A 42,049-nucleotide genomic window follows, 5' to 3' on the forward strand; every position below is an offset into this window, starting at 1 on the left:
TGAACTAGGTGGTCGCGCGCGCCCCTAACAGGCGTTACTGGCCCGAAATAAACGTAGGAGCGAGCGCAGCTCGCGATGCGCCGCGCGGGCGGCGCTCGATCTCACAGGCGCTGAAACACCACCGGCGAGCACCAGGCCATTACTTCTCCGTCCACTCCTTCACACGCTCAGGGTGCTTGGCCACCCAATCCTTGGCGGCAGCATCAGGCTTGGCACCTTCCTGGATGGCCAGCATCACTTCGCCGATCTCATCCTTGGACTGCCAGCTGAATTTCTTCAGAAATTCTGCAACTTCCGGGGCCTTGGTCGCCAGTTCCTTGCTGCCGATGCTGTTGACCGTCTCAGACGCGCCATATACGCCCTTCGGGTCTTCGAGGAACTTCAGCTTCCACTTGGCGAACATCCAGTGCGGCACCCAACCGGTAACTGCAATCGGCTGCTGCTTGGCATAGGCGCGGCCCAGCTCGGCGGTCATCGCCGCACCAGAGCTGGCCTGCAGCTTGTAGCCAGTGAGGTCGTAATCCTTGATGGCCTGCTCGGTCTTGATCATCACCCCGGAGCCTGCATCGATACCGACGATCTTCTGCTTGAAGCCGCTGTCGTTCTTGAGGTCAGCAATGCTGACGTCCTTGACGTACTCAGGGACGATCAGGCCAATCTTGGCATCCTTGAAGTTCGGGCCGTAATCGACCACGTTGTCTTTGTTCTTGGCCCAGTATTCACCATGGGTGACCGGCAGCCAGGCCGAGAGCATGGCGTCGAGCTTGCCAGTGGCTACACCCTGCCACATGATGCCGGTGGCCACGGCCTGCAGCTTCACGTCATAGCCGAGTTTCTGCTTGATCACTTCTGCGGCCACGTTGGTAGTCGCCACACTGTCAGCCCAACCATCCACGTAACCAATGCTTACTTCTTTGGCCATGGCCTGTGCAGCGCTCATGGCCAATACCAGGGCGCTACCCACACCCAGGAAACGGCGCATTATTGTAAAAGTAGCCATCAAAGCATCCCCTCGTCAGGTCTTGGAGATTGCATCATCTTCCTGCAACAAAGCCGGACCTGCTCCCACTGCGACCTGTAACCGCCCCATATGCGACAGCACTGTGCCATTAGCGGCATAGACTGACACGGCCCTGCGCGATCCTTGCATGCCAAAGCTTTGGCGCCGGGCTATCATCCTACGTTTTGCGCCTGATGATGGACCGCCCAATGCCCGTTGCTTCCCGCCTGCTGTGGCCGCTCTACCTGCTCGCTTGCCTGCTCGCCCTGCTTGGCCTGGGAGGGCTCTGGTATGGGCTGGGCAAGCCTGTGCTGCTGCCTGATGCGGCAAGCCCTAGCCACAAACTGCAATGCGCGTCCTACACCCCGTTCGACAAGGACCAGTCGCCCTTCGACCAGCCTTTTCGCCTGCGCCCGGCGCGGATGGATGCCGACCTGGCGCTGCTGGCCGAGCGCTTTCGGTGCATCCGCACCTACTCGATGACCGGTCTTGAGGCAATTCCGGCGCTTGCTCGCAAGCATGGGCTGAAAGTGATGCTCGGGGCCTGGGTCAACGCCAACCCTGGCGACACCGACAAAGAGGTGAACGCGCTGATCAGCGCCGCCAATGCCAACCCGGATGTGGTCAGTGCAGTGATCGTGGGCAACGAGACGCTGCTACGCAAGGAAGTCACTGGCGAGCGTCTGGCCGCATTGATCGAGCGGGTGAAAAGCCAGGTCAAGGTACCGGTCACCTATGCCGATGTCTGGGAGTTCTGGCTGCAGCACCCGCAGGTAGCCCCGGCGGTAGACTTTTTGACCATTCACCTGTTGCCGTACTGGGAAGATGACCCCCGCGGTATCGACGATGCCCTTGCCCATGTCGCCGAGGTGCGGCGGGTATTCGGCCAGCGCTTTGCGCCTAAAGACATTTTCATCGGCGAAACCGGCTGGCCCAGCGAAGGCCGCCAGCGCGAGACTGCCGTGCCGAGCCGGGTCAACGAGGCGCGCTTCATCCGTGGCTTCGTGAACATGGCCGAGGCCAATGGCTGGCACTACAACCTGATCGAAGCATTCGACCAGCCGTGGAAGCGTGCCAGCGAGGGCGCGGTGGGCGGCTATTGGGGGCTGTTCGATGCCGACCGGCAGGACAAAGGCGTGCTCGAGGGGCCGGTCAGCAATCTGCCGAACTGGCCGCAGTGGCTGCTGGCGAGCGGGTTGCTGGCAGCGCTGGCGCTGCTGATCGCAGGGCGCCCCGCTACTGCGCAGGCCGCCTTGCTACTACCGCTGCTGGCAGGCATGGGCGCGGGCTGCCTGGGATTGTGGGGCGAGCTGATGCGCACCCATGCACGGTTCGCCGGGGAATGGCTGTGGGCAGCGCTGCTGGCTGCGTTGAACCTGGTGGTGCTGGCCCATGCAGTGCTGGCGCTGGCACGGCGCAGCGGATGGCGTGAACGGCTGTTCGCCTGGCTACAGGCACGGGCTGGCTGGCTGTTGCTGGCTGCCGGGTTCGCGGCGGCGGTGAGCATGCTGGCAATGGTGTTCGACCCGCGTTACCGCAGCTTCCCCACCGCAGCCTTGACGCTGCCGGCGCTGGTTTACCTATTCAGGCCGGTGCCTGTACGGCGAGCGGAAGTGGCGTTGCTGGCCTTCATCATTGGGGCTGGGGTGCTACCGCAATTGTATCGGGAAGGGCTGCAGAACCAGCAAGCCTGGGGTTGGGCGGTGGTCAGTGTATTGATGACAGCAGCCCTGTGGCGCTGCTTGCGTCTGCGCCAAGCTTGAGAAGGGGCTGGCGTCTTATGGCGGGGTAGCACCGGCAACATACAGGCGTTTACCTGACCAACCGCAACCCCGCCAGCACCACAGCGAACACTGCAATGCTGGCGGTGTACAGCACCAATGCCGGTATCGCGAACACCAATGCCAACACGGCCAGCCACCACCCGGCACGCCCGGCTGCGAACTGCGCCACCAACGCCAGCCCTATCCCGCTCCACGCCAGCACCTGAAAGTGAATGGTCAAGCCAAGCAAGGCGCGCACCTGGCACTGCCAGTGGTCGCCTGGCCCGGCGCATAGGCCTACCCACTGCCCCGCTTCCATCAACTGGTAGCGCACGCCATAACTGGCGCTGAGCCAAAGGGCCAGAAACATTAGCGTTAGAGCGGCCGGCAGCGCTCGAGGCATGCTGTTCTCCAATACCCGTAATCGAAACCGTGAATGATCGCTTAAGACCTGCCTTAAGGCAAAATCGGCGACGCACCACTACATTTGCAGATAACCAGGGCACCAAAGGCCACCGCACTTGGCAACTTTGCCGAGGCCAGTGTGGTCATAGCCTGCGTACTGCACGAGCTTGAATCTTCTGGGGGAATACATGCTTCGATCTTGGCGCCTTGCCGCCCTTCTGGGTGGCCTGTTAATGGCTGCTGCCGCTTCGGCGCGGGATATCGACGCCGCGAGCTACGGCTACCCCTTGACCAACCCATTCGAGGCGACCATCGCCACCACGCCGCCGGAGCAGCGCCCGACCCTGCCCAGCGACGATGACATCGACCAATCGGACTACAGCCTCACCCTGCGCCCAGAACGGGAGTTCACCCTGCCCGACAACTTCTGGGCGGTGAAGAAACTCAAGTATCGACTGGCGCGCCAGGACCACCAAGCGCCGCTGATATTCCTCATTGCCGGCACCGGTGCGCCGTACTCCAGCACCATCAACGAGTACCTCAAGAAGCTGTTCTACCAGGCCGGTTACCATGTGGTGCAACTGTCCTCGCCGACCAGCTACGACTTCATGAGCGCTGCATCGCGCTTTGCCACCCCCGGAATCAGCCAGGAAGATGCCGAGGACCTGTACCGAGTGATGCAGGCCGTGCGTGCCCAGCATCCGCGCCTGCCGGTCAGTGACTTTTACCTGACAGGCTACAGCCTGGGGGCGCTGGACGCGGCCTTCGTCAGCCGCCTCGACGAAACCCGCCGCAGTTTCAACTTCAAGCGCGTGCTGTTGTTGAACCCGCCCGTGAACCTGTACACCTCGATCAACAACCTCGACAAACTGGTGCAGACCCAAGTCAAGGGCATCAACCGCAGTACCACCTTCTATGAGCTGATGCTGACCAAGTTGACCCGCTACTTCCAGGACAAAGGTTACGTCGACCTCAACGATGCGCTGCTGTATGACTTCCAGCAATCCAAGCAGCATCTGTCCAACGAACAGATGGCCATGCTCATCGGCACCTCGTTCCGCTTCTCGGCAGCTGACATCGCCTTTACCTCCGACTTGATCAACCGCCGCGGTTTGATCACCCCACCCAAGTACCCGATCACCGAGGGCAGCAGCCTGACGCCCTTCTTCAAGCGGGCCTTGCAATGCGACTTCGATTGCTACATGACCGAACAAGTGATCCCGATGTGGCGCGCCCGCACCGATGGCAACAGCATCCTGCAGCTGGTCAACCAGGTCAGCCTGTACGCGCTCGAGGACTACCTGCACAAGAGCGACAAAATCGCTGTGATGCACAACGCCGACGACCTGATCCTCGGCCCTGGGGACATCGGCTTTTTGCGTAAGGTCTTCGGTGATCGCCTGACCCTATACCCTCATGGCGGCCATTGCGGCAACCTCAATTACCGCGTCAACAGCGACGCCATGCTGGAGTTCTTCCGTGGCTAACAAATTTCTCCTTGCCAGCGCTCTATTGGTAGTCGCGGGTAGTGCCATTGCCGCTGAAACCGCGCCTCGGGCCAGTGTCGTCGAAGCCGACCCGCAAATTGCCGGGCCTGCGCCCCTGGCACCGGAATCCGACGGCTTTCTGGACCCACTGCGCGAGCTGAAATTCAACCCCGGGCTCGACCAGCGCGAGTTCGAACGCTCGACCCTGGAAGCATTGAACGTGTACGACCCACTGGAGTCGGTGAACCGGCGGATCTACCACTTCAACTACCGGCTCGACCAATGGGTGCTGCTGCCGGTGGTCAACGGTTACCAGTACGTTACACCCAGCTTCGTGCGCACCGGGGTAAGCAACTTCTTCAATAATCTGGGCGACGTGCCGAACCTGTTCAACAGCATTTTGCAGCTCAAGGCCAAGCGCTCGGCAGAAATCACCGCGCGGCTGATGTTCAACACTATCATTGGCGTTGGGGGCCTGTGGGACCCGGCAACCAGCATGGGCCTGCCGCGCCAGAGCGAGGACTTTGGTCAGACCCTGGGCTTCTACGGCGTACCGGAAGGGCCCTACTTGATGCTGCCACTGTTCGGCCCATCGAACCTGCGCGACACCGCCGGGCTGGCGGTGGACTACACCGGCGAGCAGGCCATCAACTACTTGAACGTGGCCGATGCCAGCAAGCGCTACCCGGAAATATTCGCACTGCGCGTGGTGGACAAGCGCTACACCACCAAATTCCGCTACGGGCAGCTCAACTCGCCGTTCGAGTATGAAAAGGTACGCTATGTCTACACCCAGGCGCGCAAGCTGCAGATAGCCGAGTAGCCCACAGGCCGGGCAGGCATGGCGGCGCCAATACCGTCAAAGAGGTCGGCCGGCACAGGCGGCCTCAAATGCCCAGGAACTGGCGCAACTCACGCTGTTTGGCCAACGCATCGCGCCGCCCCAGTTCGATCAGCTCGCTGCAGTAGCTGGCCTCGAACAGCAAATAACTCAGCACCCCGGCGCCGCTGGTGCGGGTAGCCCCCGGCCCACGCAGAAACAGGCGCAGCGCTGCCGGCAACTCGCTTCGGTGCCGTGCGGCAATCTCATCCAGTGGCTGACTCGGCGCGACCACCAGCACTTCGATCGGTGCCAACCCAAGACGCCGCGCGTCCAGGTGCGCGGGTAAGAGCCGCCCCAGGTGGTTCAGCCGCTGGAGCAGTTCGATATCGTCCTCGAGGCTGTCGATGAAGGTGCTGTTGAGCATGTGCGCGCCGATTTGCGCCAAACTCGGCTGCCGGCCGCTGTACACGCGCGGGCTGGGTAGCGGCGCGGTCGGGCCCTGCGGGTTGCCACTCACGCCAACCACCAGTACCCGGCTGGCCCCTAAGTGCAGGGCTGGGCTGATAGGCGCCGATTGGCGCACTGCACCGTCGCCATAGAATTCCTCTCCTAGCCGCACCGGGGCGAACAGCAGCGGGATCGCAGCACTGGCTAGCAGGTGGTCGAGAGTCAGTGCCGTAGGCACCCCGATGCGGCGGTGTCGCAGCCAGGGCTCGATGGTGCCCCGGCCTTGATAGAACGTCACAGCCTGCCCACTTTCATAACCAAACGCCGTCACTGCCACAGCCCGCAGTTGCTCGGCAGCGATGGCGTGGCCAATGCCATCAAGGTCCAGGTGTTCAGCCAACAACCCCCGTAACGGGCTGCTGTCGAGCAAGGCCACCGGCACTTGGCTACCAATGCCCAGCAGGTTGTGGCTGACGAAGCGACTGGCCTGGCGTACTACGCCGGGCCAGTCGCTGCGGATCACCAGGTGGCTGCGAAAGTGCTGCCAGAAGCGGGTCAGGCGTTGGACCGCATCGCCAAAGTGAGTGGCGCCGCTGGCCAAGGTGACCGCGTTGATGGCACCGGCCGAGGTGCCCACGATGACCGGGAACGGGTTACGTGCGCCCGGCGGCAGCAGCTCGGCGATCCCTGCCAGCACACCGACCTGATACGCGGCACGGGCGCCGCCGCCAGAAAGAATCAGGCCAGTGGTTGAGGTCATCGATGCCTTCCTGGATAAGTGGGTTTCAGGCTCCGAACAGGCTCAGCGCTGTTTTCTGTCATACAGCCGCGGCTCACCCTCGGGCCGCGATTTGAAGCGCCGATGCGCCCACAGGTACTGCTCTGGGCACTCGCGCAGCACGCTTTCGACCCACTGGTTGATGCGCAGGCAATCGGCCTCTTCGCTTTCACCTGGGAACCCTTCGAGCGGTGGGTGGATAACCAGACGATAGCCGCTACCGTCTTCCAGCCGCCGCTGGGTGAACGGAATCACCTGTGCCTTGCCCAAGCGGGCGAACTTGCTGGTGGCGGTGACCGTGGCTGCTGGGATACCGAACAGCGGCACGAAGATACTTTGCTTGGTGCCGTAATCCTGGTCCGGCGCGTACCAGATCGCCCGGCCCGAGCGCAGCAACTTGAGCATGCCACGCACGTCATCACGTTCCACTGCCAGCGAATCCTGATTGTGTCGCTCCCGGCCATTGCGCTGGATGAAGTCGAACAGCGGGTTGCCGTGCTCGCGATACATGCCGTCGATGGTATGGGCCTGGCCAAGCAGCGCGGCGCCGATTTCCAGGGTGGTGAAATGCACCGCCATGAGGATGGCGCCCTGCCCGGCCTGCTGCGCAGCCTGCAGGTGCTCGAGCCCCTCGATGTGGGCAAGACGCGCCAGGCGGGCTTTGGGCCACCACCAGCTCATGGCCATTTCAAAGAAGGCGATACCGGTGGATGCGAAATTGGCCTTGAGCAAACGCCGCCGTTCGTCGTCGGACAACGCCGGGAAGCACAGCTCCAGGTTGCGCGCTGCGATACGCCGGCGCTCGCCAGCCACACGGTACATCAGCGCGCCCAAGGCGCTGCCCAGCCATAGCAGGGCACGATAAGGCAACTGCACCACCAGCCACAGCAGACCCAGGCCAAGCCACAGGCCCCAGAAACGCGGGTGCAGAAAATAGGGTCTAAAACGCGGGCGGTCCATTGAAGCTTCCGGTAAGACAAAGGCCGAGCATTCTACATCGGATCGGCTCCGGTTGCGGCCAACCGGTCTTATCGCTATAAGTCAGGGCACTTTTTTCGCAACAAGCCGTCTATGCAGACCATGAGCCCAAACCAAACACCCGACACCGCCTCCGTGTTCCAGCTCAAGGGCAGCATGCTCGCCATCACCGTGCTGGAACTGGGGCGCAACGACCTCGAAGCCCTCGACCGCCAGTTGGCGGCAAAGGTGGCACTGGCCCCCAATTTCTTCAGCAATACACCGCTGGTGCTGGCGCTGGACAAGTTGCCGGCCGACGAAGGGGCGATCGACTTGCCCGGGCTGATGCGCATCTGCCGCCACCATGGCCTGCGCACCCTGGCCATCCGCGCCAGCCGCATCGAGGACATCGCCGCAGCGATCGCCATCGACCTGCCGGTGCTGCCGCCGTCCGGCGCCCGTGAGCGGCCGCTGGAACCTGAGCCTGAGGTGAAGAAAGCCGAACCTGCCCCGGCGCCGGCACCCGAACCCGAGCCGCAGGTACGCCCGACCCGCATCATCACCTCGCCAGTAAGAGGTGGTCAGCAGATCTACGCCCAGGGTGGCGACTTGATCGTCACCGCCTCGGTCAGCCCAGGTGCGGAACTTCTTGCCGATGGCAACATCCATGTGTACGGCGCGATGCGTGGCCGGGCATTGGCTGGCATCAAAGGCAACACCAAGGCACGTATCTTCTGCCAGCAGATGACCGCTGAAATGGTTTCGATCGCCGGCCAGTACAAAGTGTGCGAAGACCTGCGCCGCGACCCGTTGTGGGGCGCTGGCGTGCAAGTCAGCCTGTCCGGTGACGTGTTGAACATCACCCGTCTTTAACGGATACTTGCCGTCATTTTTAGAGCAACTTTTTTAACGGTTGCCATTATTTGCATTTTGCATGGGACATGCGTCCCAACTTATTTAGGGGTGAAACACCTTGGCCAAGATTCTCGTCGTTACTTCCGGCAAAGGGGGTGTGGGCAAGACCACCACCAGCGCCGCCATCGGCACCGGCCTCGCACTGCGCGGCCACAAGACGGTCATCGTCGACTTCGACGTGGGCCTGCGTAACCTCGACCTGATCATGGGCTGCGAGCGCCGCGTAGTGTACGACTTTGTCAACGTGGTCAACGGCGAGGCCAACCTGCAGCAGGCCCTGATCAAGGACAAGCGCCTCGAGAACCTGTTCGTGCTGGCTGCCAGCCAGACCCGCGACAAAGACGCGCTGACCCAGGAAGGCGTGGAAAAAGTGTTGATGGAACTGAAAGAACAGTTCGATTACGTGATCTGCGACTCCCCCGCCGGTATCGAAAAAGGCGCCCACCTGGCGATGTATTTCGCCGACGAAGCCATCGTCGTGACCAACCCTGAAGTTTCTTCGGTACGTGACTCCGATCGCATGCTGGGTATCCTGTCGAGCAAGTCGCGACGCTCCGAGAACGGCGAAGAGCCGATCAAGGAACACTTGCTGATCACCCGCTACCACCCAGAGCGCGTCGAGAAAGGCGAAATGCTCAGCATCGCCGACGTCGAAGAAATCCTGGCGATCAAACTCAAGGGCGTGATCCCAGAGTCGCAAGCCGTTCTGAAGGCCTCCAACCAGGGTATCCCGGTAATCCTCGACGACCAGAGCGATGCCGGCCAGGCTTACAGCGACACGGTCGACCGCCTCCTGGGCAAAGAGAAACCCCTGCGTTTCATCGAAGTGCCGAAGCAAGGATTCTTCGCGCGCCTGTTTGGAGGCAAATAAACCATGAACCTTTTTGACTTCTTTCGTGGCAGACAGAAACAGTCCAGCGCGTCGGTAGCGAAAGAGCGTCTACAGATCATCGTGGCGCATGAGCGCGGCCAGCGCAGCGAGCCGGACTACCTGCCGGCGCTGCAGAAAGAACTGCTGGAAGTGATCCGCAAGTATGTGAACATCGGCAACGACGATGTGCATATCGAGCTGGAAAACCAAGGCAGCTGCTCGATTCTGGAGCTGAACATCACCTTGCCTGATCGCTGATTTGGCTTGAAGCTGGGGCCGCATTGCCGCCCTTTCGCGACCCAAGCCCGCTCCCACACAGGCTATGCAATGCCCTGTGGGAGCGGCCTTGTGTCGCCAAGGGCGGCAATGCGGCCCCGCTGTTTTTCCCTGATTTGACCGAGACCCTGCAATGCCGCTGTCGAACATCCAGATCCTCCATGAAGACGCCGCCATTCTGGTGATCAACAAGCCAACCCTGCTGTTGTCGGTGCCAGGCCGCGCCGAGGACAACAAGGACTGCCTGATCACTCGCCTGCAGCAAAACGGCTACCCGGACGCGCTGATCGTGCACCGCCTGGACTGGGAAACTTCCGGCATCATCCTGCTGGCGCGAGATGCCGACAGCCACCGCGAGCTGTCGCGACAGTTCCATGACCGCGAAACCGAAAAGGCCTATACCGCATTGTGCTGGGGCCAACCTGAGCTGGACAGCGGCAGCATCGACCTGCCGCTGCGCTACGACCCGCCTACCAAGCCGCGGCATGTCGTCGACCATGAGCAGGGCAAGCATGCGCTGACCTTCTGGCGTGTTGTGGAACGTTACCAGGATCACTGCCGGGTCGAGCTGACGCCGATCACTGGCCGCTCGCATCAGTTGCGCGTGCACATGCTTTCGATCGGCCACCCGCTGCTGGGCGACCGCCTCTACGCCAACCCGCAGGCGCTTGCAGCACATGTACGGCTGTGCCTGCATGCCTCGATGCTGAGCTTCACCCACCCAGTCAGCGGTGAGCGCTTGAAGTTCGAGTGCCCTGCCCCCTTCTGAAGTCATCTGCGTTAAACTCGCGCCACTGCTGTCTGGAGTGAGTTATGCGCGAAGCACTGAATACCGGCCTGATCGAATTCCTCAAGGCCTCCCCGACGCCTTTCCATGCCACCGCCAGCCTGGCCCAGCGCCTGGAGGCGGCCGGCTATCAGCGCCTGGACGAGCGTGACAGCTGGGCCACGGTGCCGGGCGGGCGCTATTACGTTACCCGCAACGACTCCTCGATCATCGCCATCAAGCTGGGCAAGCAGCCAGCGCTGCTCAATGGTATTCGCATGGTAGGCGCGCATACCGACAGCCCGTGCCTGCGGGTCAAGCCGCAGCCTGAGCTGCAACGCCAGGGCTTCCTGCAACTGGGCGTAGAGGTGTATGGCGGTGCGCTGCTGGCGCCGTGGTTCGACCGCGACCTGTCGCTGGCTGGGCGGGTCACCTTCCGCCGCGATGGCAAGGTCGAAAGCCAACTGATCGACTTCAAACTGCCGATAGCCGTCATCCCCAACCTGGCCATTCACCTGAACCGCACCGCCAACGAAGGCTGGCACATCAACCCACAGAACGAACTGCCGCCGATTCTGGCTCAGGTCGCCGGGGACGAACGCATCGACTTTCGCGCCGTGCTCACCGAACAGCTGGCTCGCGAGCACGAGCTCAATGCAGACGTGGTGCTCGATTACGAGCTGAGCTTCTACGACACCCAGGACGCTGCATTGATCGGCCTGCACGGCGACTTCATCGCCGGCGCTCGCCTGGACAACCTGCTGTCATGCTACGCCGGCCTACAGGCCCTGCTGGCGGCAGACAGCGATGAAACCTGTGTGCTGGTGTGCACCGACCATGAAGAAGTCGGCAGCTGCTCGGCCTGCGGCGCCGACGGCCCGATGCTCGAGCAGACCTTGCAGCGCTTGCTGCCGGACGGCGACGCCTATGTCCGTACGATTCAGCGCTCGTTGATGGTTTCGGCCGACAACGCCCACGGCGTGCACCCCAACTACGCCGACAAGCATGACGGCAACCACGGGCCCAAGCTCAATGCCGGCCCGGTGATCAAGGTCAACAACAACCAGCGCTACGCCACCAACAGCGAAACGGCCGGGTTCTTCCGTCACCTGTGCATGGCCGAGGAAGTGCCGGTGCAAAGCTTCGTGGTGCGCAGCGACATGGGCTGTGGTTCGACTATCGGGCCAATCGCAGCCAGCCACCTTGGCGTACGTACCGTGGATATCGGCTTGCCGACCTTCGCCATGCACTCGATCCGCGAACTGTGCGGTAGCCACGACCTGGCTCACTTGGTGAAGGTGTTGAGCGCGTTCTATCGTAGCCGCGAGCTGCCTTGACCCTGCGCAGGGCCCGCTGCAATAGCACCGGCGGGCCCTGTTGGCAGGGGTCAGGCAAGGCGTCCAGGTTCAGGCGAACTGTGGGAGCCTGCTTGCGTGCTCGAACAATATTCACCAGCCATTCAGGCCCTGCTGACACTCAGCCGGTAGGGCCATCTATCGCTCATGCGTCTGGACTATGCTCTAAGTACAGCCACGCGAACGCAGAAGGATTACTGCCATGTCCCCCTTCCTTTCACTATTCGTACCGGTATTTCTGTTTCTGATGCTGCTGACCATTGGCTTCAGCCTGCGCGAGCGCAATGCAGGGGTGGTGATGATGTGGATCGGCACCTTGGGCATCTTCGGCCTCACGTGTTGGACGATCCTGGAGAAACTGCCGGCATAAACCTCTACACTCGGGCAATCGTTTTACCTGAGGTAGATTTCCCGGTGCCAGCCTTCCTGCGTTGCCTAGCCCTGTTGCTATTCTTCTTCATTGCCCCGGCCCACGCCGCGGGCTTGCCCAGCCTGCTGGGTTCGAGCGCCCCCGCCCAGCCCGAAGCCACCGAGCCACTGGGCAAATCGTTGGACGAGGTGATCAAGAACCTTGAAAACGACCAACAACGCGCCAAGCTGCTGGCGGACCTGAAGAAACTGCGCGACGCCACCAAGCAGTCACAACCTAGCGTGGAACAGGGTGTTCTTGGCCTGATCGGCAGCGCCCTTGGCGACTTCGAAAAACAGTTCAGCGGCGACTCCAGCCCCTTCCATCGCTGGTCACAGGAAATCGAGCAAGCCCAGGCCGAGCTGGTCGAGCTGATCGTACCGGTGCATCAGTGGCCGGCCATTCTGTTCGGCTTTGCTGCCGTGATCGCGGTCTGGAGCCTGCTGGCCTATGCCTTCAACTGGGTTGGCCACCGTGTGCGGGTGCGGTTCGGCCTGACCGAAGAACTGCCGCAACACCCGCGTACCTGGGACCTGGTGCGCTTCGCTTTGCGCAAGCTGGGACCCTGGCTGGTAGCCCTTATCTTCACGGTATACCTAAGCTTCGCCCTGCCGCCGTCGCTGGGTAAATCGCTGGCCATGGTGCTGGCCTATGCCTTGGTCGTGGGCACCTGCTTCTCGGCCATCTGCGTGATCGCCTTCTCGCTGCTCGACGGGCCCCACCGGCACCGCGCACTGCACATCCTGCGCCACCAGGCGTTTCGCCCGCTGTGGCTGATCGGCAGTTTCGCCGCCTTTGGCGAAGCTATGAGCGACCCACGCATGCTGGTCGCCCTGGGTACCCACCTGGCCCACGCTTTGGCAACCTTGGCCAACGTGATCGCAGCGCTGTCCTCGGGCCTGTTCATCCTGCGCTTTCGCAGGCCGATCGCTCACCTGATCCGCAACCAGCCGCTGAACCGACGCCTGACCCGGCGTACCCTGAGCGACACCATCGAGATTCTCGGCAGCTTCTGGTTCGTGCCGGCTCTGATCCTGGTAGCCGTGTCGCTGTTCGCTACCTTCATCTCCGCAGGCGACACCAGCACGGCCTTGCGCCAGTCGCTGATGTGCACCGTACTGGTAGTGGTGTGCATGGTGCTCAACGGCCTGGTGCGTCGCCACGCGGCGAACCCCAAACGTGCCACCAAGCGCCAGGCGGTCTATGCCGAGCGCCTGCGCAATTTCGGCTACCTGCTGGTGCACTTGTTCATCTGGCTGATATTCATCGAGTTGGGGCTGCGCGTGTGGGGCCTGTCGATGATCGGTTTCGCCCAAGGTGACGGGCATGACGTAAGCGTGCGCCTGATGGGCCTGGCCGGCACGCTGATCGTCGCCTGGCTGGTGTGGATTCTCGCCGACACCGCCGTGCACCACGCCTTGGTGCGTTCGCGACGGGGCATGGCCAACGCCCGCGCGCAGACCATGATGCCGCTGATCCGCAACGTGATGTTCGTGGTGATCTTCATCATCGCGCTGATCGTCGCCCTGGCCAACATGGGCATGAACGTCACCCCGCTGCTGGCCGGTGCCGGTGTCATCGGCCTGGCCATCGGTTTTGGCGCGCAGTCGCTGGTGGCCGACCTGATCACCGGGTTGTTCATCATCATCGAAGACTCGCTGGCGATCGACGACTACGTCGATGTGGGTGGCCACTTGGGCACGGTGGAGGGCCTGACCATCCGCACCGTGCGCCTGCGTGACATCGACGGCATCGTGCATACCATTCCGTTCAGCGAAATCAAGAGCATCAAGAACTACTCCCGCGAGTTTGGCTATGCGATCTTCCGCGTGGCCATTCCCCACAGCATGAACATCGACCAGGCGATCACACTGATCCGAGAAGTTGGGCAGAAGCTGCGCAACGATCCACTGATGCGTCGCAATATCTGGTCGCCGCTGGAATTGCAGGGGGTGGAGAGTTTCGAGTCAGGCTCGGCAGTCTTGCGGGCACGTTTCAAGACCGCGCCGATCAAGCAGTGGGAAGTGTCGCGGGCCTTCAACCTGGCGCTCAAGCGCCAGCTCGATGAGGCCGGGCTGGATCTGGCAACCCCACGCCTGTCGGTGCAAGTCGTCACCGCAGGTGGCGGTGGCATGGCCGAAACCGGCGACCGCAGCTAGCGCCTCAACCGGCCTGGGCACGAATGCAGATCGCATCGTGCCGCCAATACTCCAGGTCACAGTCGATCAAGCGCCCATGCTGGTCGCTGTTGACCCGGGTGATGTGCAAGCCTGGGCTCCCCGCCGACACCTTCAATGCTCCAGCTGCGGCCACCGGCAGCGCAGTCGGCAGGATTTCGAAACACACCTGCCCATAGCGGATGCCGTAGACGCGCTCGTAGAGCTCGGTCAGCGAGTGCGCCAGTTCGTGCTCGAGTATGCCAGGGAAATAATTCGGGTTGAGGTAGTGCTCGGCATACAACACCGCCCGCCCATCGATGCGCCGCAAGCGGCAGATGCGCACCACGCTCGATAGCGCTGGCAGCTGCAACCTTGCGCAGATCGCCGCAGACGCAGGTTGAAGGCGCGCCGAGAGCAACTCGGTACTCGCTACCCGCCCCTGACTGCGCACCATCGCGTGAAAATGGCTACGCTCGATCAGGTCGTAGGTCAGCCGTTGCGCAGCGACGAACCAACCGCGCCGCTCCTCCCGATAGATCAAGCCCAGCGCTTCGAGCTGCACCAACGCCTCGCGCAGGGTAATGCGGGTGGTGGCGAACACCTCACTGAGCTTGCGTTCGGCAGGTAGCTTCCCGCCCGGTGCCAACAGGCCGTGCTCGATCTGCTCCTGCAAGGCATGGCAGATAGCTGTTACCGCCCGTGGTGGCGTCGATTGCATCAAAAGGTTACCTATCTGGACTAGTCCAGCCCCATAACGGGGCCTTTGGAGAATAGTGCAAGCCTAGGCAGGGCTGATGAACATCCCATGACAAAGGCTGTGTCCAGCCATTGCCAGAAACGCGCCAAGCCAGCAAAACCGCGGGCGGTGCTTGGTCTACGCTGTAGCTTCAGGGCGGGCGACGGCCCCGCCCTACATCAAACTGTCACGCAAACGGCCTACCTTGGCTCAAGCTTTGCTGACCTAGACCAACGGTCGGCATTAACCGCTTCACTCATAACAACGATCGCTTTAGGCACCCACCCAAGGAGCTTCGGATGAAAAAGTTGTTCATGGCGTCACTGCTTGGCTCGGCCATTACCCTGTGCACCTCGGCGATGGCCGCCGGCCCCGACCTCAAAGCCCTGGAAGATGCAGCCCGCAAGGAAGGCACAATCAACAGCGTGGGCATGCCCGATGTCTGGGCCAACTGGAAAGGCACCTGGGATGATCTGGCCAGCCAATACGGCCTCAAACACAGCGATACCGACATGAGTTCGGCACAGGAAATCGCCAAGTTCGAAGCCGAGAAAGACAACGCCAGTGCCGACATTGGCGATGTGGGTGCGGCATTCGGCCCGATCGCCGCGGCCAAGGGCATCACTGCGCCGTACAAGCCTAGTACCTGGGACCAGGTACCGGTGTGGGCCAAGGATCAGGACGGCCACTGGGCGCTGGCCTATACCGGCACCATCGCCTTCATCATCAACAAGGACCTGGTCAAGGAGGGCGAGCGCCCGACCAGCTGGCAGGACCTGGAAAAAGGCAAATACAAGGTCGCCATCGGTGACGTCGCCACCGCCGCTCAAGCTGCCAATGGCGTGTTGGCGGCAGCCATCGCCTTCAAGGGTGACGAGAAGAATATAGAACCGGGTCTGCAGTTGTTCACCAAGCTGGCCCAGCAAAATCGGTTGTCTTTGGCCAACCCGACCATCCAAACCATCGAGAAAGGCGAGGTCGAAGTGGGCGTGGTCTGGGACTTCAACGGTCTGAGCTACCGAGAGCAGATCGACCCCAAGCGCTTCGAGGTGCTGATCCCCTCCGACGGCTCGGTGATCTCCGGCTACACCACCATCATCAACAAGTACGCCAAGCATCCCAATGCCGCCAAGCTTGCGCGTGAGTACATTTTCAGCGATGCCGGGCAGATCAACCTGGCCAAGGGGCACGCTAGGCCGATCCGGGCCGAGCATCTGAAGTTGCCGGAGGACGTGCAGGCCAAGCTGCTGCCTAACGAGCAATACAAGGCCGCCAAACCGATCGAGGATGCCGCTGGATGGGAAGCGACTTCCAAGGCGCTGCCGCAAAAATGGCAGGAGCAAGTGATCATCGAGATGAAGTGAGGCGCCGGCTCTTGTAGTGCCTGACCCGCCCCTTTCGCGGTGGTTCACCGAGTGCCGAACCACCGCGCAAAGCCTGATTGGAGTAAGCATGCAACACAACGTCATTCTGGTCCTGCTCGACGGCCTCAACTATCAGGTGGCCCACCATGCCATGGGCCACCTGCACGCCTACGTCGAGGCCGATCGCGCTGCGCTGTACCGGGTGGAATGCGAGCTGCCGTCGCTGTCCCGGCCGCTGTACGAGTGCATCCTCACGGGTGTGGCCCCCATCGACAGCGGCATCGTGCATAACAACGTCAACCGCCTGTCCAACCAGCGCAGCGTGTTCCATTATGCCCGGGAGGCCAACCTGGGCACCGCGGCGGCGGCCTATCACTGGGTGAGCGAGTTGTACAACCGCTCCCCTTTCGATCCACAGCGCGATCGACACACCCATGCGCCCAAGCTGCCGATCCAGCATGGGCTGTTCTACTGGGACGACCGCTACCCGGATTCGCACCTGCTGGCCGATGGCGAGTATTTGCGTCGCCGGCATGCGCCCAATTTTCTCCTGGTGCACCCTATGAGCATCGACGATGTCGGCCACCACCACGGCCTGGACAGCAGCCAGTACCGTAACGCCGCGCGCAGCGCGGACATCCTGCTGGCCGACTATTTGCCCGGCTGGCTGGAGGAGGGTTATCAGGTGATCGTCACCGCCGACCACGGCATGAACAATGACCGTTCGCACAACGGCCTGCTGGCTGAAGAACGTGAAGTACCGCTGTTCGTGTTCGGCGACGGCTTCAGCCTTGACCCGGCCGCCAAACCCCTGCAGACCGAGTTGTGCGGCACGATCTGCGAACTGCTGGGTGCGGCCCATGACAAGACCGTCTGCCGGGAGCTGCTCAAGTGAAGGCCGGCAATCGGAGCCGTTACCTGGCGCTGCTGTGTCTGCTGCCGTTCGCAGTGTTCTTCATCATCTTCCAGATCGCACCGCTCGCTTGGGTGGCCATCAACAGCCTGCAATCGCAAGCAGGCTGGGGCATGGAAAACTTCAGCAAGGTGTTCGCCTCGAAATTTTATTTGCAGGCCCTGCAGCGCAGCCTGGAAATCAGCTTCTGGTCCAGCCTGTTCGGCATCGTCATCGCAACCCTTGGCGCCTACTCGCTGCGCCAGGTCGACTCGAAGCTGCGCGACTTCGTCAGTGCCTTCGCCAACATGACCAGCAATTTCGCCGGGGTGCCGCTGGCCTTCGCCTTCATCATTCTGCTCGGTTTCAACGGCGCGCTGACTCTGCTACTGAAACAGGTCGGCCTGCTGGAGGACTTCAGTATCTACTCCAAGAGCGGACTGATCCTGGTGTACACCTACTTCCAGATCCCCCTTGGCGTATTGCTGCTCTACCCCGCCTTCGACGCCTTGCGCGAGGACTGGCGTGAATCGGCGGCGCTGCTGGGGGCCAGCCACTGGCAGTTCTGGCGCCATATCGGCCTGCCGGTGCTGACCCCAGCGCTGCTCGGCACCTTCGTCATCCTGCTGGCCAACGCGCTGGGTGCATACGCCACCGTGTATGCCCTGACCACCGGCAACTTCAATGTGCTGCCAATCCGCATCGCCGGCCTGGTGGCCGGTGACATCAGTCTTGATCCGAACCTGGCCAGTGCCCTGGCGATGGTGCTGGTGGGGCTGATGACAGTGGTGACGGTGGTTCATCAATGGCTGCTCAAGAGGAGCTACCATGCGCGCTGAACAATCATCTTCCGGGCTCTACCACCGGGTGGTGGTATACCTGCTGTTCCTGATCTTGCTGCTGCCGCTGGCCGGTACGCTGTTGTATTCGCTGGCAACCAGCTGGTCGGCGAGCCTGTTGCCCAGCGGCCTTACCTTCAAATGGTACGTCGCACTGTGGAGCGAACCGCGCTTTCTGGCTGCATTCGGCCAGTCGCTGCTGGTCTGCGTGGGTGCACTGCTGCTCTCGGTGGTGCTGATCCTGCCGCTGTTGTTCGTGGTGCACTATCACTTCCCGAAACTTGACGCGCTGATGAACATCCTCATCCTGCTGCCCTTTGCCGTACCGCCAGTGGTGTCGTCGGTAGGCCTGCTGCAGCTTTACGGCAGTGGGCCCATGGCAATGGTTGGCACGCCGTGGATCCTGATCGGCTGCTACTTCACCATCGCCCTGCCATTCATGTACCGAGCCATCACCAACAACCTGCAGGCGATAAACCTGCGCGACCTGATGGATGCCGCCCAGCTGCTTGGCGCCAGCACCTGGCAGGCCGCCATGCTGGTGGTACTGCCAAACCTGCGCAAAGGCCTGATGGTCGCCCTGCTGCTGTCGTTTTCATTCCTGTTCGGCGAGTTCGTGTTTGCCAACCTGTTGGTCGGCACTCGCTACGAAACCTTGCAGGTGTACCTGAACAACATGCGCAACAGCAGCGGGCACTTCAATAGCGCATTAGTGATCTCGTACTTCGCTTTCGTGCTGGTGCTGACCTGGGTCGCCAACCGCCTGAACAAGGACAAAACCTGACATGAGCTTCGTCAGCGTACAGAAATTGCAAAAAAGCTACGGCGGCAGCCCGGTGTTCGAGAACATCGACTGCCAGATCCAGCGGGGCGAGTTCGTCACCCTGCTGGGCCCCTCTGGCTGCGGCAAGTCCACCCTGCTGCGCTGCATCGCCGGGCTGACCCCGGTGGACGCTGGGCAGATCCTGCTGGACGGTGTCGATATCGTGCCCTTGAGCCCGCAAAAGCGCGGCATTGGCATGGTTTTCCAGAGCTATGCGCTGTTCCCCAACATGACCGTGGAACAGAACGTCGCGTTCGGCCTGCGCATGCAGAAGGTCAAGGCCGATGAAAGCCAGCAGCGGGTCCGCGAAGCCCTGGAACTGGTAGAGCTGGGCAGCTTCGCCGGGCGCTACCCGCATCAGCTGTCAGGCGGCCAGTGCCAGCGCGTGGCCCTGGCCCGCTCGCTGGTCACTCGCCCACGTCTGCTGCTGCTCGATGAGCCGTTGTCGGCGCTCGATGCACGCATCCGTAAACACCTGCGCGAGCAGATCCGGGCGATCCAGCGCGAGCTTGGCCTGACGACCATTTTCGTCACCCATGATCAGGAAGAAGCGCTGACCATGTCTGACCGGATCTTCCTCATGAACCAGGGCCGCATCGTCCAGAGCGGCGACGCCGAAACACTCTATACAGCGCCAGCGGACCTGTTCGCCGCAGGCTTTATCGGCAACTACAACCTGCTTGAGGCCGACAGCGCCAGCCGCCTGCTGCAGCGCACGGTGACCAGTCGCCTGGCGATCCGCCCGGAGTCGATCACCCTGGGTACCCACGGTGAACTGGACGCCCAGGTGCGCAGTCACAGCCTGCTGGGCAACGTCATCCGCTATCGCATAGAGGTGCGTGGGGTGGAACTGGTGGTCGATGTGCTCAACCGTTCGCCTGAAGACCTGCATGCCGATGGCCAGCGGGTATCCCTGTCGATCGACCCCACGGCGCTGCGTGAAGTGGCCTAAGGAGACTCAACACCATGGCACTGGCAATTTTCGATCTGGACGAAACCCTGATCAATGGCGACTGTGCGTCGCTGTGGAGCGAGCAGATGGCACGGCTGGGCTGGGTTGACGGCAAGGCCTTCCTGCGCCGCGACCATGAGCTGATGCAGGCTTACGGCAAAGGCCACCTGCAGATGGAAGACTATATGGCGTTCAGCCTGGAGCCCATCGCCGGGCGCACGCTGGAGGAAGTGGAGCACCTGGTCGAGCCGTGGGTCGAGGAGGTGATCGAACCGATCATCTACAGCGATGCGTGCCGTTGCATCGCCGAGCACCGCCAGCGCGGCGACCGGATTCTGATCATCTCGGCTTCTGGCACACACCTGGTCGGGCCGATCGCGGCGCGGCTAGGGGTGGATGAGTACTTGGCGATCGAACTGGAGGCGGTGAACGGAGTATTCACCGGTAGGACCCATGGCGTGTTGACCTATCGCGAAGGCAAGATCACCCGGTTGCTGGAGTGGCTGGACCAGGAGCAGGAGAACCTGGAGGGAGCGAGTTTCTATTCCGACTCGCGCAACGACCTGCCGTTGTTACTGAAGGTCGATCATCCCTATGCGGTGAACCCGGATGCGGTCTTGCGCGAGCACGCCCAGATAAATGGCTGGCCGATCTTGAACTGGAGCTGAAGCATTCAAAGGGCCGGCCCGGCCTGCTCGCGGGCGAACCCGCTGCCACCGGGCCAAGGCCTGGGATTTCGGTGACGGCGGGTTGACCCCGAAAGCATCAAGCCCGCTTAAGAAAGGCTTGGGTCAATGACCATTACCAGCTTGCCGGAGACCTGATTGCTTTCGAGCTCTGCATACGCCGCCTGGGCAAACTCCACCGGGTAGGTATCGACCAGTTGCGGCGACAGGCGCCCTTCGCTGAACAGCGGCCATACCTGCTGTTGCAGTTCGCGCAGCAACTCGGCCTTGAAGCCATCGTCGCGGTTGCGCAAGGTAGAGCCGGTGATTTCCAGGCGCTTGCCCAGTACCTGAGCCAGGTCCAGCTCGAACGTGCGCCCGCCCATCAGGCCGATGATCACCCAGCGGCCATCCCGGGCCAACAGCTTCAGGTTCAGTTCACCGTAGCTCGCACCGACCGGGTCGAGAATCACGTCGAACGGGCCGATGCCCTCGAGCGCGTCGAGGTTTTCGTTACGCACCACGCCACCGGCGGCGCCCAGCGCCTCACAGTAGCTCAGGCGATCCTTGGAGCCGACGCTGACCCACACCGGGCTACCAAAAGCCTTGCACAGCTGGATCGCTGCAGAGCCCACACCACTGGCACCGGCATGCACCAGCACTTTCTCCCCTGCCTTCACCTTGCCCAGCTGGAAAATGTTCAACCACGCCGTGGCGTACACCTCCGGCAGCGCCGCCGCTTCGTGCAGGCTCAGGCCTTCGGGCACCGGCAGCACATGGCGGGCATCGACCACCACCTCTTCGGCCATGGCACCGCTGGCCAGCAGTGCGCAGACGCGGTCGCCCACCCGCCAGTCGGAGCCGGCACCCACCTCCTCGATCACCCCGGCGCACTCCAGGCCCATGTAAGGGCTGGCGCCTGGCGGTGGCGGATACAGACCCTTCATTTGCAGCAGGTCGGCCCGGTTCAGACCGGCAGCAGCCACGCGAATGCGTACTTGGCCCGCGTCACAGGCTGGGCGCTGCGCTTCGACCCAGTCCACATGTCCTTCAACGCCTTGCAATGCCTTCACAGTGCCTCCATAGTTGAATCACAGACTGAGCCTGAGGAGCCCGCTCCTCAGGCTTTTTTGCAGTATTTGACCGGTTCCCATGGAACCGGCGAACGGAAAAGACGGCCTACTATGCGTGATCAATTGCCTCCACGTCGAATCAGCATGAAGCATTTCCTTCCAAGCACCGCCCTGGCCATGATGATCGGCCTGGGTAGCCTCACGCTCGGCGGCAATGCGGCGGCCGCCAATAAATGGGACAGCCTGCAGCCGGATCGTGACGAAATCGTCGCCAGCTTGAACGTGGTGGAGTTGCTAAAACGCCACCACTACAGCAAACCACCGCTCGATGATGCCCGTTCGGTGATCATCTACGACAGCTACATCAAGCTGCTCGACCCGGCTCGCAGCTACTTCACCGCAGCTGACATTGCCGAATTCGACAAGTGGAAGACGCAATTCGACGATTTCCTCAAAAGCGGCAATCTCGAGCCCGGTTTCACCATCTACAAGCGCTACCTCGACCGGGTCAAGCAGCGCCTGGACTTCGCCCTGGCCGAGCTGGCCAAAGGCGTCGACAAGATGGACTTCACCACCCACGAAACCTTGCTGATCGACCGTAAGGATGCACCGTGGGAGAAGGACCAGGCCGCGCTCGACGAGCTGTGGCGCAAACGCGTAAAGGATGAGGTACTGCGCCAGAAAATCGCCGGCAAAGAGCCCAAGCAGATCCAGGAGACCCTCACCAAGCGCTACAAGAACCAGCTCGCACGTCTGGACCAGACACGCGCCGAGGATATCTTCCAGGCCTATATCAATACCTTCGCGCAGTCCTACGACCCGCACACCAATTACCTGTCGCCAGACAATGCCGAGAACTTCGACATCAACATGAGCTTGTCGCTCGAAGGCATCGGCGCAGTGCTGCAAAGCGACAACGACCAGGTCAAGATCGTACGCCTGGTGCCTGCCGGCCCGGCCGCCAAGACCAAGCAGGTAGCGCCAGCCGACAAGATCATCGGTGTGGCCCAAGGCAACAAGGAAATGGTCGACGTGGTCGGCTGGCGCCTGGACGAAGTGGTCAAGCTGATCCGTGGCCCTAAAGGCTCGGTGGTCCGCCTGGAGGTCATCCCGGCCAGCAATGCGCCAAGCGACCAGACCAGCAAGATCGTCTCGATCACCCGTGAGGCAGTCAAGCTTGAAGAACAGGCGGCGAAGAAGTCGGTGCTCAAACTCAAGCAGGACGGGCGCGATTACAAGCTGGGCATCATCGAAATCCCGGCCTTCTACCTGGACTTCAAGGCTTACCGCGCCGGCGACCCTGAATACAAGAGCACCACGCGCGACGTGAAGAAACTGCTCACCGAACTGCAGAAGGAAAAGGTCGACGGGGTTGTCATCGACCTGCGCAACAATGGCGGCGGCTCTTTGCAGGAGGCCACCGAACTGACCAGCCTGTTCATCGAGAAAGGCCCGACCGTGCTGGTACGCAACAGCGATGGGCGTGTCGATGTACTGGAAGACGAAAACCCAGGCGCCTTCTACAAAGGCCCGCTGGCGCTGCTGGTCAACCGCTTGTCTGCCTCGGCTTCGGAAATCTTCGCCGGCGCCATGCAGGACTATCACCGGGCGCTTATCATCGGTGGCCAGACCTTCGGCAAAGGCACGGTCCAGACCATTCAGCCGCTCAATCATGGCGAGCTGAAACTGACCCTGGCCAAGTTCTACCGGGTTTCCGGGCAGAGCACCCAGCACCAGGGCGTGCTGCCGGACATCGATTACCCGTCGATCATCGACACCAAGGAAATCGGCGAAAGCGCTCTGCCAGAAGCCATGCCATGGGACACCATCCGCCCGGTGGTCAAGCCGACGTCCGACCCGTTCAAGCCGTTCCTGGCTGACCTGAAGGCCAAGCATGATGCACGCAGCGCCAAGGATGCCGAGTTCACTTACATCCGCGACCGCCTGGCGCTGACCCAGAAGCTGATGGACGAGAAGACCGTAAGCCTCAACGAGCAGGAACGCCGTGCCCGTCACGATGAAGTCGAAGCCAAGCAATTGGCCATGGAAAACATCCGCCGCAAGGCCAAAGGCGAAGAACCACTCAAGGAACTGAAGAAAGTCGACGAAGATGCTCTGCCGGAAGAAGACGACAAAACCAAGCCGGAGGATGACGCCTACCTGGCTGAGACCGGCCGCATTCTGATCGACTACCTCAGCGAGAGCACGAAGATGGCGAAAAAGTGACTCGACCGATGATGGCAGATTAGTACGACCTGTCATCAAACAGTCATGCCACTGTCGTGAAATAAAGGGGCCGGGTATGCAAATGCCCGGCCCTTTCATTTTCAGGATATCGTCATGACCATCGCCGAACAGCTCAGTGCCTTGAGCGCCATTCTGGCTCAGCGCAGCATCCACAGCTTGTTCCAGCCGATCGTTTGCCTGCGTGAGCGGCGCGTCCATGGCCATGAAGCCTTGAGCCGCGGCCCTTCCAACAGCCCACTGCATTCTCCCCTGACCCTGTTCGCGATCGCCCGCCAGGCCGGGCGCTTGACTGAGCTGGAAGCCGTCTGCCGAGAAAGCGCCTGTCGCGGGTTCAGCGCACAACACCTTGAGGGCAAGCTGTTTCTCAATATCTCCCCTGAATCGCTGCTGGAGCCTCACTACCCTTCCGGGCGCACCCTCAAGCTGCTCGAGCAGATGGGTATTGCGCCAAGCCGGGTGGTGATCGAATTGACCGAGCAGACTCCAACCGACGATATCCAGCTACTGTCCAATGCGTTGCACCACTACCGCGACATGGGTTTTTCCATCGCCCTGGACGACCTCGGCGCGGGCTATTCCAGCCTGCGCCTGTGGTCCGAGCTGCGTCCGGAGTATGTGAAGATCGACCGCCACTTCATCGACGGCATCCACCACGACCCACTCAAGCGCGAGTTCGTCGGCTCCATTTTGCAGATAGCTCGGGCAGCGAACACACAGGTGATAGCTGAGGGCATCGAGTTACCAGAAGAACTGGCGGTGTTGACCGACATGGGGATCAACCTGGTACAGGGGCATTTGCTGGGGCGGCCGCAAGCACTAGGTGTGCGGGCAGATCAGCGGCTCTTGGCGCAGGTGCTGCCCGCCGCGCTGATGCAACAGCCGACAGTCCGGCTCAATGCTACGCTTGGCCAGATCATGGAGTTGTTTGGTCGCCATGAAGAGCTGACCACTCTGCAGATACAGGCGCCTGACGGCACGCACTGTGGCGTGATTCATCGAGATGCATTGTCAGTGCTGGCCTTTGAGTGCCCACCGCCCATGGCCGGGAATGCTCAGGCATGTGCAGGGTAGCTGTACTCGAATACCCTGACTACCTCCGAAGCATGCCAGGACGCCGCTTCCATCCCATCGACCGGCCCCGAGAAACGCCCCAGGCGCTCGACACATTCGAAAAAACCGGTGCGCGGCAAACGGCTGGCACCTTGGCTGATCACCAGCGAGCTGCGCAGCGGCTGCTCGGCTCTGGCATCGATCACCGCCAGGTATTCCAGTGCGGCAGTCAGCGTCTGCATCGCCGGGCTGGGCAGTTGCAGGCGCTCGATCAATGCGCGATAGGTGAGCAAGTGACGTTGACGCCGGGCCATATCAAGCTCGTCCAGCAGGTTTTGCCAGTGCTCTCGGCTGATCCTGACCTGGCTCATGAGGGCTCGCTCCAGCCGGCCACCCCCAAGTGCCAGGCCAAAGCGCGGCGGATCGCAGCGTCCGGTTGGCGCTCGCCCGATTCGATCATGGCAAGGTAAGCCGGGCTGACCCCGACATTGCGCGCTAACTGCTCAGGTGCAATCCCCTTCGCCTGACGCAGTTGCGCCACTTCACTGAATGCTGGCAGGTTGGCTGGCTGGGAACTTTGCGGCGGCGATTCGTCGGTTACCTGCGCAGGTGCCTGCCCAGCCGCCTCGAGCAGTGCCTGATACTGCTCCCAGGGAACGACCGCGTACTCGGGCTGACCGTCCCGGCTGATGACCTGAATACCCATGACAACCCCCTTTGTTAGGACTACCGCATGTAATCCGTAGGCATAATGCTTATGCCAATTATATTAGCAAGCGTGGCAGTCTGTGAGGGCTTGCACGTATTCAGTGCGTTTTGCGCTCTAAGCGCAGCGCTTCGGGAGTATCTGGAAGGCGCTCGACCACGCGCAGGCGCTCGGGTGCCTGGCTGTCACGCCAGGCCTTGAAACGCGCCAATTCATCCGCCACGGTCTTGAGCACCCAGCCAAGCACGGCAATGTCATCAAGAAAGCCTACGCCAAGAATCCAGTCAGGGATTGCGTCGATTGGGCTAACGAAGTACAGCAAGCCTGCGACGATGGTTACCAACGCCTTGGGGCTGATAGCACGGTACTCACCACGCCACCAGGCCAGGCACAACGACTGCAACAGCTTGACGTCGCCGCGCAACTGGCCGATGCGCGGGCCTTTGCGTGCCACGGCGAACAACAAGGCTGGCAGCCGACCGCGGCTGAGCAAGCGCTCGGCCAAAGGCAGAAAACGGGCGAAATTCCAAGGTGCGCTCATAAGGCCTCCAGCACGGGGAGGTTATCCACATTTATTGTGGATAACCTTGTGAACAGGGTGAAGTTTGTGACGGCGCGCGCCCACAAGGCAAGGGCCGCGGTCAGATCGGGCGTTTTTTACACAGTCGTTTCAGACTCGCAAACGATTTGCGTCAGAAGCTTCCGGCTTCTTCACACTGCACTTGCTCGGACAATGGTCACCTCGTGAGGTTCGCAGAATCCTGACTCACAAACGACAACGCCCCGTCAGGACGGGGCGTTGTGCAGGTGAGCGCGGCTTATTGCTTGGCGGGGGCTTCAGCTGGAGCTTCAGCCTCTGGCGCTTCGCCACCCTGCAACTGGGCTGGGTCTTTGATGGCGATCAGTTCCAGATCGAATACCAGCACCGAGTTGGCCGGGATCAGCGGGCTCGGGCTCTGCGCACCGTATGCCAGCTCAGCCGGAATGAACAGCTTGTACTTCTCGCCAACGTGCATGAGCTGCAGGCCTTCGACCCAGCCTGGGATGACGCCGCTGACAGGCAGGTCGATCGGGCTGCCGCGCTCGACGGAGCTGTCGAACACCTTGCCGTCGATCAGCTTGCCTTCGTAGTGAACGGTGACCACGTCGGTGGGCTTGGGCTGAGGGCCGTCGGCCTTTTTCACGACTTCGTACTGCAGGCCCGAAGCGGTCGTGACCACACCTGGCTTCTTGGCGTTTTCTTCGAGGAATTTCTTGCCGGCGCTGGCAGCTTCTTCGCTAGCCTTGGCCAAGCGTTCTTCGGCGCGCTTTTGCAGCGCGGTGAAGGCCTCTACCAGCTCTTCGTCCTTGATACGTTGCTCTTTCTTGCTGACAGCGTCATCGATGCCCAGAGCGACCGCTTTGGAATCAAGATCTTCCATGCCTTCCTGAGCCAGGCTCTTGCCCATGTTCAGGCCGATACCGTAGGAGGCTTTCTGTGCCGGGGTCTTGAGCTCCGGGGTGCTGGCCTGTTTATCACAGCCAGCCAGTACCAGGCCTACCAGGGCAACCGCAGCCGCCAGACGATGCTGTTTCATGCTATTTCCTTGTTCATGCGCCATAAGGGCAATCAGGGTAAAGCCGCGAGCTTAGCAGCGGCCATCACCAATGGCTACCGGCATAGGAGCGGGTTTTCGTAAGGAAGTTCAGTACTTAAAGCCTTATTCATCAAAGCCAATGAGCCATTGGCCAGTATTGATGCTTCAGGAGGCTTTTGCCGGATTTTTGTGGCTGTTTGTTTCTTCAACCAACCGTCAAGGATATTGGCCTTGGCGATACTGTTCAGCCAGCTCTCGCAGTACCTCGCAAACCCATTGCCCAGGCAGACTCAATGGCAATGCAGCATTGCGGCAGATCCCCACCGAACCACCCGGCTCACGCACGCCCAGGTCGAGCTCGGCCAACTCACCCCGGCGCAGATCCAGCAGTACCGCATCCCGCGGGGCAACCCACAATGCATCGCTCCCCAGCAGATAACGCCGGCTCAGCGCCAGCGACAAGGTTTCCAGGCGCTGGGTGGGCATTTGAATACCACACTGCACGAACAGGCTGTCGGCGTGCTTACGGATGGTGGTACCTGGGGGTGGCAGCACCAGTGCGAACTGACCAACGCGCTGGCGCTCCACGGGCGTACTTGCCAGCAATGGATGGCCAGGACGCACCACCAGAGCCATGGACTCGCTGTACAGGTGCTCGAATGACAGCCCTTGAATCTGCGGGCTTTCGGTCATGCGCCCGACCACCAGTTCCAGCTCACCGACGTGCAGCTGGCTGAGCAACTGCGCGCTGACCCCGGTCACTACGCTGATCACCAACGCTTGGTGACGTTGATGCAAACGGCACAGCACCTCTGGCATCAACAGCCCCTCGACGGTCGACAGCACGCCGATGCGCACCTGCGAAGGCGCCAGCGCCTCACCGCGCAGGCTGCTGACACCATCGCGCAGCGCCTGCACGCTGGGGCCGGCGTAACGCATGAAGCGGGTACCGGCCAAGGTCAGTTCGACCCCCTGACGGCTGCGCTCGAACAAGCGCGCCTGGAGCAGATCTTCGAGTTCCTTGAGCGTCTTGGATATCGCGGGTTGGCTGATGGCCAGAATATCGGCTGCCCTGGCCAGGCTGCCTTGTCGAGCAATCTCCAGAAAACACAAGAGGTGGCGATACTTGATGCGGCTGTCGAGGTTCATGCCAGCAAGCTTAACGCATCGCAGCCTGTGGCGTATCCGGGTCACGTTGCTGGCGGCGAAACTGCCCAGGCGGTAGCCCGTGGATCTGGCGAAAGCGCCGGGAGAAGTAGGCTTCGTCGGCGAAGCCACACAGCCGCGCTACCTCGCCCACAGGGCGGCTGCCATTGAGCAGGAAGTTGCGCGCAGTGTGCATGCGCCGCTCCAGCACCAGTTCGCTGAAGCTTTTGCCGATTTCCTTGCGCAGCCAATGGGTCAGGTAGGTTGGCGAGAGGTAGGTGGCCGCAGCAACTTTCTGCAGGTTGAGGTCCGGGTCATCGATATGTCGACGCAGATACTCGCTCATACGGCCTAGAGCGGCGCGACGGCTCAGTTGTGCCGCATTACTGTCGGCCAGTTCTCGCAACGGCTCGGCGTACAGGCTGCAGACCTGGCCGATCAACTGCAGCAGCAGGCCCTTGAGGACTTCGCGGCTACCGAAACGGCGGTTGGCATCGAGCTCGCGCATGCGCTCAAGCATCTGCCGCACTTCGCTGAAGTTGCTGTCATCCAGGCAAAAGTCCAGATGCTCCTGAAAGCGAAACGGTGAAAGCTCCGGCGCCTGCAGGATCGATACTTCTTCAAGGTCCATCGGGTCGCAGGCCAGGTGCGGCAGCAAGAACGTCTGGGAAAAGTTGATCACCACGAAATCGCTGTCGGCCGGGTGCGGAATCACATGCACCCGATGGGGCAGGATGAAGGCCAGGGTGTTGCGCTTGAACGGGCGCTGCACGCTGCCGATGTGCTGCACGGTGTCAGCGCCGAAGTTGATCTGGATCTGAAAGTACTCGTGACGATGCGGCGCAGTTTCGGCAGGCCGGCCGCGCTGGTCGCGGATGTAGAAATCCATCAACTCACTGCGCTGCTGCATGAAGTAGGTCGGAACCTCGCGCTTGGGGGGCATGGGTCATCTCCGGTTAGCAGAGCGATAGTTGTACGATGTCTAAGCTTTGCCATTAAACATCTTCTGCAAAAACCTGTGCAACAGCAAAATCACAGGGCCCTTGTAATACGGGGCTTCTAGCGAAAATCGCAGGCCAAACCCTCACTAGGTTTTTTTTGGACGCCGCAGCCTCACCTCGCTGGATGTGGAAAAAACGGTCTAAAACCCGCGTTGCATTCACCTCGTTGTACGATCACCCTGAATAAGGGACTGCAGCCCACCTCTACCAACAACAACAAACGAGGTCGACTCATGTCGAGCACGCCTACCCCCCGCGCCGCGTCTTCGTACACGCTGGACGCGGCCCCTGCCCAGCGCCTGCCTACCCGCCGCCGCTGGTTCATGCTGTCGCTGCTGCTGGTGGCGACCATCATCAACTACGTCGACCGGGTGAACATCTCCATCGCAGCGCCGTTCATGGCCAAGGACCTGGGACTGGACAAGGTCGAGATGGGCTTGATCTTTTCCGCTTTCGCCTGGACCTACGCCCTGGCCCTGGTGCCGGCCGGCTTCATTGCCGACCGATTCGGCTCGCGCCTGACCTATGGGGTATCACTGATCAGCTGGTCGGCAGTCACCGTGGCCCAGGGGCTGGCCAGTGGCTTTGCCTCGCTATTCGGCCTGCGCCTGGCGGTCGGTGCCATGGAGGCCCCGGCCTTCCCGGCCAACAGCCGCGCGGTCACGGTGTGGTTCCCCGCCCGCGAACGCGGCATGGCCAGCAGCATCTACGTGTGCGGCCAGTATCTGGGCACCGCCCTGTTCACCGGCGCGCTGCTCTGGCTGGCCACCACTTATGACTGGCGCCATGTGTTCTACAGCACAGGCCTGGTCGGCATTGTGTTTGGCCTTGTGTGGTTGTGGCTGTACCGCGATCCGCTGAACTGCAAGAAGGTCAGCAAGGAAGAACTCGCCTATATCGAAGGTGGCGGCGGGTTGGTGAAAAGCAGCCAGGAGCGAACCCGCTTCGACTGGCGCCAGGTCGCCGAGCTGTTTCGCTATCGCCAGGTCTGGGCCATTTGCCTTGGCAAGTTCGCCAGCACCTCGGCGCTGTACTTTTTCCTCACTTGGTTCCCCACTTACCTGATCGAGGAGCGCCATCTGACCCTGATCAAGGTGGGCATCTTCGCGGTCATGCCGTTCATTGGCGCAACCGCCGGCATTCTGCTGGCAGGCATCGTGTCGGACCTGCTGATCCGCAAGGGCTATTCGTTGTCGTTCGCTCGCAAGTTGCCGCTGGTGGTTGGCTCGATGCTGGGTATGTCGATCGTGCTAGTGAACTTCACCGACTCCAACGTGCTGTGTATTGCCATCCTTACCCTCGCGTTCTTCGCTCAGGGTATCGCCTCGGCATCCTGGGCAGCGGTATCGGAAGTGGCGCCCAAGCAATTGATCGGCCTGACCGGCGGGATCACCAGCCTGGCAGCCAACATCGGCGGGATCGTCACGCCGATCATGATTGGCATGATCGTGCATGCCAGTGGCTCGTTCGCCATGGCGTTCTGGTTCATTGGTGGGGTGGCATTGATGGGCACCCTGTCTTATTCGCTGCTGCTTGGAAAGCTCTACCGCATCGAGCTCAAGTCGGCGGCATGAGCCCCGATTAGTCCAAGCCGCCCCCGCTTTCGTCCAACTTTGCCGGCCAGCCTCTGCCTTACGCTGGCCACTCCATTACGGAGGACTCACCCATGACCTACCTGTTCGACCCGCCGGCCATCGTCAGCCTGCCGATCCGCGGCAGCGCTGCGCACTTCCCGGTCGGCCGGGTGTTCTGCCTGGGGCGCAATTACCCTTGGCCGGACGCCTACGGCCCAGCCCCCTTGGAGCCGGTGTTCTTCATGAAACCGGCAAGCAACGTGGTCCTGGCCCAGGGCGAGCTGCCGTTCCCGCCGCAGACCGAAGAGTTCTGCCACGAGATCGAGCTGGTCGCTGCCATCGCCACAGGGGGTGTCGATATTGACCCGGAGCATGCCCTGCGCCACGTGTTCGGGTTTGCAGTCGGCCTGGACCTGACACGCCGCGACCACCAGCGTAAAGCCAAAGCCCAGGGCCTGCCTTGGGAAAGCGCGAAAGTGTTCGAAGCCTCGGCACCGATGAGCGCCATCGTGCCGGCCAGCGAATGCGCCTGGCCGCTGGATGCCGACCTGTGGTTACAGGTCAACGGGCAGCCGCGCCAACGTGCCCACCTGAGCCAACAGACCTGGGCCCTGGCCGAGGTCATCAGCCGCTTGTCCCGCCAGCTGCCCCTGCGCCCAGGCGACCTGATCATGACCGGCAGCCCGCCGGGGGTAGCGACACTCAACCCCGGCGACACCCTGCATGCCGGTATCGACGGCATTGGCGAACTTGAGCTGCGCGTCGGCCCCCGCCCGGCCCGGCAAACGGTCAACGCAGCCTGACACGATGGAAGCCAACATGACACAACCCAAGAGAATCGCGCTGGTGACCGGCGCCGGCAGCGGTATCGGCCGCGCGGTCGCCCTTGCCTTGCTACAGGACGGCTTCAGCCTGGTCCTGGCCGGACGCCGCGCAGAACCGCTGCAGGCACTGGCGGAACAAGCGCGGGCAGCGGGGGGCGAAGCCTTGGCGGTGCCCACCGATGTACGCGATGAACATAGCGTGGCCGAGCTGTTCGCGACCATCGAGCAGGTGCATGGCCGGCTCGATGTCGTCTTCAACAATGCGGGCGTCAATGCCCCGGCCGTGCCGATAGACGAACTGGCACTTGAGAACTGGCGCAACGTTATCGCCACCAACGTCGATGGTGTCTTTCTGTGCGCCCGTGCAGCCTTTGGCCTGATGCGCCGGCAGCAGCCACAAGGTGGGCGGATCATCAACAACGGCTCGATTTCGGCGCACACCCCAAGGCCGTTCACCGCCCCCTACACCGCCAGCAAGCATGCAGTGCTGGGCTTGACCAAGGCCCTGGCGCTGGATGGCCGGGCCTACAGCATCGCCTGCAGCCAAGTGGACATCGGCAACGCCCTGACCGAGCTGTCCGAACGCATGACCCGTGGTGTACGCCAGGCCAACGGCCAGATCGCCGCCGAGCCAATGCTCGACGTACGCCATGTGGCAGACGCTGTGCGCTATATCGCTGCGCTGCCGCTGGAGGCCAACGTACTGAACATGACGGTGATGGCCAGCAACATGCCATTTGTTGGCCGCGGCTGAACCCCTTTCCCTGATGGAGTGACCGATGAAACCTGAAGTCCTGCAACTGAGCCCGATCCTCATCCCGCACATTCGCGAGCGCCTGGAGCAGCTGTTCACCTTGCGCCGTTACTACGAACAGGCCGACAAGGACGCCTTCGTCAGCCAGCATGCCGCGCAGATCCGCGGTGTGATCACCGGTGGGCATACCGGTATCAGCCAGGCCCTGATGGCCCGGCTGCCTAACCTGGAGGTGGTCGCGATCAACGGTGTTGGCACCGATGCCGTTGACCTGGCCTACGCCCGCGACCGCGGTATCCAGGTCACTGCCACCATCGGCGCCCTCACCGAAGATGTCGCCGACCTTGCCATTGGCCTGCTGATCAGCCTGTGCCGGGGTATCTGCACGGGCGACCGCTTCGTCCGCGCAGGCCACTGGGCTACCAGTACCACGCCCTTGGCACCGCTGCCGCTGGCCCGCCAGGTATCGGGCATGCGTGTTGGCATCGTCGGCATGGGGCGGGTCGGGCGCGCGGTGGCTCAACGTGCGGCAGCGTTTGGTTGCCCGATTCGCTACACCGACCTACAGGCACAGCAAGTGCCTTATGAATTCGAGGCTGACCTGCAACGGCTTGCGCAAGACAGCGATGCGTTGATCCTGGCGGCGGCGGCCGACAAGGGTGAAGCGCTGATCGATCGCCAAGTGCTGCAAGCGCTGGGTTCACAGGGCTATCTGATCAACATCGCGCGCGGCAAGCTGGTGGACGAGCCGGCGTTGATCGCCGCGCTGGAGGCTGGCCAGATCGCGGGCGCGGCATTGGATGTGTTCGATGACGAACCACGGGCGCCAGAAGCCTTGTTCGGGCGCGAAGATGTGGTGCTGCAGCCCCATCGCGCCAGCGCAACCCTACAGACTCGCACACGCATGGGCGAAATGGTCGTGTCCAGCTTGGTAGAGGTATTCGCCGGGCGCAAACCTCAAGGGTTGGTCGTCTAGCCAATGTAGCGGCTACCCACGCAGGCGGGTTAATCGTCGAGCAACCCCGGTAGCGCATTCCAGCTATCGGTGTAGCGAGCGATGAAGGCTTCTTCGCGGTTAAACCCACCCACCGGTAATGCGCAGCCTGCAAACCGGTAGCGAGCCCGAGGCAGCGGGTTCACACGCGAAGAGACCAGCACAGCCAGCACGCCAGGTGCTGGCAAGCGGGTTGTCCATGGCGCTATGCTGGACTGTCCCGCAAAACGAGCCTCTGCCTGTGTCCAAGGTAATCCTCAAGACCCCCGCACAACTGGCGCTGATGCGTAACGCAGGGCATCTACTGGCCCAGGTGTTCGTCGAACTCGACCGTTTCGTGCGCCCCGGGGTGACGACCCTGCAGATCAATGACCATGCCGAGGCGTTCATCGTCGACACCCTCAAAGCCCGCCCGGCCAGCAAGGGCCAATATGGCTTCCCCTACTCGCTCAACACTTCGGTGGACCACGTGGTCTGCCACGGCATTCCCAAAGCCCATGAGGTGCTTGAAGAGGGCTCGATCGTCAACGTGGATATCACCCTGGAGCAGGGTGGCTACATTGCCGATTCGTCAAAGATGTACGCCATCGGGGCGATCAGCGATGACGCCAGGCGTTTGGTCGATACCACCTACGAGGCCCTGTGGAAAGGCATCGAGCAAGTACGCCCAGGAGCGACGCTGGGTGATATCGGCCATGCCATTGAAGTGCACGCGCAAACCGCAGGCTACAGCGTGGTGCGCGAATACTGCGGCCATGGCATCGGCCAGCAGATGCACGAAGCTCCTGAAATCCTGCACTTCGGCCAGCGCGGCATGGGTATGAAGTTGCAACCGGGGATGGTCTTCACCATAGAGCCGATGATCAACCAAGGCGGGCGCGGTACGCGAACGCTCAAGGATGGCTGGACAGTGATCACCCGCGACCACAGCCTTTCGGCGCAGTGGGAGCATACCGTGGCGGTGACCGCAGAGGGTGTGGAAGTACTGACGTTACGCCCCGAAGAACGTCGCGGCTGAACGCCAGAAACAAAAAAAACGACCCTAAGGTCGTTTGTTTGTGGCTTCCGGGTGTTCAGTGGGCCCTGGAAGCGGAATATGGCGCAGCGGACGGGACTCGAACCCGCGACCCCCGGCGTGACAGGCCGGTATTCTAACCGACTGAACTACCGCTGCGCTAATCATCGAAACGAGTGGTGGGTGATGACGGGATCGAACCGCCGACCCTCTGCTTGTAAGGCAGATGCTCTCCCGGCTGAGCTAATCACCCATTCGTCTCGGTGAGGCGCGCATTCTACGGACGAAGCAGACGGCTGACAAGCCATTTATGAGATTTTTCGCAAAAAATATCACTGCCAAATCGCAGGCACAAAAAAAGCGACCCTAAGGTCGCTTTCTTCGTTACTTCCGGGTGTTCAGTGGGCCCTGGAAGTGGAATATGGCGCAGCGGACGGGACTCGAACCCGCGACCCCCGGCGTGACAGGCCGGTATTCTAACCGACTGAACTACCGCTGCGCTATACATCGAGTGGTGGGTGATGACGGGATCGAACCGCCGACCCTCTGCTTGTAAGGCAGATGCTCTCCCGGCTGAGCTAATCACCCTTCGTCTCGGTGTGGCGCGCATTCTACGGACGGCCCGCTACCCTGGCAAGCACTTTCTTGATCTTTTTATAAAAAAAATCTCAAATCTTTCAAAGACCTAGCGCAGCCGAGGGTTTTGCATACCCATGACTTTCTAATGGCCCTCTGACAGGGCTGGCCTCAGAGCACCGCTCGGAGAATAATGCCCGCCTTATGCATTAAGGAGAGATTGCCCCTCATGTGGTTCAAGAACCTGCTGTCCTACCGCCTGACCCAGGAAGTACCGTTCGAGGCACAAGCGCTGGAAGACGCGCTGGCCAGCAAGCCGGCCCGCCCCTGCGCCAGCCAGGAGCTGACCACCTATGGCTTCATCGCGCCGTTCGGCAAAGGTGAAGACGCTCCCCTGGTGCACGTCAGCGGCGAGTTTCTGCTGATTGCCGCGCGCAAGGAAGAACGCATTCTGCCAAGCAGCGTGGTCAACGATGCGGTGAAAGAGAAGGTCGAAGAAATCGAGACCGAGCAGATGCGCAAGGTCTACAAGAAAGAACGCGACCAGATCAAGGACGAGATCATCCAGGCATTTCTGCCACGCGCGTTCATTCGCCGCTCGATGATCTTCGCCGCCATCGCCCCGCGCCTTGGGATGATCTTGGTCAACTCGGCCAGCGCCAAGCGTGCCGAAGACTTGCTGTCGACGCTGCGCGAAGTGATGGGTTCATTGCCGGTACGTCCGGCCACCGTGAAAATCGCACCCACCGCGACCATGACCGACTGGGTCAAATCGCAACAGGCCGCCGAAGGCTTCTATGTACTGGATGAATGCGAACTGCGTGATACCGCCGAAGACGGCGGCATCGTACGTTGCAAGCGCCAGGACCTGACCGGCGAGGAAATTCAGCTGCACCTGAGCACCGGCAAGATGGTCACCCAACTGGCGCTGGCCTGGCAGGACAAGCTGTCGTTCGTGCTTGACGACAAGATGGTGATCAAGCGCCTGAAGTTCGAGGAGCTGCTGCAGGAGCAGGCCGAACAGGACGGTGGTGATGAGGCCGCCCAGCAGTTCGATGCAAGCTTCCAGCTGATGATGATGACCTTCGCCGAGTTCCTGCCAGCCTTGTTCGAAGTGCTGGGTGGTGAAGAGATCCCTCAAGGGGTCTGATGTGAGTTGAAGTAGCACCGCTGGCCTCTGTCTGAACGGTAGCCAGCAGTGGCCCATAGGCGGTTAAACCCGCTGTCACCCAGTGGCAGCGGGTTTACCCGCAAGTGGCCAATGAAATTCTCAAAGCTATAAATAGAAAAGGAATTGCCCCATGCGCGCACTCGCCGCCCTCAGCCGCTTCGTCGGCAATACCTTCGCCCTGTGGGTGCTGGTGTTCGCCGTGCTGGCCTTCCTTGAGCCCCAGTGGTTCATCGCGCTCAAGGTCGCCATCGTGCCACTGCTGGGGCTGGTGATGTTCGGCATGGGCCTGACCCTCAAGCTCGACGACTTTGCCGCCCTCGCCCGCCAGCCCTGGCGCGTGGCGCTCGGCGTGGTGGCACACTTTCTGATCATGCCGGGCGTGGCTTGGTTGTTGTGCCAGCTGTTCCACCTGCCGGCAGAAATTGCCGTTGGCGTGATCCTGGTCGGCTGCTGCCCCAGTGGTACGGCGTCGAACGTGATGGTATGGCTGTCCAGGGGCGACCTGGCGCTGGCAGTTGCGATCGCCGCGGTGACTACCCTGCTCGCTCCCCTACTGACCCCGGCACTGATCTGGTTGTTGGCATCGGCGTGGCTGCCGGTGTCTTTCATGGATATGTTCTGGTCGATCCTGCAACTGGTGATGCTGCCGATCGTGCTCGGGGTAGTGGCCCAGCGCCTGCTGGGCGCGCGGGTGCAGGTAGCGGTGCAGGTGCTGCCGCTGGTTTCGGTGGTGAGCATCGTGATGATCGTTTGTGCCGTGGTTGCCGCCAGCCAAGCCAAGATCGCCGAATCGGGGCTGCTGATCATGGCCGTGGTGGTGCTGCACAACAGCTTCGGATTTGTGCTGGGCTACCTTACCGGCCGGCTCTGCAAGCTGCCGCTAGCCCAGCGCAAATCCTTGGCGCTGGAAGTGGGCATGCAGAATTCAGGGCTTGGGGCGGCGTTGGCGGCAGCGCATTTCTCGCCGCTGGCAGCGGTTCCGAGCGCGCTGTTCAGCGTATGGCACAACATCTCAGGGGCCTTGCTTTCAACCTGGTTCCGCAAGCTGGAGGAGCCATCGGCTGCCACGCAAGAGGTTGGACCGGCTCGCCATTGATGTGTACCCTGAGGGCAACGGTGAGGACGACCTCACGACGCACCGCGTGACCCTCCCGGGGACGGCCCCATCCTTTGCAACGATGGAGACGCATCATGTCCTGGATCATCCTGTTCTTCGCCGGCCTGTTCGAGGTCGGTTGGGCCGTCGGCTTGAAGTACACCGACGGCTTCAGCAAACCCCTTCCTACCGTGCTCACCGTCGCTGCCATGGCGGTCAGCCTGGGCCTGCTGGGCCTGGCCATGAAAGAGCTGCCGTTAGGCACCGCCTACGCCATCTGGACTGGCGTCGGTGCCGTCGGCACAGTGATTGCCGGGATCATCCTGTTCGGCGAGTCGATGGCACTGGTCAGGCTGGTCAGCGTGGCGCTGATCGTAACCGGCCTGATCGGCCTGAAAGTCAGCGCCAGCTGATACCCCTGCCTTAGCGCAGCCCCCCGCGCAGTCGGCTGACCTGCTCTCGCAAGGCTTCCGGCTGCGCAGCCTCCACCGCAATGGGTGCGCCTGCCACGATGGTCACCCGTGACCACAGGCGCTTGAAAAAGCCCTTGCTCGGGTCACGACTGAAGAAGCTCCCCCATAACCCCTGCAACGCCAACGGGATCACCGGCACCGGAGTCTGTTCGAGGATGCGGCTGACCCCGCCCTTGAACACATCGATCTCGCCGTCACCGGTCAGTTTGCCTTCCGGAAAAATACACACCAATTCACCGTCGGCCAGGTATTGAGCGATGCGTGCGAAGGCGCGCTCGTACGTGGCGAGGTCTTCGTTGCGCCCCGCAATGGGAATGGCGCCAGCGGTACGGAACACGAAGTTGAGCACCGGCAAGTTGTAGATCTTGTAGTACATGACGAAGCGAATCGGCCGGCGAATCGCCCCACCGAGCAGCAGCGCATCGACGAACGATACGTGATTGCATACCAGCAAAGCTGCGCCTTCATCTGGAATGCGCTCAAGGCCCCGGTGTTGTACGCGGTACATCGAGTGGCTAAGCAGCCAGATCAAAAAACGCATGGTGAACTCAGGCACGATCCTGAAGATGTAGGCGTTGACCAGCACATTCAGTAACGACACGACCAAGAACAATTGAGGAATAGTCAGCTTGGCCACACTCAGCAGAACGATGGTCAGTACTGCTGAAACCACCATGAACAGAGCATTGAGGATGTTGTTCGCAGCAATCACCCTCGCCCGCTCATGCTCGGCAGTGCGTGCCTGGATCAAGGCATACAACGGCACGATGTAGAAGCCGCCGAAGACCCCTAGGCCGACGATGGACAGCAAGATCCACCAGGCCTGATGCATGCCCAGCAGCGCCAACCAATCGTGAGGCGTGGCAGCGGCCGGAACGTCCCCGGAGTGCCACCACCAAAGCAGCCCGAACAGGGTCAGGCCAAACGAGCCGAAGGGCACCAGACCGATTTCCACCTTGCGTCCACTGAGCCGCTCGCACAGCAAGGAACCTAGGGCAATCCCTACGGAGAACAAGGTCAGTACCAGGGTGACCACGGTTTCGTCACCGTGAAGCCATTCTTTGGAATAGGTTGGAATCTGGGTGAGGTAGATAGCGCCGACGAACCAGAACCACGAGTTACCGACGATCGAACGGGACACCGCCGGGGTCTGCCCGAGCCCCATGCGCAGGATCACCCACGATTGCTTGAAGATGTTCCAGTCCAGTGCCATCTGTGGCGAGGCAGCCGCGGCCCTGGGGATCCAACGGCTGGCCAGGTAGCCCAGTACCGCGGTGCCGACCACGCCACCGGCCACCACCATGGCGTAGCTGTCAGTGGACATCATCACGCCCGCGCCGATAGTACCGACCAGGATGGCGAGGAAGGTGCCCATCTCCACCAGCCCATTACCGCCGACCAGCTCGTCCTCGCGCAGCGCCTGCGGCAGGATGGAGTATTTGACCGGGCCGAACAGCGCCGAATGGGTGCCCATGCCGAACAGGGCCAGCAACATCAGTGGCAGGTGGTTGCTGACAAAGCCGAGGGCGCCGACCGCCATGATGCCGATTTCGGCCAGTTTGATCGCGCGGATCAGCGCGTCCTTGGCAAATTTTTCGCCGAACTGCCCGCCAAGAGCCGAAAACAGAAAGAACGGCAGAATGAACAGCAGTGCACAGAGGTTGACCCAGATCGAACGGTCGCCGTCGCCCAGGCTGAGCTTGAACAGGATCGCCAGGATCAGTGATTGCTTGAACAGGTTGTCGTTGAAGGCACCCAGCAGCTGGGTGACGAAGAACGGCAAGAAGCGCCGCTTGCCGAGCAAGGTGAATTGCGAGGGGTGACTCATCGTCCTTGTTCCTGAGTGTCTTTTGTCATTGGAGGTACGCACAGCGCCACAAGCCACAAATCTGCACGGGAAAGATCCGCCCTGACAAGCGCTGAGGGCATCCCCTCACGGCATCGATCCTCAGGGTGCCAACAACTTCTAGACCCATACAGTTCAGATTTGTTTACACATGCCGATAATTCATACAGATGACTATATCTGAAATAAGGAATGGACCTCAGGTCTCCTCCATCGCGCAGGAAAAGGAGCTCGGCAGTATATGTTTACTTGGTTCGGCAACCTCAGAATCGCCCACAAACTCTTGCTCGGTTTCGGTCTGGTACTGGGCCTGACCCTAGTGCAGTCGCTCATCAGTTGGGATGGCATGGGCAGCCTGGTAAGGCGCAGTGAAGTGATCAGCGACGTGTCGCGGCTCAACGATGCGCTGGGCGACCTGCGCGAAGCGCGTCTGCGTCACGCCATGACCAATGGCGCCCCGGAGCAAAGCGAACAGCTGCAAGCCGCGCTGCAAGCGTTGAAACCGAACTTGGCAAAATTGCGCCAGGTGATGCAGAGGGCGAAGAACCAGGCTCTGCTCAGCACGGCTGACCAGAGCCTGCAGAGCTATGCCGACAACCAGGCTGGCAGCATGGGTGCGTATGAGAAAATGCACGCCGCGCAAAAGCAGATGGGCACGCTGGCAAGCCAGTCCTTTGCCAGCATCGAGCAGATTCGCAATCAGCTGCGGGCCATGGCCGACCCTGAACAGCGCCTGGTGCGTAGCGAGGCCATCAACCAAGTCCGCGAGAACCTGATTCTGTTGCGTTACCAGGTGCGCGGCTACACGGGCAATACCAACGCTCAGACCGAGAAATCGATGAACGGGCAGATCGCCACCACGGTGAACGAACTGCCTGGGCTCATCGCCCGCTTCAACGGGGCTTTCTCACAGCAATTCCAGCAACTGCAACAGCAGGTAACCGCTTACGCCAGTGCCGTCGAGGTATTCCGTGGCGAGGCTAGCAAGCTGGTCGGCTACCAGGCTGCCATGGGTAAGGATATCGACACCCTCACCGCCGTGATCGGCCAATTGCTCGATGACCAGGCGCAACTGGTTGCCAGCGACAGCCGCTTCGCTCGCATGCTGCAAACCGCCACAACGTTGCTCGCCTTGCTGATCGGTGCCTTGGCTGCAGTCATCATCGCCCGGCAGATCAGCCAGCCGCTGCGCCAGGCTCTGGCCGCCATGGAACAGGTCGCCGCCGGAAACCTCAGCGAACAGCCGTCCAGCCGCCGCCGCGACGAGGTGGGCCAGTTGCAGAATGCCTTGCAGGGCATGACGTGCAACCTGCGTGAGTTGATCGCCCAGGTACGCGACGGCATTTCGCAGATAGCCAGCGCTACCGAGGAGCTGTCGGCGATCACCGAACAAACCAGCGCTGGGGCCAATAACCAGAAAGTGGAAACCGACCAAGTGGCCACAGCCATGCAGGAAATGGCGGCCACCGTGCACGAAGTCGCACGCAATGCCGGTGAGGCCTCGGTGGCCGCCAGCGCCACCGATGAAGAAGCCCGTGAAGGTGACAGCGTGGTCAACCGCGCCGTCGCACAGATCAGCCGCTTGGCAAGCCAAGTGGATGCCACAGGCCAAGCGATGGGGGCGCTACGAGGCGAGAGCCAGCGTATCGGTAAGGTGATGGACGTGATCAAGGCTGTGGCCGAACAGACCAACCTGCTGGCGTTGAATGCGGCCATCGAGGCGGCGCGGGCGGGTGAGGCTGGCCGTGGGTTTGCCGTGGTGGCCGATGAAGTGCGCAGCCTGGCCCAGCGGACCCAGGCATCGACGTTGGAAATCGAGTCGGCCATTGGCAGCCTGGAAGAGGGTACGCGCTCGGTCAGTGAACTGATGGAACAGAGCCAGAGCCTGACCGAAAGCAGTGTGGCCTTGGTGCGTGAGGCAGGCGTGGCGCTGGAGGGGATCACCCGTCGGGTGTCGGCCATCGAGTCGATGAACCAGCAGATTGCCGCAGCCTCCGAGCAACAAAGCGCTGTAGCCGAAGAGATCAGCCGCAGTGTGGTCACCGTGCGGGATATCTCAGAACAGACAGCCCAGGCCAGCCTGCAGACCTCGGCATCGAGCGTCGAACTGGCCCGCCTGGGCGGGCACTTGCAGCAGATGATTAGCCGGTTTCGCCTGTAACTGAGCGCAACGAAAAACGCAGCCAGGCTGTAATGCTGTTCACTTGAGCCTAGAGGCTCGGCGTGAGTTTTTCGGTGGAGCGT

General features: G+C 61.5%; 41 protein-coding genes, 4 tRNA genes and 1 pseudogene. 28 read left to right on the plus strand and 18 right to left on the minus strand.

Annotated features, from left to right (window positions below; genetic code table 11):
* Window positions 1–139: 139 nt before the first annotated feature.
* Window positions 140–1,000, minus strand: a complete 861-nt coding sequence (locus ACK59H_RS16800; protein WP_060478819.1) for a glycine betaine ABC transporter substrate-binding protein — start codon at window positions 998–1,000, stop codon at window positions 140–142.
* A 197-nt stretch (window positions 1,001–1,197) separates the two neighbouring features.
* Between ACK59H_RS16800 and ACK59H_RS16805 the strand changes: the two genes are divergently transcribed.
* Window positions 1,198–2,763 carry a beta (1-6) glucans synthase gene (locus ACK59H_RS16805; protein WP_409264655.1) on the plus strand — a complete coding sequence of 522 codons (1,566 nt, stop codon included), beginning with the start codon at window positions 1,198–1,200 and terminating at the stop codon, window positions 2,761–2,763.
* Between the two features lie 49 nt (window positions 2,764–2,812).
* Here ACK59H_RS16805 and ACK59H_RS16810 read toward each other — a convergent pair whose 3' ends face one another.
* Complete coding sequence (locus tag ACK59H_RS16810) at window positions 2,813–3,166, minus strand: hypothetical protein (RefSeq protein WP_060478817.1); 354 nt, start codon at window positions 3,164–3,166, stop codon at window positions 2,813–2,815.
* Window positions 3,167–3,356: 190 nt separating this feature from the next.
* Between ACK59H_RS16810 and ACK59H_RS16815 the strand changes: the two genes are divergently transcribed.
* Together ACK59H_RS16815 and ACK59H_RS16820 are read left to right on the plus strand one after the other, a co-directional pair.
* The gene (locus tag ACK59H_RS16815; RefSeq protein WP_060478816.1) at window positions 3,357–4,655 is read left to right on the plus strand and encodes a serine/threonine protein kinase; all 1,299 of its coding nucleotides are present in this window, start codon (window positions 3,357–3,359) and stop codon (window positions 4,653–4,655) included.
* Window positions 4,648–5,478, plus strand: a complete 831-nt coding sequence (locus ACK59H_RS16820) for a VacJ family lipoprotein (RefSeq protein ID WP_060478815.1) — start codon at window positions 4,648–4,650, stop codon at window positions 5,476–5,478. The genes ACK59H_RS16815 and ACK59H_RS16820 overlap by 8 nt, the downstream gene beginning before the upstream one ends.
* A 64-nt stretch (window positions 5,479–5,542) precedes the next feature.
* Here the strand turns inward: ACK59H_RS16820 and ACK59H_RS16825 are convergent, their stop codons facing one another.
* Together ACK59H_RS16825 and ACK59H_RS16830 are read right to left on the minus strand one after the other, a co-directional pair.
* The gene (locus ACK59H_RS16825) at window positions 5,543–6,685 is read right to left on the minus strand and encodes a patatin-like phospholipase family protein (protein ID WP_409264646.1); all 1,143 of its coding nucleotides are present in this window, start codon (window positions 6,683–6,685) and stop codon (window positions 5,543–5,545) included.
* Between the two features lie 42 nt (window positions 6,686–6,727).
* Window positions 6,728–7,663 (minus strand): lipid A biosynthesis lauroyl acyltransferase, encoded by a 936-nt coding sequence (locus tag ACK59H_RS16830; RefSeq protein ID WP_060478813.1) that lies wholly within the window; start codon window positions 7,661–7,663, stop codon window positions 6,728–6,730.
* A 111-nt stretch (window positions 7,664–7,774) separates the two neighbouring features.
* On the opposite strand from ACK59H_RS16830, the gene minC reads away from it, so the two are divergent.
* The 7 genes from minC to ACK59H_RS16865 all read left to right on the plus strand — a co-directional run bounded on the left by minC (window position 7,775) and on the right by ACK59H_RS16865 (window position 14,411).
* Window positions 7,775–8,533: a septum site-determining protein MinC gene (gene minC / locus ACK59H_RS16835; RefSeq protein WP_060478812.1), complete on the plus strand. Its 759-nt coding sequence runs from the start codon at window positions 7,775–7,777 to the stop codon at window positions 8,531–8,533.
* A 100-nt stretch (window positions 8,534–8,633) separates the two neighbouring features.
* Window positions 8,634–9,446 (plus strand): septum site-determining protein MinD, encoded by an 813-nt coding sequence (minD, locus tag ACK59H_RS16840; RefSeq protein WP_054893840.1) that lies wholly within the window; start codon window positions 8,634–8,636, stop codon window positions 9,444–9,446.
* Window positions 9,447–9,449: 3 nt separating this feature from the next.
* Window positions 9,450–9,704, plus strand: coding sequence for a cell division topological specificity factor MinE (gene minE / locus ACK59H_RS16845; RefSeq protein ID WP_021782476.1), 255 nt, complete (start codon window positions 9,450–9,452; stop codon window positions 9,702–9,704).
* 151 nt (window positions 9,705–9,855) lie between these two features.
* Window positions 9,856–10,491 carry an RluA family pseudouridine synthase gene (locus ACK59H_RS16850; RefSeq protein ID WP_409264647.1) on the plus strand — a complete coding sequence of 212 codons (636 nt, stop codon included), beginning with the start codon at window positions 9,856–9,858 and terminating at the stop codon, window positions 10,489–10,491.
* 44 nt (window positions 10,492–10,535) lie between these two features.
* Window positions 10,536–11,825: a M18 family aminopeptidase gene (locus ACK59H_RS16855; protein ID WP_060478810.1), complete on the plus strand. Its 1,290-nt coding sequence runs from the start codon at window positions 10,536–10,538 to the stop codon at window positions 11,823–11,825.
* A gap of 220 nt (window positions 11,826–12,045) precedes the next feature.
* On the plus strand, window positions 12,046–12,213 hold the full coding sequence (locus ACK59H_RS16860) for a hypothetical protein (RefSeq protein ID WP_196375140.1): 168 nt from the start codon (window positions 12,046–12,048) through the stop codon (window positions 12,211–12,213).
* A gap of 44 nt (window positions 12,214–12,257) precedes the next feature.
* Entirely contained in the window at window positions 12,258–14,411 is a 2,154-nt protein-coding gene (locus tag ACK59H_RS16865; RefSeq protein WP_060478809.1) for a mechanosensitive ion channel family protein, read from the plus strand.
* 4 nt (window positions 14,412–14,415) lie between these two features.
* On the opposite strand, the gene ACK59H_RS16870 is transcribed toward ACK59H_RS16865, so the two are convergent.
* Entirely contained in the window at window positions 14,416–15,129 is a 714-nt protein-coding gene (locus ACK59H_RS16870; protein ID WP_409264648.1) for a UTRA domain-containing protein, read from the minus strand.
* A 317-nt stretch (window positions 15,130–15,446) separates the two neighbouring features.
* On the opposite strand from ACK59H_RS16870, the gene ACK59H_RS16875 reads away from it, so the two are divergent.
* From ACK59H_RS16875 to ACK59H_RS16900, 6 genes are all read left to right on the plus strand, one after another.
* A complete protein-coding gene (locus tag ACK59H_RS16875; protein WP_409264649.1) occupies window positions 15,447–16,511 on the plus strand; it encodes an ABC transporter substrate-binding protein in 1,065 nt (354 codons plus the stop codon).
* A gap of 88 nt (window positions 16,512–16,599) precedes the next feature.
* On the plus strand, window positions 16,600–17,406 hold the full coding sequence (locus ACK59H_RS16880; RefSeq protein ID WP_060478806.1) for an alkaline phosphatase family protein: 807 nt from the start codon (window positions 16,600–16,602) through the stop codon (window positions 17,404–17,406).
* Window positions 17,403–18,242, plus strand: coding sequence for an ABC transporter permease subunit (locus ACK59H_RS16885; protein WP_060478805.1), 840 nt, complete (start codon window positions 17,403–17,405; stop codon window positions 18,240–18,242). Before ACK59H_RS16880 ends, ACK59H_RS16885 begins: the two co-directional genes overlap by 4 nt.
* Window positions 18,232–19,026, plus strand: coding sequence for an ABC transporter permease (locus ACK59H_RS16890; protein WP_060478804.1), 795 nt, complete (start codon window positions 18,232–18,234; stop codon window positions 19,024–19,026). The genes ACK59H_RS16885 and ACK59H_RS16890 overlap by 11 nt, the downstream gene beginning before the upstream one ends.
* Window position 19,027: 1 nt before the next feature.
* On the plus strand, window positions 19,028–20,017 hold the full coding sequence (locus tag ACK59H_RS16895; protein WP_409264650.1) for an ABC transporter ATP-binding protein: 990 nt from the start codon (window positions 19,028–19,030) through the stop codon (window positions 20,015–20,017).
* A gap of 14 nt (window positions 20,018–20,031) precedes the next feature.
* Window positions 20,032–20,685: an HAD family phosphatase gene (locus ACK59H_RS16900; protein ID WP_060478802.1), complete on the plus strand. Its 654-nt coding sequence runs from the start codon at window positions 20,032–20,034 to the stop codon at window positions 20,683–20,685.
* 107 nt (window positions 20,686–20,792) lie between these two features.
* On the opposite strand, the gene ACK59H_RS16905 is transcribed toward ACK59H_RS16900, so the two are convergent.
* On the minus strand, window positions 20,793–21,755 hold the full coding sequence (locus ACK59H_RS16905) for an NAD(P)H-quinone oxidoreductase (RefSeq protein ID WP_261745003.1): 963 nt from the start codon (window positions 21,753–21,755) through the stop codon (window positions 20,793–20,795).
* 144 nt (window positions 21,756–21,899) lie between these two features.
* Between ACK59H_RS16905 and ACK59H_RS16910 the strand changes: the two genes are divergently transcribed.
* Both ACK59H_RS16910 and ACK59H_RS16915 read left to right on the plus strand, forming a co-directional pair.
* Window positions 21,900–23,981: a carboxy terminal-processing peptidase gene (locus tag ACK59H_RS16910; protein WP_186476535.1), complete on the plus strand. Its 2,082-nt coding sequence runs from the start codon at window positions 21,900–21,902 to the stop codon at window positions 23,979–23,981.
* Between the two features lie 114 nt (window positions 23,982–24,095).
* The gene (locus ACK59H_RS16915) at window positions 24,096–25,073 is read left to right on the plus strand and encodes an EAL domain-containing protein (RefSeq protein ID WP_261745002.1); all 978 of its coding nucleotides are present in this window, start codon (window positions 24,096–24,098) and stop codon (window positions 25,071–25,073) included.
* Here ACK59H_RS16915 and ACK59H_RS16920 read toward each other — a convergent pair.
* The 6 genes from ACK59H_RS16920 to ACK59H_RS16945 form a co-directional block, all read right to left on the minus strand.
* Window positions 25,055–25,423: a hypothetical protein gene (locus tag ACK59H_RS16920; protein ID WP_060478798.1), complete on the minus strand. Its 369-nt coding sequence runs from the start codon at window positions 25,421–25,423 to the stop codon at window positions 25,055–25,057. The genes ACK59H_RS16915 and ACK59H_RS16920 overlap by 19 nt on opposite strands.
* Entirely contained in the window at window positions 25,420–25,758 is a 339-nt protein-coding gene (locus tag ACK59H_RS16925; RefSeq protein WP_060478797.1) for a helix-turn-helix transcriptional regulator, read from the minus strand. Before ACK59H_RS16925 ends, ACK59H_RS16920 begins: the two co-directional genes overlap by 4 nt.
* A gap of 100 nt (window positions 25,759–25,858) precedes the next feature.
* The gene (locus tag ACK59H_RS16930) at window positions 25,859–26,299 is read right to left on the minus strand and encodes a YkvA family protein (RefSeq protein ID WP_060478796.1); all 441 of its coding nucleotides are present in this window, start codon (window positions 26,297–26,299) and stop codon (window positions 25,859–25,861) included.
* Between the two features lie 277 nt (window positions 26,300–26,576).
* Window positions 26,577–27,335 carry an FKBP-type peptidyl-prolyl cis-trans isomerase gene (locus ACK59H_RS16935; protein WP_060478795.1) on the minus strand — a complete coding sequence of 253 codons (759 nt, stop codon included), beginning with the start codon at window positions 27,333–27,335 and terminating at the stop codon, window positions 26,577–26,579.
* Window positions 27,336–27,551: 216 nt separating this feature from the next.
* Entirely contained in the window at window positions 27,552–28,484 is a 933-nt protein-coding gene (gene pcaQ / locus ACK59H_RS16940; RefSeq protein WP_186476533.1) for a pca operon transcription factor PcaQ, read from the minus strand.
* Between the two features lie 10 nt (window positions 28,485–28,494).
* A complete protein-coding gene (locus ACK59H_RS16945; protein ID WP_060478793.1) occupies window positions 28,495–29,424 on the minus strand; it encodes an AraC family transcriptional regulator in 930 nt (309 codons plus the stop codon).
* A 291-nt stretch (window positions 29,425–29,715) separates the two neighbouring features.
* Here ACK59H_RS16945 and ACK59H_RS16950 point away from each other — a divergent pair, with 291 nt between their 5' ends.
* From ACK59H_RS16950 to ACK59H_RS16965, 4 genes are all read left to right on the plus strand, one after another.
* Window positions 29,716–31,056: an MFS transporter gene (locus ACK59H_RS16950; protein WP_397468216.1), complete on the plus strand. Its 1,341-nt coding sequence runs from the start codon at window positions 29,716–29,718 to the stop codon at window positions 31,054–31,056.
* A 92-nt stretch (window positions 31,057–31,148) separates the two neighbouring features.
* Window positions 31,149–31,859 (plus strand): fumarylacetoacetate hydrolase family protein, encoded by a 711-nt coding sequence (locus ACK59H_RS16955; protein ID WP_409264651.1) that lies wholly within the window; start codon window positions 31,149–31,151, stop codon window positions 31,857–31,859.
* 16 nt (window positions 31,860–31,875) lie between these two features.
* Complete coding sequence (locus ACK59H_RS16960) at window positions 31,876–32,634, plus strand: SDR family oxidoreductase (protein WP_409264652.1); 759 nt, start codon at window positions 31,876–31,878, stop codon at window positions 32,632–32,634.
* Window positions 32,635–32,659: 25 nt separating this feature from the next.
* Complete coding sequence (locus ACK59H_RS16965) at window positions 32,660–33,610, plus strand: 2-hydroxyacid dehydrogenase (protein ID WP_397468214.1); 951 nt, start codon at window positions 32,660–32,662, stop codon at window positions 33,608–33,610.
* A gap of 29 nt (window positions 33,611–33,639) precedes the next feature.
* Here the strand turns inward: ACK59H_RS16965 and ACK59H_RS16970 are convergent, their stop codons facing one another.
* Window positions 33,640–33,816 carry a hypothetical protein gene (locus ACK59H_RS16970; protein WP_409264653.1) on the minus strand — a complete coding sequence of 59 codons (177 nt, stop codon included), beginning with the start codon at window positions 33,814–33,816 and terminating at the stop codon, window positions 33,640–33,642.
* A 53-nt stretch (window positions 33,817–33,869) separates the two neighbouring features.
* Between ACK59H_RS16970 and map the strand changes: the two genes are divergently transcribed.
* Window positions 33,870–34,646, plus strand: a complete 777-nt coding sequence (map, locus tag ACK59H_RS16975; protein WP_186476527.1) for a type I methionyl aminopeptidase — start codon at window positions 33,870–33,872, stop codon at window positions 34,644–34,646.
* Between the two features lie 79 nt (window positions 34,647–34,725).
* Here the strand turns inward: map and ACK59H_RS16980 are convergent.
* The 4 genes from ACK59H_RS16980 to ACK59H_RS16995 all read right to left on the minus strand — a co-directional run bounded on the left by ACK59H_RS16980 (window position 34,726) and on the right by ACK59H_RS16995 (window position 35,231).
* Window positions 34,726–34,802, minus strand: a tRNA-Asp gene (locus tag ACK59H_RS16980).
* An 18-nt stretch (window positions 34,803–34,820) separates the two neighbouring features.
* A tRNA-Val gene (locus ACK59H_RS16985) sits at window positions 34,821–34,896 on the minus strand.
* Between the two features lie 169 nt (window positions 34,897–35,065).
* Window positions 35,066–35,142, minus strand: a tRNA-Asp gene (locus tag ACK59H_RS16990).
* A gap of 13 nt (window positions 35,143–35,155) precedes the next feature.
* A tRNA-Val gene (locus ACK59H_RS16995) sits at window positions 35,156–35,231 on the minus strand.
* Window positions 35,232–35,448: 217 nt separating this feature from the next.
* On the opposite strand from ACK59H_RS16995, the gene rdgC reads away from it, so the two are divergent.
* The 3 genes from rdgC (at window position 35,449) to sugE (ending at window position 37,899) form a co-directional block, all read left to right on the plus strand.
* Window positions 35,449–36,369: a recombination-associated protein RdgC gene (rdgC, locus tag ACK59H_RS17000; RefSeq protein WP_060478788.1), complete on the plus strand. Its 921-nt coding sequence runs from the start codon at window positions 35,449–35,451 to the stop codon at window positions 36,367–36,369.
* A gap of 151 nt (window positions 36,370–36,520) precedes the next feature.
* The gene (locus ACK59H_RS17005) at window positions 36,521–37,486 is read left to right on the plus strand and encodes a bile acid:sodium symporter family protein (protein WP_060478787.1); all 966 of its coding nucleotides are present in this window, start codon (window positions 36,521–36,523) and stop codon (window positions 37,484–37,486) included.
* Between the two features lie 95 nt (window positions 37,487–37,581).
* Window positions 37,582–37,899 (plus strand): quaternary ammonium compound efflux SMR transporter SugE, encoded by a 318-nt coding sequence (sugE, locus tag ACK59H_RS17010; RefSeq protein WP_060478786.1) that lies wholly within the window; start codon window positions 37,582–37,584, stop codon window positions 37,897–37,899.
* Between the two features lie 10 nt (window positions 37,900–37,909).
* On the opposite strand, the gene ACK59H_RS17015 is transcribed toward sugE, so the two are convergent.
* Window positions 37,910–39,787, minus strand: coding sequence for a 1-acyl-sn-glycerol-3-phosphate acyltransferase (locus tag ACK59H_RS17015; protein ID WP_409264654.1), 1,878 nt, complete (start codon window positions 39,785–39,787; stop codon window positions 37,910–37,912).
* Between the two features lie 364 nt (window positions 39,788–40,151).
* Here ACK59H_RS17015 and ACK59H_RS17020 point away from each other — a divergent pair.
* Window positions 40,152–41,102: pseudogene (locus ACK59H_RS17020) on the plus strand (methyl-accepting chemotaxis protein); the annotation flags it as partial.
* A gap of 150 nt (window positions 41,103–41,252) precedes the next feature.
* Entirely contained in the window at window positions 41,253–41,966 is a 714-nt protein-coding gene (locus ACK59H_RS17025) for a methyl-accepting chemotaxis protein (protein WP_409264656.1), read from the plus strand.
* The last annotated feature ends 83 nt before the right edge of the window (window positions 41,967–42,049 follow it).

This window comes from Pseudomonas sp. KCJK9000 (assembly GCF_046230725.1).
GTDB lineage: Bacteria > Pseudomonadota > Gammaproteobacteria > Pseudomonadales > Pseudomonadaceae > Aquipseudomonas > Aquipseudomonas promysalinigenes.

Coding starts and splice junctions, on each gene's coding strand:
- ACK59H_RS16800 (WP_060478819.1), bottom strand. CDS start 1,000: ATGGCTACTTTTACAATAATGCGCCGTTTCCTGGGTGTGGGTAGCGCC.
- ACK59H_RS16805 (WP_409264655.1), top strand. CDS start 1,198: ATGGACCGCCCAATGCCCGTTGCTTCCCGCCTGCTGTGGCCGCTCTAC.
- ACK59H_RS16810 (WP_060478817.1), bottom strand. CDS start 3,166: ATGCCTCGAGCGCTGCCGGCCGCTCTAACGCTAATGTTTCTGGCCCTT.
- ACK59H_RS16815 (WP_060478816.1), top strand. CDS start 3,357: ATGCTTCGATCTTGGCGCCTTGCCGCCCTTCTGGGTGGCCTGTTAATG.
- ACK59H_RS16825 (WP_409264646.1), bottom strand. CDS start 6,685: ATGACCTCAACCACTGGCCTGATTCTTTCTGGCGGCGGCGCCCGTGCC.
- ACK59H_RS16830 (WP_060478813.1), bottom strand. CDS start 7,663: ATGGACCGCCCGCGTTTTAGACCCTATTTTCTGCACCCGCGTTTCTGG.
- minC (WP_060478812.1), top strand. CDS start 7,775: ATGCAGACCATGAGCCCAAACCAAACACCCGACACCGCCTCCGTGTTC.
- minE (WP_021782476.1), top strand. CDS start 9,450: ATGAACCTTTTTGACTTCTTTCGTGGCAGACAGAAACAGTCCAGCGCG.
- ACK59H_RS16850 (WP_409264647.1), top strand. CDS start 9,856: ATGCCGCTGTCGAACATCCAGATCCTCCATGAAGACGCCGCCATTCTG.
- ACK59H_RS16855 (WP_060478810.1), top strand. CDS start 10,536: ATGCGCGAAGCACTGAATACCGGCCTGATCGAATTCCTCAAGGCCTCC.
- ACK59H_RS16860 (WP_196375140.1), top strand. CDS start 12,046: ATGTCCCCCTTCCTTTCACTATTCGTACCGGTATTTCTGTTTCTGATG.
- ACK59H_RS16870 (WP_409264648.1), bottom strand. CDS start 15,129: ATGCAATCGACGCCACCACGGGCGGTAACAGCTATCTGCCATGCCTTG.
- ACK59H_RS16875 (WP_409264649.1), top strand. CDS start 15,447: ATGAAAAAGTTGTTCATGGCGTCACTGCTTGGCTCGGCCATTACCCTG.
- ACK59H_RS16880 (WP_060478806.1), top strand. CDS start 16,600: ATGCAACACAACGTCATTCTGGTCCTGCTCGACGGCCTCAACTATCAG.
- ACK59H_RS16890 (WP_060478804.1), top strand. CDS start 18,232: ATGCGCGCTGAACAATCATCTTCCGGGCTCTACCACCGGGTGGTGGTA.
- ACK59H_RS16895 (WP_409264650.1), top strand. CDS start 19,028: ATGAGCTTCGTCAGCGTACAGAAATTGCAAAAAAGCTACGGCGGCAGC.
- ACK59H_RS16900 (WP_060478802.1), top strand. CDS start 20,032: ATGGCACTGGCAATTTTCGATCTGGACGAAACCCTGATCAATGGCGAC.
- ACK59H_RS16910 (WP_186476535.1), top strand. CDS start 21,900: ATGAAGCATTTCCTTCCAAGCACCGCCCTGGCCATGATGATCGGCCTG.
- ACK59H_RS16915 (WP_261745002.1), top strand. CDS start 24,096: ATGACCATCGCCGAACAGCTCAGTGCCTTGAGCGCCATTCTGGCTCAG.
- ACK59H_RS16920 (WP_060478798.1), bottom strand. CDS start 25,423: ATGAGCCAGGTCAGGATCAGCCGAGAGCACTGGCAAAACCTGCTGGAC.
- ACK59H_RS16925 (WP_060478797.1), bottom strand. CDS start 25,758: ATGGGTATTCAGGTCATCAGCCGGGACGGTCAGCCCGAGTACGCGGTC.
- ACK59H_RS16930 (WP_060478796.1), bottom strand. CDS start 26,299: ATGAGCGCACCTTGGAATTTCGCCCGTTTTCTGCCTTTGGCCGAGCGC.
- ACK59H_RS16935 (WP_060478795.1), bottom strand. CDS start 27,335: ATGAAACAGCATCGTCTGGCGGCTGCGGTTGCCCTGGTAGGCCTGGTA.
- pcaQ (WP_186476533.1), bottom strand. CDS start 28,484: ATGAACCTCGACAGCCGCATCAAGTATCGCCACCTCTTGTGTTTTCTG.
- ACK59H_RS16945 (WP_060478793.1), bottom strand. CDS start 29,424: ATGCCCCCCAAGCGCGAGGTTCCGACCTACTTCATGCAGCAGCGCAGT.
- ACK59H_RS16950 (WP_397468216.1), top strand. CDS start 29,716: ATGTCGAGCACGCCTACCCCCCGCGCCGCGTCTTCGTACACGCTGGAC.
- ACK59H_RS16955 (WP_409264651.1), top strand. CDS start 31,149: ATGACCTACCTGTTCGACCCGCCGGCCATCGTCAGCCTGCCGATCCGC.
- ACK59H_RS16960 (WP_409264652.1), top strand. CDS start 31,876: ATGACACAACCCAAGAGAATCGCGCTGGTGACCGGCGCCGGCAGCGGT.
- ACK59H_RS16965 (WP_397468214.1), top strand. CDS start 32,660: ATGAAACCTGAAGTCCTGCAACTGAGCCCGATCCTCATCCCGCACATT.
- rdgC (WP_060478788.1), top strand. CDS start 35,449: ATGTGGTTCAAGAACCTGCTGTCCTACCGCCTGACCCAGGAAGTACCG.
- ACK59H_RS17005 (WP_060478787.1), top strand. CDS start 36,521: ATGCGCGCACTCGCCGCCCTCAGCCGCTTCGTCGGCAATACCTTCGCC.
- sugE (WP_060478786.1), top strand. CDS start 37,582: ATGTCCTGGATCATCCTGTTCTTCGCCGGCCTGTTCGAGGTCGGTTGG.
- ACK59H_RS17015 (WP_409264654.1), bottom strand. CDS start 39,787: ATGAGTCACCCCTCGCAATTCACCTTGCTCGGCAAGCGGCGCTTCTTG.
- ACK59H_RS17025 (WP_409264656.1), top strand. CDS start 41,253: ATGCAGGAAATGGCGGCCACCGTGCACGAAGTCGCACGCAATGCCGGT.